This is a genomic window from Amycolatopsis sp. WQ 127309 (genome assembly GCF_023023025.1).
Lineage (GTDB): Bacteria > Actinomycetota > Actinomycetes > Mycobacteriales > Pseudonocardiaceae > Amycolatopsis.
The window spans coordinates 1-57,671 of the sequence record NZ_CP095481.1 but is presented as its reverse complement, the minus strand read 5'-3'; the positions used below and the strand labels follow the sequence as shown (position 1 = coordinate 57,671).

General features: G+C 70.0%; 44 protein-coding genes and 3 rRNA genes (1 of these 47 running past the window's edge). 18 read left to right on the top strand and 29 right to left on the bottom strand.

The genetic code is table 11. From position 1 onward, the window contains the following. The 3 genes in view from MUY22_RS00235 to MUY22_RS00225 are tightly spaced (each overlapping or abutting the next) and all read left to right on the top strand, a layout consistent with a single transcriptional unit that may run on beyond the window. Window positions 1–567: the 3' portion of an acetyl-CoA C-acyltransferase gene (locus MUY22_RS00235; protein ID WP_247055706.1), read on the top strand. It extends 540 nt beyond the left edge of the window; the window shows 567 of its 1,107 coding nt (coding positions 541–1,107); its start codon lies beyond the left edge, outside the window; its stop codon occupies window positions 565–567. Further along, window positions 564–1,550 (top strand): LLM class F420-dependent oxidoreductase, encoded by a 987-nt coding sequence (locus tag MUY22_RS00230; protein ID WP_247055704.1) that lies wholly within the window; start codon window positions 564–566, stop codon window positions 1,548–1,550. The genes MUY22_RS00235 and MUY22_RS00230 overlap by 4 nt, the downstream gene beginning before the upstream one ends. Then, window positions 1,547–2,065 (top strand): pyridoxamine 5'-phosphate oxidase family protein, encoded by a 519-nt coding sequence (locus MUY22_RS00225; RefSeq protein WP_247055702.1) that lies wholly within the window; start codon window positions 1,547–1,549, stop codon window positions 2,063–2,065. The genes MUY22_RS00230 and MUY22_RS00225 overlap by 4 nt, the downstream gene beginning before the upstream one ends. A gap of 264 nt (window positions 2,066–2,329) precedes the next feature. Here MUY22_RS00225 and MUY22_RS00220 read toward each other — a convergent pair whose 3' ends face one another. Next, window positions 2,330–2,773, bottom strand: coding sequence for a hypothetical protein (locus tag MUY22_RS00220; RefSeq protein ID WP_247055700.1), 444 nt, complete (start codon window positions 2,771–2,773; stop codon window positions 2,330–2,332). Between the two features lie 81 nt (window positions 2,774–2,854). Next, a complete protein-coding gene (locus MUY22_RS00215; RefSeq protein WP_247055698.1) occupies window positions 2,855–3,721 on the bottom strand; it encodes an alpha/beta fold hydrolase in 867 nt (288 codons plus the stop codon). 67 nt (window positions 3,722–3,788) lie between these two features. On the opposite strand from MUY22_RS00215, the gene MUY22_RS00210 reads away from it, so the two are divergent. Continuing rightward, window positions 3,789–4,532 (top strand): TetR family transcriptional regulator, encoded by a 744-nt coding sequence (locus MUY22_RS00210; RefSeq protein WP_247055696.1) that lies wholly within the window; start codon window positions 3,789–3,791, stop codon window positions 4,530–4,532. Between the two features lie 109 nt (window positions 4,533–4,641). On the opposite strand, the gene MUY22_RS00205 is transcribed toward MUY22_RS00210, so the two are convergent. The 10 genes from MUY22_RS00205 to MUY22_RS00160 all read right to left on the bottom strand — a co-directional run bounded on the left by MUY22_RS00205 (window position 4,642) and on the right by MUY22_RS00160 (window position 16,069). After that, the gene (locus tag MUY22_RS00205; protein ID WP_247055695.1) at window positions 4,642–5,292 is read right to left on the bottom strand and encodes a TetR/AcrR family transcriptional regulator; all 651 of its coding nucleotides are present in this window, start codon (window positions 5,290–5,292) and stop codon (window positions 4,642–4,644) included. Between the two features lie 83 nt (window positions 5,293–5,375). Next, window positions 5,376–7,067 carry an NAD(P)/FAD-dependent oxidoreductase gene (locus MUY22_RS00200; RefSeq protein ID WP_247055693.1) on the bottom strand — a complete coding sequence of 564 codons (1,692 nt, stop codon included), beginning with the start codon at window positions 7,065–7,067 and terminating at the stop codon, window positions 5,376–5,378. Beyond that, window positions 7,064–7,819 (bottom strand): carbon-nitrogen hydrolase family protein, encoded by a 756-nt coding sequence (locus MUY22_RS00195; protein WP_247055691.1) that lies wholly within the window; start codon window positions 7,817–7,819, stop codon window positions 7,064–7,066. Before MUY22_RS00195 ends, MUY22_RS00200 begins: the two co-directional genes overlap by 4 nt. Next, window positions 7,816–9,207 carry an amino acid permease gene (locus tag MUY22_RS00190; protein WP_247055689.1) on the bottom strand — a complete coding sequence of 464 codons (1,392 nt, stop codon included), beginning with the start codon at window positions 9,205–9,207 and terminating at the stop codon, window positions 7,816–7,818. The genes MUY22_RS00195 and MUY22_RS00190 overlap by 4 nt, the downstream gene beginning before the upstream one ends. A gap of 127 nt (window positions 9,208–9,334) precedes the next feature. Beyond that, the gene (locus MUY22_RS00185; protein ID WP_247055687.1) at window positions 9,335–10,618 is read right to left on the bottom strand and encodes a HAMP domain-containing sensor histidine kinase; all 1,284 of its coding nucleotides are present in this window, start codon (window positions 10,616–10,618) and stop codon (window positions 9,335–9,337) included. Window positions 10,619–10,620: 2 nt separating this feature from the next. Further along, a complete protein-coding gene (locus MUY22_RS00180; protein WP_247055685.1) occupies window positions 10,621–11,331 on the bottom strand; it encodes a response regulator transcription factor in 711 nt (236 codons plus the stop codon). A 34-nt stretch (window positions 11,332–11,365) separates the two neighbouring features. Further along, a complete protein-coding gene (locus MUY22_RS00175; protein ID WP_247055683.1) occupies window positions 11,366–12,046 on the bottom strand; it encodes an IclR family transcriptional regulator in 681 nt (226 codons plus the stop codon). Window positions 12,047–12,099: 53 nt separating this feature from the next. Next, window positions 12,100–12,912, bottom strand: coding sequence for a sugar phosphate isomerase/epimerase (locus MUY22_RS00170; protein ID WP_247055681.1), 813 nt, complete (start codon window positions 12,910–12,912; stop codon window positions 12,100–12,102). Beyond that, a complete protein-coding gene (locus tag MUY22_RS00165) occupies window positions 12,912–14,045 on the bottom strand; it encodes a DUF993 family protein (RefSeq protein ID WP_247055679.1) in 1,134 nt (377 codons plus the stop codon). Before MUY22_RS00165 ends, MUY22_RS00170 begins: the two co-directional genes overlap by 1 nt. Before the next feature lie 983 nt (window positions 14,046–15,028). Beyond that, entirely contained in the window at window positions 15,029–16,069 is a 1,041-nt protein-coding gene (locus tag MUY22_RS00160) for a LacI family DNA-binding transcriptional regulator (protein WP_247055677.1), read from the bottom strand. Between the two features lie 317 nt (window positions 16,070–16,386). Here MUY22_RS00160 and MUY22_RS00155 point away from each other — a divergent pair, with 317 nt between their 5' ends. From MUY22_RS00155 to MUY22_RS00130, 6 genes are all read left to right on the top strand, one after another. Then, the gene (locus tag MUY22_RS00155; RefSeq protein WP_247055676.1) at window positions 16,387–16,791 is read left to right on the top strand and encodes a nitroreductase family deazaflavin-dependent oxidoreductase; all 405 of its coding nucleotides are present in this window, start codon (window positions 16,387–16,389) and stop codon (window positions 16,789–16,791) included. 63 nt (window positions 16,792–16,854) lie between these two features. Next, on the top strand, window positions 16,855–17,619 hold the full coding sequence (locus tag MUY22_RS00150; RefSeq protein WP_247055674.1) for a 1-acyl-sn-glycerol-3-phosphate acyltransferase: 765 nt from the start codon (window positions 16,855–16,857) through the stop codon (window positions 17,617–17,619). Between the two features lie 49 nt (window positions 17,620–17,668). Then, complete coding sequence (gene lpdA / locus MUY22_RS00145; protein ID WP_247055671.1) at window positions 17,669–19,060, top strand: dihydrolipoyl dehydrogenase; 1,392 nt, start codon at window positions 17,669–17,671, stop codon at window positions 19,058–19,060. A 300-nt stretch (window positions 19,061–19,360) separates the two neighbouring features. Then, entirely contained in the window at window positions 19,361–20,263 is a 903-nt protein-coding gene (locus tag MUY22_RS00140; RefSeq protein ID WP_247055669.1) for an NADP-dependent oxidoreductase, read from the top strand. Window positions 20,264–20,399: 136 nt separating this feature from the next. Further along, window positions 20,400–22,301: a S8 family serine peptidase gene (locus MUY22_RS00135; protein ID WP_247055667.1), complete on the top strand. Its 1,902-nt coding sequence runs from the start codon at window positions 20,400–20,402 to the stop codon at window positions 22,299–22,301. A 58-nt stretch (window positions 22,302–22,359) separates the two neighbouring features. Beyond that, window positions 22,360–23,094, top strand: coding sequence for an SDR family oxidoreductase (locus MUY22_RS00130; protein WP_247055665.1), 735 nt, complete (start codon window positions 22,360–22,362; stop codon window positions 23,092–23,094). Here the strand turns inward: MUY22_RS00130 and MUY22_RS00125 are convergent. Continuing rightward, the gene (locus tag MUY22_RS00125; protein ID WP_247055663.1) at window positions 23,091–24,098 is read right to left on the bottom strand and encodes an SDR family oxidoreductase; all 1,008 of its coding nucleotides are present in this window, start codon (window positions 24,096–24,098) and stop codon (window positions 23,091–23,093) included. The two genes, MUY22_RS00130 and MUY22_RS00125, sit on opposite strands and share 4 nt — an antisense overlap. Before the next feature lie 70 nt (window positions 24,099–24,168). Here MUY22_RS00125 and MUY22_RS00120 point away from each other — a divergent pair, with 70 nt between their 5' ends. Continuing rightward, on the top strand, window positions 24,169–25,047 hold the full coding sequence (locus MUY22_RS00120; RefSeq protein WP_247055660.1) for a LysR family transcriptional regulator: 879 nt from the start codon (window positions 24,169–24,171) through the stop codon (window positions 25,045–25,047). Here the strand turns inward: MUY22_RS00120 and MUY22_RS00115 are convergent. Both MUY22_RS00115 and MUY22_RS00110 read right to left on the bottom strand, forming a co-directional pair. Beyond that, a complete protein-coding gene (locus MUY22_RS00115; RefSeq protein ID WP_247055659.1) occupies window positions 25,044–25,619 on the bottom strand; it encodes a nucleotidyltransferase domain-containing protein in 576 nt (191 codons plus the stop codon). The genes MUY22_RS00120 and MUY22_RS00115 overlap by 4 nt on opposite strands. Then, complete coding sequence (locus MUY22_RS00110) at window positions 25,616–27,049, bottom strand: ABC transporter substrate-binding protein (RefSeq protein WP_247055657.1); 1,434 nt, start codon at window positions 27,047–27,049, stop codon at window positions 25,616–25,618. The genes MUY22_RS00115 and MUY22_RS00110 overlap by 4 nt, the downstream gene beginning before the upstream one ends. Before the next feature lie 95 nt (window positions 27,050–27,144). Between MUY22_RS00110 and MUY22_RS00105 the strand changes: the two genes are divergently transcribed. Further along, entirely contained in the window at window positions 27,145–28,479 is a 1,335-nt protein-coding gene (locus tag MUY22_RS00105) for an LVIVD repeat-containing protein (protein WP_247055655.1), read from the top strand. 78 nt (window positions 28,480–28,557) lie between these two features. Here MUY22_RS00105 and MUY22_RS00100 read toward each other — a convergent pair whose 3' ends face one another. From MUY22_RS00100 to MUY22_RS00070, 7 genes are all read right to left on the bottom strand, one after another. Beyond that, window positions 28,558–30,147, bottom strand: coding sequence for an alpha-amylase family glycosyl hydrolase (locus tag MUY22_RS00100; RefSeq protein WP_247055652.1), 1,590 nt, complete (start codon window positions 30,145–30,147; stop codon window positions 28,558–28,560). Between the two features lie 42 nt (window positions 30,148–30,189). Further along, a complete protein-coding gene (locus tag MUY22_RS00095; protein WP_247055650.1) occupies window positions 30,190–31,059 on the bottom strand; it encodes a carbohydrate ABC transporter permease in 870 nt (289 codons plus the stop codon). Beyond that, on the bottom strand, window positions 31,056–32,030 hold the full coding sequence (locus MUY22_RS00090) for a carbohydrate ABC transporter permease (RefSeq protein ID WP_247055648.1): 975 nt from the start codon (window positions 32,028–32,030) through the stop codon (window positions 31,056–31,058). Before MUY22_RS00090 ends, MUY22_RS00095 begins: the two co-directional genes overlap by 4 nt. Beyond that, complete coding sequence (locus MUY22_RS00085; RefSeq protein ID WP_247055646.1) at window positions 32,008–33,384, bottom strand: ABC transporter substrate-binding protein; 1,377 nt, start codon at window positions 33,382–33,384, stop codon at window positions 32,008–32,010. Before MUY22_RS00085 ends, MUY22_RS00090 begins: the two co-directional genes overlap by 23 nt. A 313-nt stretch (window positions 33,385–33,697) precedes the next feature. Next, complete coding sequence (locus MUY22_RS00080) at window positions 33,698–34,705, bottom strand: LacI family DNA-binding transcriptional regulator (RefSeq protein ID WP_247055644.1); 1,008 nt, start codon at window positions 34,703–34,705, stop codon at window positions 33,698–33,700. 88 nt (window positions 34,706–34,793) lie between these two features. After that, window positions 34,794–36,986 (bottom strand): discoidin domain-containing protein, encoded by a 2,193-nt coding sequence (locus MUY22_RS00075; protein ID WP_247055641.1) that lies wholly within the window; start codon window positions 36,984–36,986, stop codon window positions 34,794–34,796. A gap of 22 nt (window positions 36,987–37,008) precedes the next feature. Continuing rightward, a complete protein-coding gene (locus MUY22_RS00070) occupies window positions 37,009–39,333 on the bottom strand; it encodes a discoidin domain-containing protein (protein ID WP_247055639.1) in 2,325 nt (774 codons plus the stop codon). A gap of 208 nt (window positions 39,334–39,541) precedes the next feature. Here MUY22_RS00070 and MUY22_RS00065 point away from each other — a divergent pair, with 208 nt between their 5' ends. Further along, window positions 39,542–40,327 carry a class I SAM-dependent methyltransferase gene (locus MUY22_RS00065; RefSeq protein ID WP_247055637.1) on the top strand — a complete coding sequence of 262 codons (786 nt, stop codon included), beginning with the start codon at window positions 39,542–39,544 and terminating at the stop codon, window positions 40,325–40,327. A gap of 1 nt (window position 40,328) precedes the next feature. Next, a complete protein-coding gene (locus MUY22_RS00060; protein ID WP_247055635.1) occupies window positions 40,329–41,267 on the top strand; it encodes an alpha/beta hydrolase in 939 nt (312 codons plus the stop codon). Here MUY22_RS00060 and MUY22_RS00055 read toward each other — a convergent pair. From MUY22_RS00055 to MUY22_RS00035, 5 genes are all read right to left on the bottom strand, one after another. Beyond that, window positions 41,233–42,987: a choline/carnitine O-acyltransferase gene (locus tag MUY22_RS00055; protein WP_247055633.1), complete on the bottom strand. Its 1,755-nt coding sequence runs from the start codon at window positions 42,985–42,987 to the stop codon at window positions 41,233–41,235. The two genes, MUY22_RS00060 and MUY22_RS00055, sit on opposite strands and share 35 nt — an antisense overlap. Before the next feature lie 13 nt (window positions 42,988–43,000). After that, a complete protein-coding gene (locus MUY22_RS00050; protein WP_247055632.1) occupies window positions 43,001–43,849 on the bottom strand; it encodes a class I SAM-dependent methyltransferase in 849 nt (282 codons plus the stop codon). Window positions 43,850–43,866: 17 nt separating this feature from the next. Then, window positions 43,867–44,724, bottom strand: a complete 858-nt coding sequence (locus MUY22_RS00045) for an arpA protein (RefSeq protein ID WP_247055630.1) — start codon at window positions 44,722–44,724, stop codon at window positions 43,867–43,869. A gap of 111 nt (window positions 44,725–44,835) precedes the next feature. Then, entirely contained in the window at window positions 44,836–45,369 is a 534-nt protein-coding gene (locus tag MUY22_RS00040) for a DUF4232 domain-containing protein (protein WP_247055628.1), read from the bottom strand. Between the two features lie 50 nt (window positions 45,370–45,419). Next, entirely contained in the window at window positions 45,420–48,017 is a 2,598-nt protein-coding gene (locus tag MUY22_RS00035) for a bifunctional FO biosynthesis protein CofGH (RefSeq protein ID WP_256475284.1), read from the bottom strand. Window positions 48,018–48,170: 153 nt separating this feature from the next. Between MUY22_RS00035 and MUY22_RS00030 the strand changes: the two genes are divergently transcribed. Then, the gene (locus MUY22_RS00030) at window positions 48,171–49,715 is read left to right on the top strand and encodes a transposase (protein WP_247055626.1); all 1,545 of its coding nucleotides are present in this window, start codon (window positions 48,171–48,173) and stop codon (window positions 49,713–49,715) included. On the opposite strand, the gene MUY22_RS00025 is transcribed toward MUY22_RS00030, so the two are convergent. Together MUY22_RS00025 and MUY22_RS00020 are read right to left on the bottom strand one after the other, a co-directional pair. Continuing rightward, on the bottom strand, window positions 49,712–50,470 hold the full coding sequence (locus MUY22_RS00025) for an SDR family oxidoreductase (RefSeq protein WP_247055624.1): 759 nt from the start codon (window positions 50,468–50,470) through the stop codon (window positions 49,712–49,714). The two genes, MUY22_RS00030 and MUY22_RS00025, sit on opposite strands and share 4 nt — an antisense overlap. Continuing rightward, on the bottom strand, window positions 50,467–51,270 hold the full coding sequence (locus MUY22_RS00020) for an alpha/beta fold hydrolase (RefSeq protein WP_247055622.1): 804 nt from the start codon (window positions 51,268–51,270) through the stop codon (window positions 50,467–50,469). The genes MUY22_RS00025 and MUY22_RS00020 overlap by 4 nt, the downstream gene beginning before the upstream one ends. A gap of 475 nt (window positions 51,271–51,745) precedes the next feature. On the opposite strand from MUY22_RS00020, the gene MUY22_RS00015 reads away from it, so the two are divergent. From MUY22_RS00015 to rrf, 3 genes are all read left to right on the top strand, one after another. Next, a 16S ribosomal RNA gene (locus tag MUY22_RS00015) occupies window positions 51,746–53,261 on the top strand. A gap of 332 nt (window positions 53,262–53,593) precedes the next feature. After that, a 23S ribosomal RNA gene (locus tag MUY22_RS00010) occupies window positions 53,594–56,716 on the top strand. A gap of 78 nt (window positions 56,717–56,794) precedes the next feature. After that, window positions 56,795–56,911 (top strand): 5S ribosomal RNA (gene rrf, locus MUY22_RS00005). The 16S, 23S and 5S rRNA genes sit together here, the layout of an rRNA operon. The last annotated feature ends 760 nt before the right edge of the window (window positions 56,912–57,671 follow it).

The window sequence follows — 57,671 nt, the reverse complement described above, 5'->3', positions numbered from 1 at the left end:
GAGGAGTCGCTCGTCCCGGTCGCCGGGCTGGCGCACGACGAGCACGTCCGGCCGGCGACGTCCGCCGAAGCCCTGGCCGAGCTGCCGTCGTCGTTCGGCGGGCTGCACACGCGCGGGACGTCGCCCTCGCTGGCCGACGGCGCCGGGCTGGTGCTGCTGGCTTCGCCCGAGGCGGCTGCGCGGCTGGGGCTGGCGCCGCGGGCGAACGTCCTCGGCTCGGTGACCGCGGGCAGTGACCCGATCCGGATGCTGCTGTCGGGACAGCTGGCCGTGTCGCGGCTGCTGGACCGGCACGGCGTGCGTCCGTCCGAAGTGGACGTCGTCGAGTTCGCCGAGGCGTTCGCCGCGCTGTGCCTGAAGATCCGGCGTGATCTCGGTTTCGGCGACGACGTCTTCAACGTCAACGGCGGCACGATCGCGATGGGGCACGCGTTCGGTGCCACCGGCGCGATCCTGCTGGCCGGCTGCGTCGACGAGCTGACCCGCCGCGGCGGGCGTTACGGTGTCACGGCGGTCAGCGGCGCCGCGGGATCGGGGACGGCGGTACTCGTGGAGCGTGCGGCGTGAGGCTTTCGGTGTCGTTGGGGTTGTGGCAGGACCGGCCGCCGGAAGAGGCCCTGGAGACGGCGCGCGCGGCGGAGGCCGCCGGGTACCCGGAACTCTGGATCGGCGAGATGGCGACGTGGGACGCGTTCGCCCTGGGCACGGCGATCGGCGCGTCGACGTCGCTTTCCCTGACCTTCGGGCCGCTCGCGGTGACGGTCCGGGACCCGGCGACGATCGCGATGGGCGTCGCGTCGGTCGCGGCCCTGACCGGCCGCGAGACCGGCGTCGCACTCGGGACGTCCAGCGACGTCGTCGTCCGCGGCTGGCACGGCCGGTCCCGCGACCACGCGGCGACGGCCCTCGAAGAGTCCGCGGTGGCCGTCCGGCAGCTCCTCGCCGGCGCCAAGTCCGCTGTGGACGGCTCGGTCGTCGGCTCGCGGGGCTACCGGCTGCGGCTGCCCGCACCGAAGTCGCCGTTGACGATCGCGGCGTTCGGCCCGCGCGCGCTGGACGTCGCGGCCCGGCACGCCGACCGGATGGTGGTCAACCTGGTCAGCCCGGCGGCCGCGGCCGCCCTGGTGCAGGGCCTGCACGCGGCTGCGTCGCGGGCCGGGACCACGCCGCCGCCGGTGGCCGCGTGGGTCGTCGGGGCATTGGAGCCGTCGCCGGCCGCGATCGAGCAGCTGCGCCGGGGCGTCGTCGGCTACCTGGCGGCGCCGGGCTACGCGGACATGTTCCGCGCGGAGGGCTTCGGCGACCTAGTCGACTTCGCGCGCACCCGCCCGCACCCGCGTGAGCTGCTCGCGGCGGTCCCGGTGGAGGCCATCGCGGCGGTCGGCCTGCTCGGCTCCCGCGACGACATCGCGCGCAAGATCGCCGACTTCGCCGCGGCGGGTGTCGACGAGCTGGCGATCGTGCCCGCGACGAGCGACGAGGACCCCGGCGGGGCCCGGACTCTCGCCGCGTGTCGAATCGGCGTGAGCTCGTTCGACGTAGAGGTATGACAGAGCCGATCAAGACCAAGAACCTCGACCAGTACGGGTCCGCCGCGCTCGCGTGGAGCCGGGCCCGCGACATCCTCGTCGCCGACACCCCCATGGCCGACCTGACGTTCTTCGTGGGGACGGTGCGCCCCGACGGCCGGCCGCACTCCGCCGGCGTCGGCGCGGTGTGGGTCGACGACGCGCTGTACTTCAAGGCCGGCCCGGGCACCCGCCGGGCCCAGAACCTGGCGGCGAACCCGGCGTGCACCGTGTCGGTGCGGCTGCGCGGCATGGACCTCACCCTGGAGGGCGAGGCCGTCCAGGTTACGGACCCGGCCGTCGTGGAGCGGGTGGCGGCGGTCTACCGCGAGGGCGGCTGGCCGGCCACCGCGGAGGGTGCCGCCCTGACCGCGCCGTACAGCGCCCCGAGCGCCGGACCAGCACCCTGGCCCCTGTACCGCCTCTCCCTGCACCGCGCGATCGGCCTGGCCTCGGCCGAACCCCACGGCGCAACCCGCTGGGACTTCGCAACCTGACCAAGGCCCTCACCCCCAGCGCCCCCACCCGCCCCGCCCCCACGCCCGACCGCCTGGGTACGCAACCCGGCCCTCCAGGCACGCGAGTCGACCTCCTAATCACGCGTGTCGACGCTCCCGTCATAGCGCTCCGGCCTTCGCATCACGACCCGCGGGCGCCCGTTCGACGAATTCGAGAGCCCAGAAGGTCAACTCGCGTGATTGGAGAGTCGACACACGTACCTGGAAGGTCGGTTCGCGTACCTGGGGAGTCGGGTTGCGTGCCTAGAGGGTCGGTTCGTGTGTTTGGAGGGTCAGCTCGCGTGATCGGGAGGTCGACACGGCCCGGTGGGGAACGGGGACCAGCGCGGGCCGGCGCTCGGCCACGCCCCCCGGGCGGCGGGGTGCCGGGATCCGCACCGGTGTCAGGGCGAGCAAGGCCGAAAGCCGGCCGGCGGCGAGTGACGAGGCCAGGACGAGCGCGGCCAGCGCCGAGGCGGTGTCGAAGGTCAGCTCGCCGTAGTGGCCCAGTGCGAACCCGGCGTCGAGCGCCCAGGCGACCACCGACACCCCGGAAGCCGCCGCGAGGGTCGTCCGGTGGGCCGTCGCCAGCACCACCAGGCCCAGCGTGACCAGCGCGTACCACGGGCTCGGCCCGGCCAGGTGCGCCGCGATCACCGCCGCCACCGCGGCCACGCACCCGAACGGGAACCCGAAACCACCAGTCATGCCGCAAGTCCACCCGACCACGACAGCCGCAAGCGGGCTCAGGACGCGATCCCTACGCCCGCGCCCCCGGTTCTTGACGCGCTATTGACCCGTCACGCGCCCGATCGCGTCGGCGACCTCCGGCCAGACCGCGCGCGGCAGGTTGTGGCCCATGCCCGGGATGACCAGCAGTTCCGCGCCCGGGATCGCCGCCGCCGTCGCCTTGCCGCCGCTCACGTCGATCAGGGGGTCGGCGTCGCCGTGGACGACCAACGCCGGCAGCTCGACGGAGTGCAGCCCGGACGTGCGGTCGCCCGACGCCATCACCGCCGCGGCGTGGCGCAGCGTGCCCTCCGGGTGGCGGGCGCGGTCGAAGCGCATCGTGGCCTTGGCCAGCAGGAACGCGTCGTCGTCCGGGTAACCGGGGGAGCCGAGCCGCCGGTAGCCCTCGACGCTGTCGGCCAGCGCCTGCTCGCGCGTGGTGGCCGGCGGCCGCGTCAGCACCGCCAGCGCCCACGGCTCGGCCTGCCCGACCGCCGGATCGCCCGTGGTCGACATGATCGACGTGACGCTCAGCAGCCGGTCCGGGTGGTCGATCGCCAGCTGCTGCACGATCATCCCGCCCATCGACGCGCCCACGACGTGCGCTTTCGCGATGCCGAGCGCGTCGAACAGCCCGACGGCGTCGTCGGCCAGGTCGGCCAGCAGGTACGGCGCGCTCGACCGGTCGCCGGCGAAGAGCGCGCCCAGATCCGGCGGCGGCAGCTCGTCGAAGTACGTCGAGAGCCCGACGTCCCGGTTGTCGTAGCGCACCACGAAGAACCCGCGGCTCGCGAGCAGTTCGCAGAAACCGTCGTCCCAGGTGATCATCTGGGCCCCGAGGCCCATCACCAGGACCAGGGGCGGAGCGGCCGGATCGCCGAAGGTGCCGTACTCGAGTTCGAGACCGTTGGCCTGTGCGCGTGCCATGCCCCGATCTTGCCCCAGACTCGCGGCGCTGGCACCGGCCCGGTCCGTGCGGATACCGTATCGCCCCATGCCGACCTCATCCTCGGGCACCGGAGCACGTCCCCGGTCACGAGCCGCAGCGGGACTGCCGGCGATCACGGCCGAACGGGTCGTCAGCGCGGCCACTCAGCTGACCTCCGACGTCGGTCTCGACAACTGGACGCTGCGGCAGCTCGCCCGCGCCGTCGACGCCTACCCGGCGGTGATCTACCACCACGTCGGCGACCGGGACGCGGTGGTGAACGCCGTGGTCGACCGGGTCGTCGGGCTGCTGGAGCTGCCGGACCCGGACCTGCCGTGGCAGGTGTGGTTCACCGAGCTGCTCGCCGGGCTGCGCTCGGTGCTGCGGACCTACCCGGGCTGCGCGCGGCGCCTGGCGCTGTTCGGCCCGTCGGTCGACGCGGCCACCCGCAGCATCGACGCCGGGGTCGGGGTGCTGCTGACCGCCGGTTTCGGCAGCGAGAGCGCGCTCGCCTACAACCTGATGGTGATGACGGCCTGCCAGTTCGTCGCCATGGAGGACGACCGCGAGGGCGCGCTGGCGCTGCGGATCGAGAACACCGAGGCGTACGCGACCTATCGCGAGCGCTCCGACCTGCCCGGGATGGCCGAGCTGGGCTCGGCGATGCACGACCTGATGGGCGACCCAGACCTGGCGGCGAACTACTACGCGCAGCTCTACGACTACGCCGTCCAGCGGTGCCTCGACGGGCTCGCCCACCGCCTCGAAGAGCTGCGTGACCAGGGCTCCACCGGGTTGACAGCGACTTGACAGTGCTCCGGCGTACCGTGAGCGTGCGTCGGTGGTTCGTCCATCGACCCGAAGCTCCCGGCGCCCTCCTCCCCCTCGTGGCGCCGGGGGCTTCGGTCTGTCCCGGCGCCTAGGCGAGGTCGCCCTGACGCGGCGCCGGCGGCGCCTGCTGGATGGCCGGGAAGATCTCGCCGACCAGAGTGACCAGCGACTTCGACAGCAGCAGGTGCACCTGCTCCCGGGTCAGCGAACCGCGCACCAGCCACTCCCGCCCGGCCGACTTCACCATCCCGCCGAACGCGCGCACGAGCGCGTTCAGCTCGCGGCCGTGCTCGCTCTCGCTGGACAGGCCGACGGCTTCGAGCACGCGATCGGCCGACTCCCGGTCGGCCTCTTCGAGGATGCGCTCCACTTCGAGGTCCCGGCCGATGCCTTCGGGCGCGATCGCGGCCAGCCACATCCGCTCCTGGCTGGTGACCATGTCGAGGAACCAGTCGATCGCGACGTCGGCCCGCAGTTCGAGCGGGCCCTCGGGCAGGATCTCGATGGCCAGCCGCGGCACGGTCAGCGCGCGGCGGATGATTTCCAGATACAGCTCGCGTTTGGTGCCGAAGTAGTGGTTGATGAGCCCGCGCGCCACGCCCGCCGCGGCCGCGATGTCCGAAGTGGACACTTCCGAGTAGGGGCGGTCACCGAACAGCCGCGCCGCGCAAGCGAAGATCTGTTCCTTCCGTTCGTCCGGTTCCAGTCTTCGCCATCGCGGCGCCGGCTCGGTGTTCATGCGGCCTATCGTCGCATGGCCCGTTGCGCCAGGCAGTTCAATCTCCCGCGATGGCAGACGGGGTACCACGATCGGGGCACGGCTCAGTCCGGCAACGCGATGGGCGCGATGTCGGCGAATCCGTCACCCGGGCCGGGGTTCGCGGGATCCGTCTCGCCGCCCAGGTGGTGCAACACGCCCCACACCGCGTTGAGCGCCGTCTGCACCGCGCCCTCGGCCCAGCCGGCCGTCCACGAGACGTCGTCGCCCGCGAGGAACAGGCCTCGGTGGCGCGCCGGCAGCGAGTCCTGCACGAAGTGCGTGAAGAGCCGGTGCTGGTAGCGGTAGTGGCCGGGCAGGTTGGCCTTGAACGCGCCCATGAAGTGCGGTTCGGCCTCCCACGACACCGTCACCGGGTCGCCGATGATGTGCCGCCGGACGTCGACGCCCGGGTAGATCTCGCGCAGCGACTGCAGCATCACCTCGACGCGCTCGCCGACGGTCAGCGGCAGCCACTTCAGCGAGTCGTCGGCCCACGTGTAGGACAGGCAGATCACGGCGGGCGCGGCCGGGTCGTCGCCGAGCAGGTAGGTGCCGCGCGGCATCCGGTCGGTGAGCGTCATGCTCATCGTGTCGCGCCCGGTCACCGGGTCCGGGTCCAGCCAGAACGGCCGGTCCACCGGCACGAACACCTTCGACGACTCCATGTAGTGCGTGCGCTCGATCGCCGTCCAGTGGTCGATCGGGAACAGCGCTTCGTCGCATTCGATCTTCGACAGCAGCATCCAGCTCTGCGCGGTGAACACCGCGGCGGGGAACGTCCGGATGCTGCCGCGGGCGTCGGTCACCGTGATGTTGTTCGGCGCGGTGCGGTGCAGCCGCGTGACGCCGGGGTTCGGCCGGCCGCCGTGCAGCGTGCTCAGGCTCGTCCCGGCGGGCCAGAACGCCATTTCGGCGGGCGCGTGCTCCCACAGCCGTTGCGGCAGCTGCTGGCTGCCGCCGACGATGCTGCGGTGCTCGTCGTCGGCGCCGGTGTAGACCACGCGCAGGATTTCCAGGATGGAATTGGGGAAGTCCGTGTCCCAGCCACCGGTACCGAAGCCGACCTGGCCGAAGATCTCGCGGTTGCGGAAGGACGCGAACGCGGGCGAATCGCAGAGGAAGCCGTAGAACGTCTGGTTGTCCAGCTTCGGGACCAGCTCGTTCCACAGCCGTTTGATCGTCTTCGCGTCGCGGTCGCGGATCGCGGTCTGCATCTCGGCGAACGACGCGTGCTCGCCCAGCGTCCGGTCCCACGCGGCGGCGACCTCGGCGAACACCGCGGGCAGGTCGGCCGGCGTCCGCGCGTAGTGGCTCTCGCCCTTGAGGTCGACGACGGTGCTCGGCGTCTCCGGCGCGAGGGGGTTCGGGAACGGCGTCGTGGCCAGGCCGACCTTGTCGATGTAGTGGTAGAGCGCGGTCGACGCGGGCGGGAAGCGCATCGCGCCCATCTCCGCGACGACGTCGTCCGGGCAGCCCGGGAAGCGCACGCTGCGCAGCCGGCCGCCGATCTCGGCGATCTCGTAGACGACCGGGCGCAGGCCGAGCTTCATCAGCTCGTACGCCGTGACGATGCCGGAGAGGCCGCCGCCGATCACGGCGACCTCGGTGCCGTGCCGCTCGGGCGGCACCGAGCCCAGGCCCGCGGGGTGGGCGAGGTAGTCGTCGTAGGCGAACGGGAAGTCGGGGCCGAACATCGTGATCGGGCGGCCCGCCGGCTCGTCGTGGTGGATCGCGGTCGGGACAGCGGAGGTCATGCGGTGGTTCCTCGGTACAGTTCGGGCCGGCGGTCGGCCAGGTGGGTGTTCTCCAGCCGGGACGCCACGAGCGCGTCCCGGGTGACGTCGGCGTGGATGAGCGCGGGCCCGGCGCCGGCGCGGGCCAGCACTTCACCGGTCGGCGCGACCACGCAGGACCGGCCGCAGTAGGTCAGCTCCCGCTCGGTGTCGCACCGGTTGGCGTAGGCGACGAACAGCTGGCTTTCGTAGGCCCGCGCGGGCACCAGCGTGTCGGCGACCAGCTCGTACGGGCTCATCAGCGCGGTCGGCACGACCAGCAGCTCGGTGCCGGCCAGCGCGTGCGCCCGCACCATTTCCGGGAACTCGACGTCGTAGCAGATCAGCAGCCCGACGCGGACGCCGTCGAGGTCGGCCTGCACCACGGCTTCGGTGCCCGGGGCGAACCAGTCCTTGTCGATCTCGCCGAACAGGTGCGTCTTGCGGTAGTTCGCCAGCCGCCGTCCTGCGTTGTCGATCAGCTGGACGCTGTTGAAGACGTGCTCGCCGTCGGCCTCCGGGTAGCCGTACGCCAGCGCGGCGCCGGTTTCCCGGGCCAGCGCGGACATCCGGGCCGCGGTCGGCCCGTCGGCCGGCTCGGCGAGTTCGTGCGTGCGCGCGCCGATGTGGTAGCCGGTGGTGATCATCTCGGCCGCGACGACGAGGTCGGCGCCGGCCGCCGCGACGGCGCCGGGCAGCTCGGCGAACGGCCCCTGGTGGACGGCGACCCTCATGACAGCCGCGACTTCCGGATGCCGTAACCGAAGTAGATCACCAGGCCCAGCAGCATCCAGGCGCCGAAGACGACCCAGGTGGCGCCGTCGAGGCTGAACATCATGTACCCGCAGCACAGCACGCCGAGCAGCGGCGTGACCGGCGAGAACGGCACGCGGAACGTGCGCGGGGTGTCCGGCTGGCGCCGTCGCAGCAGGAGGACGGCGATGTTGACCAGGCCGAACGCGAAGAGCGTGCCGATGCTGGTGGCGTCGGCCAGCTTGCCCAGCGGGATGAACGCGGCGAGCACGGCCACGAAGCCGGAGACGACCAGCGTGTTGGTCCGCGGCGCGCCGGTCTTGGCGTCCACTGTGGACAGCGCCTTCGGGACGAGGCCGTCGCGGGACATCGCGAACAGGATGCGCGTCTGCCCGTAGAGGACGGTCAGCACGACGCTGGAGATCGCCACGATCGCGCCCACGGCCAGCAGCGCGGCCCAGAGCTTGTTGTCCGACACCGCCGAGAGCACGTGCGAGAGCGCGGCTTCCTGGCCGTCGAACTGCTGCCACGGCAGCGCGCCGACGGCGGCCACGGCGACCAGGCAGTACAGCACCGTGACGATGACGAGCGAGAGCAGGATCGCGCGCGGCAGGTCGCGCTGCGGGTTCTTCGCCTCCTCGCCGGCGGTCGACGCGGCGTCGAAACCGATGTAGGAGAAGAACAGCTTCGCGCCACCGGCGCTCATCCCGGCCAGCCCGAGCGGCAGGAACGGCGAGAAGTTCCTGGCCTGCACGGCGGTGAACGCGATCACGCAGAACAGCACCAGCGTCGCGATCTTGACGGCGACCATGATCGTGTTGGCCCGCGCGCTCTCCTTCGCCCCCGACAGCAGCAACACCATCGCGAGCAGCACGACGACGATGGCCGGCACGTTGACGATCCCGCCCGAGCCGGGCGGCTGGCTCAGCGCGTCCGGGATGGCGAACCCGAAGACCAGCCGCAGCAGTTCGTTGAGGTACTGGCCCCAGCCGACGGCGACCGACGCCACCGAGACGCCGTATTCGAGGATCAGGCACCAGCCGCAGACCCAGGCGACGAGCTCGCCGAGCGTGGCGTAGGCGTAGGAGTAGGACGAACCGGACAGCGGGATCATGCCGGCGAGCTCGGCGTAGGACAGGGCGGAGAACAGCGCGGTGATCCCGGCGAGCACGAACGACAGCACGACCGACGGCCCGGCCACCGGGACCGCTTCGCCGAGCACGACGAAGATCCCGCTGCCCAGCGTCGCGCCGATGCTCAGCGTGGTGAGCTGCCCGAGGCCGAGCGACCGCTTCAGCGTGCCATGATCACTTTCGGCGATCAGGTCGGCGACCGGTTTCCGCCGCACGGTCGCGGCTCGCAGAGTCATGCCGACGACCGTATCCGCCGTCGCGGAAGCGCAAAACAGGAGAACATTGCGCGTAAAGATGAATCACAGGTGATTCATTGCACAAGACGCTCGATCCGTGGCGAATCATTCCATCGGGATTCGGTGGTCACGGCGGGCTGGACGCGGGCAGGAGCAGGGTGAACGTCGGCGGGGCCGGCAGGCTCAGGCGCAGCCGGCCGCCCTCGGCTTCGGCGAGGCTGCGCGCCAGCCGCAGGCCGATGCCGTGGCCGCTCGGCGCGCTCGCGAACGGGTCGGTCTCGCCGAGGTCCGGGCCTTCGTCGGCGACGTCGATGGCCAGCGCGTCGCCGGCGTCGCGGGCCAGCACGGTGACCGTGCCGCGCCCGTGCGTCACGGCGTTGTCCAGCAGCACGCCGAGCACCTGCCGGACCGCGGCGGCGGCCGCGCGGGCCGGTGGCGGGTCGTCCCGGACGATCCGCAGCGTCCGCCCGTGCGGCGCGAGCAGCGCGTCCCCGGCTTGGCGGACCTCGTCGAGCAGGACGTCGAGCGCCAGCTCGGCCCGCGGCGCCCGCCGTTCCCGGCCCAGGGCCAGGAGGTCCTCGATGGTGCGTTCCAGCCGGTCGGCGGACGCGATCCCGGCGCGGATCGCCGCGTACGGGTCGCTCGCCGGCGTCTCCAGCGCGGCTTCGAGCTGCAGCCGCAACCCGGTCAACGGCGTCCGCAGCTGGTGGGACGCCTCCGCGGAGAACGCGCGCTCACGCTCCAGCGTCTCGCCGATGCGGGTCGCGGTGGCGTCGAGCGCCTCGCCGACCTGGTCGATCTCCGCGATCCCGGCCCGCGGTGCGCGGGCGGTGAAGTCGCCGTCGCCGAGCCGCTCGGCCGCGGCGGCCAGCTCCTCCAGCGGCCGGACCAGCCGGGACGTGGCCCGCCGGGCCATCAGCCAGCTGGCCCCGATCGCCACCACCGCGAGCGCGGCCATGGCGAGCCAGGTGAGCCCGACCCGCAGGTAGAGGTCGGACACCGGCAACGCGGCGCGGACGACGCCGATCGTGCGCGTCCCGTTGACCACCGGGACGGCCAGCACCACTTCGCCGTCCTGACGGCCGGTGACGACGTCCTCGGTGGCCTTCGCCGCCTGCAGCTCGATCGAGCCGCCGACGGCCGGCCCCTGCCCGGCGAGCAGCCGCCCGTCCGGCGCGTAGACGCCGACCGCGCCCTCGGCCTCGTCGCCCTCCAGCGGCGGCACGACCGGCGGCAGCCCGGCGTTCAGCTCGTGGGCGACGGCCAGCGCGGCGGCGTCGGCGGCGCGTTCCAGGTCCGACGTCGTGTCGTCGCGGTAGTACTGCATCACGGCCACGCCCAGCGGGAGCGCGAACAGGACGGTCGCGACCAGCGCGACCAGCACCGTCAAGGAGATGATCCGGCGGCGCACGGCTACCGCTGCGCCCCGGTCCGCGCGGGGTCCTCCAGGCGGTAGCCGTGCCCGCGCAGGGTGGCGATCAGCGGGACGGCCGCCCCGGCACCGGCGGCCGCGGCGAGCTTGCGGCGCACGGCCGCGATGTGCACGTCCAGCGTCTTCGTCGAGCCGTACCAGTGCGCGTCCCAGACCTCGGCCATCAGCGTCTCGCGGCTGACCGCGACGCCGGGCTGCTCGGCCAGCCGGGCCAGCAGGTCGAACTCCTTCGCGCGCAGCACCACCTCGTGCCCGTCGACGCTGGCGCGGCGCCCGGCGATGTCGACGGTGAGGCCGCCGACGGTCACCGGCGGGCGGGCCGTGGCGGGCGCGCCGCGGCGCAGGTGCGCCCGCACCCGGGCCAGCAGCTCGCCCAGCCGGATCGGCTTGGTGAGGTAGTCGTCGGCCCCGGCGTCCAGGCCGACGACGACGTCCATCTCCTCCTGCCGGGCCGTGAGGATGACCAGCACCGCCGCGGGCAGCGCGGCCCGCAGCCGGCGGCAGACCTCGACGCCGTCCAGGTCGGGCAGGCCGAGATCGAGCAGGACGAGGTCGACCTCGCCGCCGTCGGCGGCCTGCAACGCGGTGCGGCCGTCGCGCCGCCAGGACACCTGGTAACCGTGCAGTCGCAGAGTCGATTCGAGCACGCTGCCGATCGCGGCGTCGTCCTCCACCACCAGCAGGTTCGGCATGCCGGAAGCGTAACCGGACGGCCGCCGGACCACGTCAGGGCTGGTCGGGGCGGGTGCCGAAGCCGATCCGGGTGATCCGCCGCGCGGCCGCCGTCACCGACGCGCCGAACCCGGCGGCCCGCGGTCCGGTGAGCCGCGTGGTCGGCCCGGTGATCGCGAGCGCGGCGAGCACCCGCCCGTCGGCGTCGTGCACCGGCGCGGCGACGCTGGACGCCCCGGCCTCCGGTTCGCCGTGGCTGGTCTCGGCGCCCCCGGCCGCGCCCGCGTCGAGCACCAGGCCCGCCGCACCGCACGTCAGCGGCAGCTCGTCACCCACGCGGCCGACGTGCCGGATGCCCTGCGGGCCCTCCTGCTGGGCGACGCAGACGAGCACCGTCGTGCTGCGGACGTAGAGCCCGGCCGTCTCGCCGCACTCCAGCGCCAGTTCGCGCAAGACCTGGCGGACGGGTTCGGGCAGCTGCCACGCGGTGTTCGCCAGCGTGGCCCAGCGCAGCAGGCCCGGCCCGACGGTGACCCGGCCGTCCGGGCGCGTCCAGAGCAGGCCGCGCTGCTCGCAGGTGGCGACCAGGCGCAGCACGGTCGTCTTGGCCAGGCCGCTCGCCGCGGTGAGGTCCTTGACGGCCCAGGTGCGGTGGCGTTCGGTGAACAGCGCGAGCAGGTCGAAGGTGCGCAGCACACTCCGGACCGCGCCGTCGTCGCTCTGCTGGTCCGTCACCGAGCGACCCCCCGTCCGCCTGATGGGCTCGAGGCTACCGGCGGCCGGACGTCTCAGGCCACGTACCGCTCGAACGACGTGATGGTCTCGGCGAGCACCTCCGCGCCCGGCCGGGCCCACAGGTCGCCGTTGAACACCTCGACCTCGATCGGGCCGGTGTAGCCCGCGGCCTCGACGCGGGCCCGCAGGTGCCGGTGGTCGATCGGGCCGTCGCCCGGCAGCGCGCGGCCCAGCAGCGGGTCGGGCAGCGGCACGAGGACGTCGCAGACGTGGAACCCGGCGATCCGCCCGGCGGCCGCGGCGATCGACTCCTCGATCCGCGGGTCCCACCAGACGTGGAACTCGTCGACGATCACCCCGACCTGCTCGGCCGGGTGCTCGAGCGCGATGGCCAGCGCTTGGTCCACTGTGGACAGCACGGACCGGTCGGCGCACTGCATCGGGTGCAGCGGCTCCAGGCCCAGGCGCACCCCGCGTGCCCCGGCGTAGGGTGCCAGCTCGCCCACGGCGTCCGCGACGCGCTGCCGGGACGCTGTGAGGTCGTTGCCCGCGACACCGCCGACCACCAGCACCAGGACGCCGGCGCCCAGCGCGGCGGCTTCGTCGATCGCCTCCCGCGTCTGCGCCACACCGTCCACAGGGGACCCTTCAGGCGTCACGCCGGTGAAGAACCCGCCACGGCACAAGGAAGAGACGCGGATGCCGTGCTCCTTCAGCAGGCGAGCGGCCTCGTCGACGCCGGTCTCGGCGACCTTGTCACGCCACAGGCCGATCCAGCCGACGCCCGCTTCCGCGCACCCGGCGACGGCCTCGGGCAGCGACCAGGCCTTGGTGGTGATCTGGTTGAGGCTGAGCCGCTCGTCCATCACGCCACTCCGGCGGCCAGCAGCAGCGGCCGCATCCGGGCCACGGCCAGGTCGGGGTCGGCCAGCACGCCGGCGTCGTCGGCGAGGCGCAGCAGGGTGGCGAGGTGCGTGATGGTGCGCGCCGACTCCTGGCCGGCGATCATCCGGAAGTGGTCCTGGTGCCCGTTGAGGTAGGCGAGGAAGACGACGCCGGTCTTGTAGTGCCGGGTCGGCGCGCGGAAGATCTCGCGGGCCAGCGGCACGGTCGGGTCGAGCAGCGCGGCGAACCCGGCGCGGTCGCCGTCGTCGAGCCGGGCGAGCGCGGCCCCGGCGACCGGCGCGAGGGGATCGAAGATCCCGAGCAAGGCCTCGCTGTGCCCGTGTTCGTCGCCCGCGATGAGCTCGGGGTAGTGGAAGTCGTCGCCGGTGTAGCACCGCACACCGGCCGGCAGCGCCCGCCGGAACTCCGTCTCGGCGGCGGCGTCGAGCACGGACACCTTCACCCCCGCGACGGTGCCGGCGTGCTCGGCGCAGAGCGCGCCGAGTTCGCGGGCCGCGGCCCGGACGTCGTCGTGGCCCCAGTAGCCGGCCAGCGCCGGGTCGAACTGCTCGCCCAGCCAGTGCAGCAGCACCGGCCCGCCGGCCTCGGACAGCAGCTTGCCGTAGGCCGCGTGGTAGTCACCGGGCCCGGAAGCCGCCGCGGCGAGCGCCCGGCTGGCCATCACGACCGGCACCGCGCCGGCGCCACCGACCAGGTCGAGCTGCTCCCGCCAGGCGTCCACAATGGACGCGACGGTGGCCGGCCCCTCGGCCAGCTGATCGGTGCCGACGCCGGCGACCCAGGGCCGCCCGTTCGCGGCCGCGCCGGTCCGGGTGACCAGTTCGCGGGTGATCGCCCAGTCCAGGCCCATGCCGCGCTGCGCGGTGTCCATCGCGTCGGCGACGCCGAGCCCGCTGGCCCAGAGGTGCTCGCGAAAGGCCAGCGTCGCGTCCCAGTCCACGGCGTAGGGCTCATCGGCGAGCGCATCGGCCACAACGTGCGCGGCAGCGTAGGCGATTCGCGAGGTAGGAGGTGCCGACGGCGGCGCGGGCGGTCGCGGCCCGCCCGGCGACCACGTCGTGAGCTCGCCGCCGGGGGTGGGGAGCACGAGCACGGGAACCTCCGGAGGTGTCGTCAGAAAGCGCTTTCTCGCCGACTACGGTAGGGCCTGCGCGGAGGCGCGACAAGGCCTGTCCGGTGAGCGCACGGGGTGCGAGGAGGTTCTCGTGGCGCGAGTTCGGCGACTTGGCGGCCGGTTCGGTCGGCGCTTGGGGAGGGAGAGGTGGTTTCCTGCGGCGCGACTTCGGCGGTTTGGCGGGGCCGTTTGGTCTGGGCCTGGTGTGTGGTGCTTCTCGCGGAGTGATTCGCCCGGCTTGTCCGGTCAGAGTCGGGCGGCGGGCATTCACCGAGCGCGACTTCGCCGGCTTGTCCGGCTTGTTCGGTCTGGACCTGGGGGATGGGCGGTGCTTGTCGCGGCGCGATTCGGTGGCTCGGCCGGCCTGTTCGGCCTGGACTTGAGGATGGCGGTGCTCGTCGCGGCGCGATTCGGTGGCTCGGCTTGGCCGTCGGGGCAGTGCTTGGGGCGAGCGGTGCATTCGTGCGGCACGATTCGGCGGCCCTGCCGGTCGGCGCTCGGGCGTGCGTTCTCGCGCGGGGGTGATTCGCCGGCTCGCGCGGGTCGGCCGGTCACCGTTCGGGCGGGGTGTTGCTTTCTCCGAGCGCGTCTTCGCCGGCTTGTCCGGCCTGTTCGGCCGGCGCTTGGGGGCGCGGTGCTTTCTCGCGAAGTGAATGCGCGGGCTCGGCCGCCCCGTTCGGCCTGCGCTCGGCGGCGGTGCTTCTCGCGGCGTGAACTCGCCGGTCCGTTCGGTCGGCGCGGCGCAGCTCTCGCGCAGGCACAACCGGTCGGCGATTCGGCCGGCGTTCGGCGTGCGGTGCGTTCGCCTGGCACGACCCTGGCGGCCCGGCCGGAGCGTCGGGTCGGCACGGGGGAGCGTGCGGTCCTCTCGCGCAGCCGGCTCGTTGGTCGTTCGGCCGGCGCTGGGGGCGTGCGGTGCGTTCGCCCGGCGTGACTTCGGCGGCTTGGCCGGGGCGGTCGGGTCAGCGTTGGGGGCGGGCGGTGCTCTCGCGCAGTACTACTTCGCCCGCCAGGCGGATCGTCCTCGGGCGGCTGGCGCTGCCGCCCTTGATGGCCAGGTCCATTGCTCGCTCGCCCAGTTCCTCCAGTGGGAGCCGGACGGTGGTCAGGGCTGGGGCCAGGTCGCGGACTACCGGGATGTCGTCGAAGCCCGCCAGGGAGATGTCACCGGGGATGGACAGGCCCGCCTCGCGCAATGCTGTCATCGCGCCGATCGCCATCACGTCCGTGACGGCGAAGATGCAGGTGGGCAGCTTGCGCTTGCGGCCGGCCAGCAGCTGCTTGGTCGCCTCGTAACCGCCGTCGCGGGTGAATGCGCCCTCGACCACGTCGTCCTCGCGCAGGTCGATGCCGTGTGCGGCCAGGCCGTCGGTGAAGCCGGCCAGCCGGTCGATGACCGTGCTCAGGCGGCGCGGGCCGGCCAGTACGGCGAAGCGTTTGTGGCCGAGGCCGACCAGCGCGTTCGCCAGTTCGGCGGCGCCGCCCTTGTTGTCCGGCTGGACGGTGTCGATCTTGAGGCCGCGGTGGCGGCTGACCGCCGCCACCTGGCCGCCGCCCCGGCGGTAGGGCTCCAGCTCCGCGGCCATCGCGCGCTCCCACGCCCGGTCCTCGAACGCCGAGCCGATCAGCAGGATGGCCGCGGCCCGTTGTGCGCGCAGCGTCGAGACGTAGGCGACCTCGCGGTCCGGGTCGCGGAACGTGCCGGCCAGCATCACCAGCAGCCCGTTGTCCGTGGCCACCCGCATCACCCCGCCCGCGATGGCGGCGAAGTACGGGTCGCTGACGTCGTGGCAGATCACCCCGACCGTCCGGTGCGTGCCCCCGGCGAGGGCCTGCGCGTGGGCGTTCGGGGCGTAGGCCAGCTCGGCCGCCGCGGCCGAGACCCGCTCCCGCAGGTCGGCGCGGACGGACGCGGTGCCGTTGAGCACCCGCGACGCCGTCGCGAGCGAGACGTTCGCGCTGCGTGCGACGTCTTCGAGCGTCACGTGCGGCCGGGCCTTCATGGATCCTCCAAGATCGGTCTCGGGCGTGCGGCCCGCATACCCTGCTCGTCGGCCGGGCGGTGCCGGCGGCGTGCTGCCGGACCGGGGGCGACGGGAACGCAATCTACTGGGGAGGAGTGCGGGAACCGAGAGGGTAAGCCCGCTCCGGTTCGCCCAGGTGGTCCGGGTGGTGGTCACAGCCTCGACGCCGGCCGGAATTTACCCCGATCGAGTGACGCGGCTCCGGGGAAGATCGACGGTGGGCCGGGTGTTGCACACCAGGAGAACCACGACGTGGTGAGTTCGCCACGCCCCGAAGATCACGAGAGGACCACCGCATGCTGTTCGGTGACGAGCACGTCCGCCGCTACGAGGAGACCGACGGAGAGGTCGGGCACGAGTGGCGGGACGGCGTCCCGGCCCTGGTGCTGACCACCACCGGCCGCAAGACCGGCCAGGAGCGGAAGTTCGCCCTCATCTACCAGGAGGTGGAGGGCGACGCGGTGATCGTCGCCTCCAAGGGCGGCGCCCCGAACCACCCCGGCTGGTACTTCAACCTCCTCGAGCACCCCGAGGTCGGCGTGCAGGTGAAGGCCGACAAGTACCGGGCCCGCGCCCGCACGGCCTCCGGCGAGGAGCGCGCGAAGCTGTGGGACGCGCTCGCCGCCGTCTGGCCGGACTACAACGAGTACGCGAAGAAGACCGACCGCGAGATCCCCGTCGTGGTGCTCGAGCGGCTGTGATCTGCGCCGCGTTCCGGGCGTGACCGGGGCGATCCGGCCGGTCGTCGGCTACGAATTACGTCCATGACCGACCGCTGGACCGCCCTCGACCTCGAGGGTGAGCTGCTCACCCGACGCCAGATGATCGCCTACGGCCGGCGCTTCGCCCGCGCCGGCCGGGGCGCCTGGTACAGCTTCGCGATCGAGGTGGTCTGGCAGTTCCTCGTCCAGACCACCCGGTTCCGGGTGCGGGGCTCGGGGAACATCCCGAAGACCGGCGGGGTGCTGGTGGCCTCCAACCACCTGTCGTTCGCCGACCCGACCACGCTGACCGCGTTCTGCCTCGCCGCCGGCCGCGTGCCGCGGTACCTGGCCAAAGCCTCCCTGTGGAACCTCCCGGTGGTCCGTTCGGTGATGCGTTCCGGGCGCCACATCCCGGTCTACCGCGGCGCCGCGACGGCGTCCGAGGCCTTCCGCGACGCGGTCGCGTCCGTGAAGGCCGGCGAGTGCGTCGCGATCTTCCCGGAGGCGACGTTCTCGAAGGACCCCGCCGGCTGGCCGATGCGCGGCAAGACCGGCGTCGCCCGGATCGCCCTGGAGACCGGCGCGCCGGTGATCCCGGTGGCCAACTGGGGGACGCACCGCCTGCTACCGGCCACCGCGTGGTTCCCCCGCGGCCTGCCGCGCAAGACCGTCGAGCTGGTCGCCGGGCCGCCGGTCGACCTGTCCGACCTCGCCGGCCGCGAGCTGACCCGCGCGGTGCTCGAGGAGGCGACGGCCCGCATCATGGCGGCGGTGACGGACCTGCTCGCGACGCTGCGCGGCGAGCGCCCGCCGGTCGCCGCCTGAGGCCCGGGTCACCCCGCCGGGCGGGGCGCCGAAGGGTAGTTTCGGAAGCATGAGTGCACAACACTTCGATGTCGTCGTGCTGGGAGCCGGGGTAGGTGGCTACGTCGCGGCGATCCGGGCGTCCCAGCTGGGGCTGAGCGCCGCCGTGGTCGAGGAGAAGTACTGGGGTGGGGTCTGCCTGAACGTCGGGTGCATCCCGTCGAAGGCGTTGCTGCGCAACGCCGAACTGGCGCACGTGGTGACGCAGGAGGCGAAGGCGTTCGGCATCTCGTCCGACAGCCCGATCCGCGTCGACTACACGGCCGCCTACGAGCGGAGCCGCAAGGTCGCGGACGGGCGCGTCAAGGGCGTGCACTTCCTGATGAAGAAGAACAAGATCACCGAGTTCGACGGGCACGGCACGTTCGTCGACGACCACACCCTCGAGGTGAACGGCTCGCAGGTGAGTTTCGACCACTGCGTCATCGCGACGGGTGCGACGACGAAGCTGCTGCCGGGCACCTCGCGCAGCTCGCGGGTCGTGACGTACGAAGAGCAGATCCTCTCCAGCGAGCTGCCGTCGAGCATCATCATCGCCGGGGCCGGCGCGATCGGCGTCGAGTTCGCCTACGTGCTGCACAACTACGGGGTCGACGTCACGATCGTCGAGTTCCTCGACCGGATGGTCCCGCTGGAGGACGCCGAGGTGTCGGCGGAGCTGGCCAAGCGGTACCGCAAGCTCGGCATCAAGGTGCTGACCTCGACCCGGGTCGAGTCGATCGACGAGTCGGACGCGTCGGTGCACGTGACGGTGTCGTCGGAGAAGGACGGCAAGCAGGTCCTCGAAGCGGACAAGGTGCTGCAGGCGATCGGCTTCCAGCCGCGGGTCGAGGGTTACGGCCTGGACAAGACGGGCGTCGCCCTGACCGACCGCGGCGCCATCGCCATCGACGGCCGAGGGCGCACGAACGTCGACCACATCTTCGCGATCGGCGACGTGACGGCGAAGCTGATGCTGGCGCACGCGTCCGAGTCGATGGGCGTGGTGGCGGCGGAGACGATCGCGGGCGCCGAGACGATGGAGCTCGACTTCCCGATGATCCCGCGCGCGACGTACTGCCAGCCGCAGATCGCGAGCTTCGGGTGGACCGAAGAGCAGGCGCGCGAAAAGGGCTACGACGTCAAGGTGGCGAAGTTTCCCTTCACCGCGAACGGCAAGGCGCAGGGCCTCGGTGACGCGGGTGGGTTCGTCAAGCTGATCAGCGACGCGAAGTACGGCGAGCTGATCGGCGGTCACCTCATCGGGCCGGACGTCACGGAGCTGCTGCCGGAGCTGACGCTGGCGCAGCAGTGGGACCTGACGGTGCACGAGGTTTCGCGCAACGTGCACGCGCACCCGACGCTGGGTGAAGCGGTGAAGGAAGCCTTGCACGGCCTCGCGGGGCACATGATCAACATGTAGGTCGCCGCCCGCCCTGGCCCGCGGTCGCGGGTCGGGGCGGGCGGGGGTCTCGGTGGTCCGGGTCTGAGCCATGTCTGCACGCTACGAACGGGCACCGACAGTTTCGGCGGGGGCGTGGGGTGGTGGACCTCGATCGGTCCCGGAAACTGTTGCGGCGCAACGAGATACTCGATCGGGTGAAAGGTCTCGGACGGCCGGGCCGGCATCTCGCCGGCGGGTGTTCGACGCAGACCGCGTGAACGTCTTGACCTCCAGGTAGCTCGAAGTATCAAGCTGAGGGCCGACAACCTGGAGGGAATCATGAAAGCCGCAGCCTTCACCGAGTTCGGTGGGCCCGAGGTGCTGAGGGTCCTCGATCTGCCCGAGCCGCACGCGGGGCCCGGGCAGGTCAGGGTGCGTGTGAAAGCCGCCGGTGTGCAGCCCTACGACGCCGCCGTGCGGGCCGGGTGGGAGCCGCCGGGTCTCGAGCTCACCTGGCCGCGGGTGCCCGGGAACGAGTTCGCCGGGGTGGTCGACGAAAGCCGGTCCGACATGGCGGTGGGCACCGAGGTGCTCGGGTTCACCGCGGTCCGGGCCGCCGCCGAGTTCATCGTCGTGCCCGCCTCCGACGTCACGCCGAAACCGCCGGAGATGCCGTGGGAGGTGGCCGGCGGGTTCACCGCGGGGACGCAGACCGCGTCGATCGCCTTGGAAGTGTTGCAGGTCAAGGAAGGCGAGACGCTGCTCGTGCACGGCGCCGCCGGGGCCGTCGGGACCGCGGCCGTGCAGCTCGCGCGGCTCAAGGGTGCCACGGTGGTCGGGACGGCGAGTGCGGCCAACCAGAACTACGTCCGCGAGCTGGGTGCGACCGCCGTCGTCTACGGCGACGGGCTCAAGGCACGGGTCGAGGCCGCCGCGCCGCAGGGGGTCGACGTCGTGCTCGACGGGGCCGGTGGGCCCGCGCTCGAGGTGTCCCTCGAACTGGTGAAGCGGCGCGACCGGATCCTGACGCTCGTCGAGCACGGGAAGGCTGCCGGGCTCGGCGTGCTCGTCTCGAAGTCCGGACGGTCTGCCGCGCGTCTCGCCGAGCTGGCCGCGCTGTACGCGAAGGGTGACTTGCGCTTCCTCGTGCGCCGCGCTTACCCGTTCTCCGAGGCCGCCGCGGCCCACCGGGAAATCGAGACCGGGCACGGCCGGGGAAAAATCGTTCTCACGTTTCCTTGATCGTTCCACGATGTGGACGGCTGGACGTTCCCGACTTTGGTCGCTGGACCGGTGATCGGTCACTCCTTAGATTCTCCCCATTACACCCGGTCGGGTGTCATTCGGTCGAGTGGCCGAGTACCACAGGGAGAAATCGATGGTGAGATTCAGCCGGGTCGCCGCGCACGCGGTTCCGCTGACGGTCGGCGCCTTGCTGTTGTCGACGGGGGTCGCCGTGGCCCAGCCGTCCACGGTGGACGCCGCGACCGCGCGCACCGAGGCGGGCATCAGCGCGCTGCAGAGCATCAAGAAGAGCCTGACCCCGGCCGAGCGCAAGCAATCGAGCCAACTGGTCGTCGAGAAGCGGTTGCGCGCCGACCACTCCCTGGCCGCGAAGCTGCCGGAATACCGCTCCGGCGTCGGCGTGAGCGGTGCCGGCACCGTCTCGGTCGACATCGCCACCCGCGACCAGGCCGTCGCGAACGCCGTCAAGGCGGCGGGCGGCACCGTCCGCTACGCCGCGCCGGACGCCGTCCGCGCCGAGTTGCCGCTGTCCGTTTTGGACGCGATCGCCGGCCGCGCCGACGTCACCGAGGTCAAGCCCGCCGCCCAGGCCACGACCTGGAGCGAACCGGGCAACCGCGACCTGCGCCAGGCGCTCGCCGCGCAGGCCGCCGCCGCGACGCAGGTGTCCGAAGGGGACAAAGCGCACGGCACCGACACCGCGCGCACCACCTACGGCGTCAGCGGCTCCGGTGTGAAGGTCTGCGTGCTCTCCGACGGCGTCGACTCGCTGGCGAAGTCGCAGACGGCCGGCGAGCTGCCGACCGTCGACGTCCTGTCCGGCCAGAAGGGCAGCGGCGACGAGGGCACCGCGATGCTCGAGATCGTCCACGACCTCGCGCCCAACGCCACGCTCGGCTTCGCGACGGCGTTCACCAGCGAAGCGAGCTTCGCCGCGAACATCCGCGCGCTGCGCACCACGAGCCACTGCCAGATCATCGTCGACGACGTCTCCTACTTCGACGAGTCGCCGTTCCAGGACACCCAGGTCGCGCAGGCCGTCAACGACGTCACCGCGGCCGGCGTCCTCTACTTCTCCTCGGCCGGCAACTCGGGCAACGCGACCGACGGCACCAGCGGCTACTACGAGGGCGACTTCCGCGCGTCCTCGACGAAGATCAGCGGCGTCACCGGCACCCCGCACGACTTCGACCCCAGCGCCACCACGCAGAACTTCGACGCCCTTTCGGCGGGCTCGCTCGGCAAGCCGGTGACGCTGTTCTGGTCCGACCCGTGGGGTCGCTCCGCCAACGACTACGACCTGTTCATCCTGAACTCCGCGGGCAGCGTCGTGGCCTCCAGCGAGAACGGCCAGTCCGGCTCGCAGAACCCGTACGAGATCGCGAACGTCCCGGCCACCGGCTCCGGCTACAAGGTCGCCGTGGTCAAGTACAGCGGCGCCGACCGCTTCATCGCGCTCAACGTGATCCGCGGCCGGTTCGTCGCTTCGGGCTCGCTCAAGGCGTTCAGCACCAACGGCGTCACGAACGGCCACTCTGCCGCGGCGAGCGCGTTCAGCGTGGCGGCGGCCCCGGCGGCGGGCGCGTTCACCCGGCCGCTGGAGACCGGTGACCCGGCCAACCCGGCCGGCCCCTACCCCGGCGTGTTCACCGCGTCGAGCAAGTGGGAACGGTTCTCCTCCGACGGCAAGCGGCACCTGTTCTACAACGCCGACGGCACCGCGATCACCGCGGGCAACGTGTCCTCGACCGGCGGCACGACGCGCAACAAGCCGGACATCACGGCGGCCGACGGCGTCTCGACCTCGGTGACGGGCTTCCAGCCGTTCTTCGGGACGTCGGCGGCGGCCCCGCACGCGGCGGCCATCGCGGCGCTGCTGCTGTCGGGCAAGCCGACGGCGACCCCGGCGCAGATCCGCAGCGCGCTGGTGTCGAGCGCGATCGACCTGGGCACCCCCGGGTTCGACACGGTGACCGGCAACGGCCTGATCATGACGGGCCCGGCGCTCGCCGCGCTCGGGGTCCAGCCGAAGTAGTTCCTCCTTCGCGAAAGGGCCCGGCACTCGCCGGGCCCTTTCGTTTAGGGTCGGCGGCATGGTGAAGACGGCGGTGGTGACCGGGGCCGGATCGGGCATCGGGCGGGCGGTGGCGCGAGCGCTGCTCGACGAGGGCTTCGAGGTCGCGCTCGCCGGGCGGCGGGCCGACGCGCTGGCCGAGACCGCGGAAGGGCGCGAAACCGCGCTCGTCGTGCCCACCGACGTCGCCGACGAGGACTCCGTCAAAGCCCTCTTCGACGCCGTTCGCGACCGCTGGGGACGGCTCGACCTGCTGGTCAACAACGCCGGGATCGGCGCCGCGGGTACCGTCGCCGACCTGTCCGTCGCGGACTGGAAGCGCACCGTCGACGTCAACCTCACCGGGATGTTCCTCTGCGCTCAGCAGGCCGTGCTGCTGATGAAGGAGCAGGACCCGCGCGGCGGCCGGATCGTCAACAACGGCTCGATCTCCGCGCACGTGCCGCGGCCCGCGAGCGTCGCCTACACCGCGACGAAGCACGCCGTCACCGGCCTGACCCGGTCCATCTCGCTCGACGGCCGGGCCTGGAACGTCGCCTGCGGGCAGATCGACATCGGCAACGCGGCCACCGAGATGACCGAGCGGATGGCCGCCGGCATCCCGCAGCCCGACGGCCGGATCGTCGCGGAGCCGACGTTCGACGTCCGGCACGTCGCCGACGCGGTCGTCTACATGGCGGGGCTGCCGCTCGACACGAACGTCCAGTTCCTGACGATCACCGCGACGACCATGCCGTTCATCGGCCGCGGTTAGGGGATCACCCGGGCTTTGCGGAACTCGTCGAAGAGCCGGTAGAACATCTGCTCCGTCTCGACGTAGGTGGGGAAGCCCGCGCGGCGCGCCTTCGACGTGTCGGCGAACACGTCGTAGTCCCAGCCGAACACGAAGTCGCCGAACGCCCAGGAGGCCGAGACGTCCGCGTAGGACGCCGTGAGGCCGTGCTTCGCCGCCATCGACGTCCACAACGGACCCTTGTCGGCCATCACGTCGGACAGCGACATCCGCAGCGGGGGCGCGACGTCGAGGTCGAAGTACGCGGCCAGTTTCGGCCAGAGCTCGCGCCAGCGGAACAGGTCGCCGTTCGCGATGTTGAACGCGCCGCGCTGCCCGGTCGCCCAGACCGTCGCGCCGGCCAGGAGGTCCGCGTCCGTCATCTCCAGGAGGCTGTCGTACGCGCCGGGCTTGCCCGGGAACCGCAGCGGCAGGCCGAGTTCCTTCGAGATCGACGCGTAGACCGCGATCACCAGCGCGAGGTTCATCGGGTTGCCCAGCGCGGTGCCGCCGACCACCGACGGCCGGATCGCCGACCACGCGCCTCCTCGACGTTCCAGGAAACTCTGCTGGTCGACGTTGAACTCCGGCGGCATGTGCCCGGCGTCCGTCTCGCGCGCCGGTGTCTTGAACGGGCCGAGGTGCGCGCCGTAGACCTTGTAGCCCTGCATCAGGCTCACGTGCTCGAGGGCGGCCGTCGCCAGGGCGTCGACGAGGTTGGTCAGCATCGCCACGTTCGGCGCGACCAGCTCGGCCCACGTCGGCTTGTCCTGGTAGGCGGCGTAGAACAGATGGGTCGTGCTGGTCAGCTCGCCGACCTTCGCCCGGGTGTCGGCCGGGTCGAGCAGGTCGACGGCGACGTTCCCGGGGCCGCCGCGTCGCGACAGGCCGACGACGTCCCAGCCGCCGGCCGCCCGCAGGTGCTCGACGAGGTTCTTGCCGATGATGCCGTTCGCTCCGGCCACGAGGGCTGTCTTGCGTTCCATGAGACCAGCCTGCGCACGCTCGCGGGATAAGTCCAAGGCTTAGTTTTCAGCTCAGCGATAAGCTGTGGTCATGGCAAGTCTCCGGCAGCTCGAATACCTGGTCACGGTGGTCGACACCGGGTCGTTCACGCGCGCGGCGGAGCAGCTGCACGTGACGCAGCCCGCGTTGTCGCACCAGATGCGGGCCCTGGAGCAAGGCCTCGGCGGGCCACTGCTCGAACGGCTGCCGCGTGCCGTCCGGCTGACGCCGATGGGCCGGGCGATGCTGCCGCACGCGCGGGCGGCGCTGGCCGACGCCGAACGAGCCCGCTGCGCCGCGCGGCTCGCGTCCGGCACGACGGCGGGAGAACTGCAGGTCGCGACGGTGTACTCGGTGAGCCTCGGCGTGCTGCCGCCCGCGTTGCGCGTGTGGCGGCGCGACCGGCCCGACGTCGACGTCCGGCTGATCGAGTTCCGGCACGCCGACGAGCTGCGGGACGCGATGGCCGCGGGCGAGGCCGACGTCGCGCTGGGGCCGGTCCCGTCGGCGTGGCCGGGGCCGGTGCGGCCGCTGGGGGTCGAGGAGTTCGTCGTCGTGCTGCCCACCGACGGTGCTGCGGAGGACGACCCGGCCGGGGTGGTCGACCTGGCCACGCTCGCCGGCTGCGCGTGGGTGCACTACGCGCCGGGCAACGGCCTGGCCGAGCTGGTCGACGCCGCCTGCGCGGCGGCGGGGTTCCGCCCGCGCGCGGCGGTCCGCACCGAGCAGACGGCGGCCGCCCCGATCCTCGCGGCGGCGGGCCTCGGCCCCGCGCTGGTCCCGGCGAACGTCCTCCCGGCGCGGTTCGACGGCCGGGTGCTGCGGCCGTCGGTGCCGGTGCGGCGGACGCTTGCCGCGTACACCCGGGCGGCGCCGGATCCGCTGACGGCGGCGTTCATCGAGACTCTGGTCGCGCACGCGACGGTTTAGCCGAGCCGGTCGTGCCACGGGTGTGCGGTCCCGAGCGCGTCCGCGAGCCAGCGGCGCCGGGTGCCGTTCATGACGGGCAGGACGGCGGTGAAGTCTTGTTCGTCCTTGGGGCGGGGCCGTTCGGACTTGTAGAACAGCTGCACTTCCGGCGCTAGGTAAGGGATCCCTGCCGCCGAGTGCCTACCCAGGTCGGCGAGCGCGCGGCGCACGGTGGGGTTCCGGCGGGAGACCCAGTCGTCGCCGTCGGACTCGTCGAGCATGACCTGGATCCGCCACGGCTGCGCCGGTCCGGGGCGGCACCAGATGTCGTGGACCGTGGGCGGCAGGGTCTCGCCGGGCAGCCACGGACGCAGGGTGCCGGGTGGGTCCGCTGCCCAGCACTCCCACGCCGGCAGTGCCTCCTGGACTGCCGCCTGGTCGCGCCGGAACAGGAGGACGTCGATGTCGTCGTGCGTGCGGAAGGCGTGGCCCACCGCGAGTTCGATCGCGTAGCCGCCCGCTATCCACCACGGGGCTCGGATCCGCGAGAACAGGGTGACCACTTCGGACAGTGGTGCCGGGTCCCAGGTCATGACGTCGTGATCGCGGCCAGTGCCGGGCCGGTGAACGGGGCCGTCGTGATGTTGTGGATGCGGTCGCCCCAGACGGCGTGGCCGTGGCCCGACCACAGTGGGGCCACCGGCAGGTCGCGCAGCAGCTGGTTCTCCGCGAGCCGGTACAGCTGGCCCGCCTCGTCGGCCGTGGCCGCGGCGTCGGCGAGGGTGAGGTTCTGGTGGAACACCTCGTCCGTGTAGCCCGACGCCTCGGCCAGGGCCGACAGCAGCTCGTACGGGCTCGGTGTCGCCAGCTTGACGTCCAGTGTGGACGGTCCGTCGAGCGGGCCCGCGGGGCGAGCCTGCGCCGTCACCGAGACGTCCAGCGCCTTGTGCAGGCCGACCACCAGGGTGCGCGTCCACCCTTCGGCGCCTGGTCCGAAGTAGACGGTCGCGCCGCCCGGGAAGGCCGTCTGCTTCAGCAGTGCCTTGCCGGCCGCCGCGTCGAAGCTGCACGGGCGGCACGTGCCCGTGCGCTCGCCCGGCGCGTCCGCCGGGGGCAGCAGGGCCTTGGCCGGGTCGACCTGGTGGGCCAGCGGACCGGACTCCAGGGCCGCGCGGTCGACGCCCAGTGCGAAGCCGTGGCGGACCGTCGCGTCGGTGAACTTCGGGTCGGTCACCGGGAACGCGAGGTAGCCGGCCTGCGGCAGCGCCCACGTCGCGTGCCGGTCGCCGAACTCGTGCATGGCGTCGTGCTTCTCGCCGGGGACCTCGGTCGCCAGGTCGAGGGTGCCCGCCTTGACCGCGTCGTACTGGGCGGCCGGCTCGCCGACGCGCAGCTCGATCGTCGCGGCGCCGCCTTCGCCGACGCGCTTCAGCGTCCCGCCGGAGCCGGGCTTCCACGGCCCGTCTAGCCGGTACGGGCCGTTGCCGACCGGCGCCTTCGCGAAGCCGTTCCAGTCATGGGAGGCGAGCACCGACGCGGGCAGCGGCACCAGGCCCGGCGCCGACAGCAGCACCGGGACCTGACCGGACGGGCGGTCGAGCGTCAGGGTGAGGACGAGTCCCGACGCCTTGATCTCCTGAGCGCGCAACAGCTTCGTGAGCACCGGCGAGGCCACCCAGTGTTCGGCGGCGATCGCCCGCCAGGTGTCCACGTAGGACTGCGCGGTGACCGGGGTGCCGTCGTGGAACGTCGCGGGCCGCAGCCGCACCGTCCAGTGCACCCGGTCGGTGCTCTCGATCGACTCGGCCGCGCGCGGCGTCACCTTCCCGGTCGCCGCGTCGTAGTCGGCGAGCGGGGTCCACAGCGCGGCGGTCACCAGCCGGCCCGCCTGGTCGGAGAGGTCGGCCGGCAGCAGCGTCGCGGGTTCCCGGAGGCCGACGGACAGGACGCCGGGGGCCGGGGCGGGGTCGGAGCACCCCGTGACGGCGAGGGCCAGGACGGCCAGCAAGGCGAGCAAGCGCATGGGCCAGTCCTACCAGTCGGAAGGCAACCAAAGGCGGTTGTGTCCGGTTGATCTCCGTCGTACGGTTCGGGTGATCACGCCCTTTGGGAGGTTTTGTGCGCACCTGGCTACGGTCGTGCTTCGCCGCCGTTACCGTCAGTGCCACGCTGGTCGCGACCGGGTTGCCGGCCGCCGCCTGCGGCGAGGACGACAAACCCGCGGTCCCGGCCACGCGGACGGCGGGTGATCCGGGGGCGATCAAGAACGTCAAGTCCGTCGGCAACGTGCCCGACGCCGCCGGCGCCATCTCGATCAACTTCCTCGACTACGGCCGCCGCGACGTCATGGTCGTCTCCGGCGAGTTCGGCCTGAAGGTCTACGACCTGACGAAGAACCCGGCCGCGCCGAAGCTGGTCGGGCAGGTCAGCCTGCCGGGGCTGTGGGAAACCGAGGACACCGAGGTCGACCCGGTCCGCAAGCTGGTGTTCCTGTCCCGCGACCCGCGTGCGTTCGGCGGCACCACGCAGACCGGCGAGTCCGGCATCTACGTCGTCGACGTCGCCAAGCCCGAAGCGCCGAAGATCATCAGCTACGTGCGGGCGCCCGCCGGGCACACCACCAGCTGCGTCGACGGCTGCCGCTACCTGTGGACGGGCGGCCCGTCGAAGGCCGCCGACCAGCCGGCGGAGTGGGGCGGGCGGCCGATCTGGGTCACCGACATCCGCGACCCGAAGCACCCGAAGGTGGACCCGCAGCCGATCGAGCTGGCCCGCAACGACGGCAAGACCGACTACGTGCACGACGTCCAGGTGGACGACAACGGCGTGGCCTGGGTGTCCGGGCGCGGCGGTGTGCGCGGCTACTGGACCAGCGGCGTGCACCGCGACCCGCTGACGAACAAGCTCCGCCGCGCGACGGCGCACGAGCCGATTCCGTACGCCGGCGGCGGCATCGCCGAGACGGCGGCGCCGTCGCGGTTCATGCACAACAGCTTCCACCCGGCCGGGCACCGGGTCGGCGACGGCGCCTGGCGCGGCCAGGACCTGATCTACGCGACGGAGGAGAACTTCGTCGACGGCTGCGCGGGCGACGGCGTGCTCACGATCTCGTCGCTGGCCGGTTCCTACCACGGCGAAGGCTGGCGTTCGACGCCCGAGCAGCCCTTCCGGCTGCAGAGCGTCGGCACCTGGGGCGTCAACGGCCAGGAGGGCAGCGACCCGGCGTCCGACGACTGCTCCGCGCACTACTTCGACGTCCGCGGCAAGGTCCTCGTGCAGTCGTTCTACTCGCAGGGCACGCGGTTCCTGGACGTGAGCGACCCGACGAACCCGCGGCAGATCGCGTACTACCGCCCGGCGGACGCGAGCGCGTGGGCGCCGTACTGGCACGGGAAGTACGTCTACGTCGCGGACAACGTGCGCGGCGTGGACGTGCTGCAGCTGACGAAGTAGCCCACCGAAGCAGGTCACCGAAGTCCGTGAAGGCCTCCTTACCGGCTCTTATGGCCGGTAAGGAGGCCTTCACGGCTTTCAGGAGGTGCGGAGCCAGACCGCGGTGTCGGTCGGCAGGGAGCCGTCCACCGGGCCGCTCGCCAGCAGGACCTCGCCCGCCGGCAAGGGGACCGGTGAGGCCGAGAAGTTCAGCACGAACGTGAAGCCCGGCTCGCGCGTGAACGCCAGGACGCCGTCACCCAGCGGCAGCCACTCCAGCGTGCCCGCGCCGAGGGCCGCCTGCTCGTCCCGGATGCGCAGGCCGTCGCGGTAGAGGCTCAGCATCGACGTCGGGTCCGCGGCTTCCGCGGCGGCCGTGTACGCACTCCACTCCGCGGGCTGCGGGAGCCACGCGTCCCCGGTGCCGAAGCCGAACGGGGCCTCGGAACCCGACCACGGGATCGGGACGCGGCAGCCGTCGCGACCTGGGTCGGTGCCGTTCGTGCGGGCCCACACCGGGTCCTGGCGCAGGTCGTCGGGGATGTCGCGGATCTCCCAGAGGCCCAGCTCCTCGCCCTGGTAGACGTACAGCCCGCCCGGCAACGCGAGTGTCAGCAGCGCCGCCGCCCGGGCCCGGCGGGTGCCCAGCTCCCGGTCCACCGGCAGTTCGTGCAGCCGGTTCGCGAAGCTGAACCCGGTGTCGCCCTGCCGGCCGTAGCGCGTGACGTGCCTCGTGACGTCGTGGTTCGACAGCACCCACGCGGCCGGCGCGCCGACCTCGTCGTGCGCCCGGATCGTGCGGGTGATGACGTCGTGGAAGCGCGCGGCGTCCCACGGGCAGACCAGGAAGTCGAAGTTGAACGCCGAGTGCAGCTCGTCGCGGCGCAGGTAGCGCGCCGCGCGGGACATGTCCGGCAGCCACATCTCGCCGACCAGCACGCGCTCGCCCGCGTAGCTGTCGGCGATCTTGCGCCAGGACCGGTAGATCTCGTGCAGGCCCTCCATGTCGGAGAACGGCGTCTCGTCGCCGTCTTCGACGTCCGGCAGCCGCGGGTCCTTGACCAGCCCGTCGGCGACGTCGATGCGGAAGCCGTCGACCCCGCGGTCGAACCAGAACCGCAGGACGTCCTCGAACTCCTGGCGGATGTCCGGGTTCTCCCAGTTGAAGTCCGGCTGGCGCGAGCTGTAGAGGTGCAGGAACCACTCGCCGTCCGGCACCCGCGTCCACGCGGGTCCGCCGAAGCGCGACTTCCAGTTGTTGGGCGGCTCGGCGCCGTCCGGGCCGCGGCCGGGCCGGAACCAGAACCGCTGCCGCTCCGGCGAACCCGGGCCCGCCGCGAGCGCGGCCTGGAACCACCGGTGCTCGTCGGAGCAGTGGTTGGGCACGATGTCGATGATCACCCGGATGTTCCGGGCGTGGGCCTCGGCGAGCAGCTCCTCCGCTTCGGCGAGCGTGCCGAACAGCGGCTCGATGTCGCGGAAGTCGGCGACGTCGTAACCGCCGTCGTCCATCGGCGAGGGGTACCAGGGGGTGAACCAGATCGCGTCGATCCCCAGCTCGGCCAGGTGGTCCAGGCGCGAACGGACGCCGGCGAGGTCGCCGATGCCGTCGCCGTTGCCGTCCGCGAAGCTGCGGATGTAGACCTGGTAGATCGCCGCGCTACGCCACCAGCCGGTCTTGTCGGTCACGGAAGTGCCCTCCTAGTAGTCGTGGAAACCCCGGGCGCGGCTTCAGCCCTTGACGGCGCCGGCGGTCAGCCCGGCGAGGATCTGCCGCTGGAACGCCAGGAACAGCGCCACCATCGGCAGGCTGGCCAGCACCATCCCGGCGACGAGCACGTTGAGCGGCATGTCGATCGCCACCCGTTGCAGCATCACCGAGAGGGTCTGCTTTTCGGTGTCCGGGAACACCAGCAGCGGCCAGATGAAGTCCTTCCACGCGGTGACCACCGCGAGGATCGACACCACGGCCAGGATCGGCCGCGAGATCGGCAGGATGATCCGCCAGAGCGTGCGCACCGGCCCGGCGCCGTCGATGCGCGCCGCTTCGATCAGCTCGTCCGGGATCTGGTCGAAGAACCGCTTCAGCAGGTAGATGTTGAACGCGTTCGCCGCCGCGGGCAGCCAGACCGCGGTCGGCGAGTTGATCAGGTTGAGGTGCAGCAGCGGCAGGTCGGTCACCGTCACGTACGTCGGCACCAGCAGGGCCGTGGCCGGCAGCATCAGCGTCGCCAGCATCAGGCCCAGCACGACGTTGCCGAACTTCGGGCGCAGCTTCGACAGCGCGAACGCGGCCGGCACGTCGATGGCCAGCTGCGCCAGCCACGCGCCACCGGCGACGATCAGCGTGTTGAGGAAGTACTTGCCCAGGCTCAGCTGGTCCCACGCCTCGCCGAACGTCTCCGGGTGCCAGTCGCGCGGGATGAGCGTCGCCGGCGTCTGCGCCAGCTCCTGCGGTGACTTCATCGCCCCGGTGATCACCCAGTACAGCGGGAACATGAAAGCCAGGATGAACACCGCGAGCGTGCAGGCGAAGATCACGGCGTAGACGGCCTTGCCGCGCCGGCTGCGCAACGCGCCGGGGGAGACGAGGGTCCTCATGACTGGTCCGCCTTCCGCGTCAGCCGGACGTACCACGCCGAGAACACGCCCAGCGCGATGAACAGCAGCAGGCTCATCGCACTCGCCGAGCCGAAGTCGTTGTAGACGAAGGCGTACCGGTAGAGCAGCAGGAGCACGGTGACCGTCGAGTCGTCCGGCCCGCCGCCGGTCATCACGTACGGCTCGGTGAACACCTGCATCGTCGCGACGATCTGCAGCAGCAGGAGCACCAGCAGCACGAACCGGGTCTGCGGGAACGTGACGTGCCGCAGCCGCTGCCACATCCCGGCGCCGTCGAGCTCCGCGGCTTCGTACAGCTCGCCGGGGATCGTCCCGAGCGCGGCCAGGTAGATCAGCGTGGTGCTGCCCATGTTGGCCCAGGTGGAGACGAAGACCAGCGACAGCATCGCGGTGGTGGAGGAGTCGAGCCACTGGCCGCCGGGCAGGCCCACCGCGCCGAGCGCGGAGTTGAACAGGCCGGGACCCGGGTCGTAGAACCACTTCCACATCAGCGCGGTGACGACCGGCGGCAGCATCACCGGCAGGTACACCGCGAGCCGGAAGAACGCCTTGGCGTGCCGGATCTCGTTGAGCAGCACCGCGGTGAGGAACGGGACGGCGAACCCGAAGACCAGCGCGAGCCCGGTGAACAGGAGCGTGTTGCGCCAGGCGACGCCGAACAGCGGGTCGTCGAACAGGCGGCTGAAGTTGTCGAACCCGACCCACGTGGGCGCGTTGACGAAGTCGACCTGCTGGAAGCTCAGCAGCACGCCCCGCACGATCGGGTACCAGGAGAACATCGCGAACACCAGGAGTGCGGCGCAGAGCAGGCCGTACGCGGTGAGGTTCTCCTTCAGCTTGCGGCGCAACCGGACGCGGCGGCGCTCGGCCGGGGAGGCGGCCGGGCGCCTGGCCCGCGACGAAGACGTCGCGGGCCAGGCGAGGAGGCTACTTGACCTGGGCGAGGACACTGTTGACCTTCGACGAAGCGGACGACAGCTGCTGGTCGATGTTCGCGTTCTGGTCCGTGAGCACCGCCTGCATGACGCTGTCGAGGGCGGCGTACACCTGTTGCGCGTTGGGCGGCTCGATGCTGCCCTTGATCTTGCTGGTCGTGTCCACGTAGGACTGGTAGTTCGTGGCCGGGACGTTGGCGAACTTGGCCTTCAGGGCCAGCTGCTGGTCACGCACCGCGCCCTGCCAGACGTCCGGGGTCGGCTCGGCGGGCAGGCCGACCGGCTGCTTGCCGTCGACGTACTGCTGGATGTGCTTCTCGAAGCGGTCCGGGTTGAGGTACTTCCACTGGATCCACTCGAGGCCGGCCTTGATCTTCTCCGGCGACGCCTTCGGGTTCAGCATGTAGCCTTCGCCGCCGAGCAGGGTGCCCTGGCCGCCGGGCATGCCCGCGACGCCGTAGTCCTCGTACTTGCCGTTGAACTGCTTGACCAGCACCGGGATGTTGTCCGGCGCGGCCATGTACATGCCGAGCTGGCCGGCGCCCATCATCCGCTGCACGTCCGTGGCTTCCAGCAGCTGCTTGGCGCCCATGGAGTTGTCGGTCCAGCGCATGTCGTGCAGGTACTGCAGGGCCTGCTTGCCCTTCTCGTTGTCGAAGTCGGCGACCCACTTGTCGCCGTCCTTGCGGGCGATGTCGCCGCCCATCGAGTAGAGCCAGCTGGTCATGTGCCAGCCACCCTGGTTGTTCTTGCTGTAGTCGGCGTACCCGACGGTGCCGTTGCCCAGCGCGGCGATCTTCTTCGCGTCTTCGCGGACCTCGTCCCAGGTCGTCGGCGGCTTGTTCGGGTCGAGCCCGGCCTTCTGGAACAGCGGGCGGCTGTAGACCAGGCCCATCGTGTAGTTCATCGTCGGCAGGCCGTAGAGCTTGCCGCTCGCGTCACGGAAGTTGTCCAGCAGTTCCGGCTTGATGTCGCCGATGTGCGGGACGCTCTTCGACGCTTCCGTGATGTCCGCGGCTTGATGCCGCGTGATGATCTGCGCCGGGTCGGTGAAGTAGACGTAGTAGACGTCTTCGAGCTGGCCGCCGGCGAGCTTCGCGGAGAACGTCTTCGGGTCCATGAACCCCTCGTGGGGCTCGATCTGGATGTTCGGGTGGGATGCCTCGAACTCCTTGACGTCGGCGTCGAAGACACCGCGCTCGAACGGCTGGCTGGTGGGTGGCTGGCCGGTGACCGTGATCTTCACCTTGCCCCCGGGCGCGGCGGCGTTGCCGTCGTCGCCGCAGGCGGCCACCCCCAGTGCGAGGCCACCTGCGGCCAGCAGGCAGAACATCCGGCGGGGCAAGGATCGGGACCAGGGACTGCTCATCTCAAGCCTCTTCTCGGGTCGCGACGGCTGTCACGTGATTGCGGTCACTCTAAAGTGTGAGACCGGATCGACGCAATAAGCCGACGAGACTTTGCAAGTTACGAACAGGCCGCGAACGCGCTGGCGAGCAGATCGGATTGAGTGGGTACCCCCGAACGCCCCAATGTGGCGTTGGGTGCGCTGGACGCACCGAACGCCACATTGGGTGCGTTGGACGCACCCAACGCCACATTGGGGCGCTTGAGGGGCGCGAGAACGCAAAACGGGCCGTGGTCTCGGGAAGAGACCACGGCCCGTGGGCGTGAGTGCCGGGTTACGCGATGCGGCGGGCCGTCGAGCCGCGCACCACGAGCTCCGGCGCGAACAGCAGCTCCTCGGCCGCCACCTCGCCGCCGTTGATGCGCTTGACCAGCAGTTCGACCACCGCGCGGCCCATCGCCTCGATCGGCTGGCGGGTGGTCGTCAGGGGCGGGTCGGTGCAGTTCATCAGGGCCGAGTCGTCGTAGCCGACCACCGAGACGTCGTCGGGCACCGACAGGCCCTGCCGGCGGGCCGCGCGGACCGCGCCCAGGGCCAGCAGGTCGCTGGCGCAGAGCACCGCGGTCGCGCCGCGGGGGTAGAGCCGGGCCGCCGCCGCGTGGCCGCCTTCGATGGAGAACATCCCGTGCTCGACCAGCTCGTCGAGCACCGGCAGGCCGAGTTTCGCCGCGTACGCCTGGAACGCCTCCAGCTTGCGCTTCGACGGCACGTGGTCGGTCGGCCCGAGCACCAGCCCGATCTTCTCGTGCCCGAGCGAGCTGAGGTGCCCGACGACCTGCTCGACGGCGACGGCGTCGTCGCACGACACCTGGGGCAGCCCGAGGTGGTCGACGGCCGCGTTGATCAGCACCGTCGGGAGCCGCCGCTCGACCAGGTGGTGGTAGTGCGAGTGCACCGCGTCGGACTGCGCGTAGAGCCCGCCGGCGAACACCACGCCCGACACCTGCTGCTGCAGGAGCAGCTCGACGTACTCCGCCTCCGACACCCCGCCCGCCGTCCGGGTACAAAGGACGGGGGTGAAGCCCTGCTGCGCGAGCGCGTTGCCCATGATCTCGGCCAGGGCCGGGAAAATCGGGTTCTGCAGTTCGGGCAGTACGAGCCCGACCAGGCGGGCGCGCTCCCCGCGCAGCTGGGTGGGCCGCTCGTAACCCATCACGTCGAGCGCGGTGAGCACGGCGGCGCGGGTGCTGGCGGACACCCCCGACCGCCCGTTGAGCACCCGGCTGACCGTGGCTTCACTGACCCCGACCTGGCGGGCGACTTCGGCAAGACGACGCGTCATGAGTGAAACTTTACAGCAACTGCGCGCAAAAGTAAGACAAGCCCGTCCCGGTGTCAGGAGCCGGGACGGGCTTGTCGTCAGTCCGGAGTTACGAAGCCGCCACCTCGAACTCGGACACCTGACCGGCGGGCCAGCCGGTGTTGCCGGTGAACGTCAGCCGCACGAACCGCTGCGACGTCGCCGAGAACGACGCCGACGCCGTGTTGCCCGACGCCGGGTCGAACGCGTAACCGCGCGAGCCGACCAGCGTCGTGTACGAGCCGCCGTCCGTGCTGCCCGAGACCGTCACCGTCTGGGTGCGCGCACCCCACGCCGACGACGGCGGCAGCTTGAGCGTCACCTTGTTGATCGACGCCGCCGCGCCCAGGTCCACGGTCAGCGTCTGCGGGAACGCGTTGTTCGCGCTCTCCCAGTAGCTGTCCGCGTTGCCGTCGTTGGCGTTGCCCGGCGGGAACCCGCCCTGCGACGACGACGAGCTGATCGCCTTGCCCCGCGCGATGTTGCTCCCGGACTGCGGCGGCTGCTGCGGGCCGGAGTTCGGCGCGGGCCAGGTCGAGCAGTCGCTCCACGTGCCGGTCCAGCCGCTGTTGCCCGACCCGCCGAACGTCATCTTCGGGATCGACGACGGGTACGGGCAGTTGTACGTGCCGGTGACACCGACGCCGGACGCGCTCAGGTTGCTGATCGACACCGACCCCTGCGTCTGAGACTGCGCCACGAACGTGCCGGCGCCCTGCACCGAGACGCCGTCGATCGTGACGCCCTGGATCTGCTTGCCGGCGCCGTTGCCGTCGATGAACTGGATCGCCTCGTACGGGCTCTGGATCGCGGTGAACCCGGTGACCCGGATCGTCACGCCGGTGATGGCCTGGTCACGCGCGTCGAACCACAGCGCGCCGACGCCGAACTGCCAGTTCGGGTCGAGCGCCCCGGCCCGCAGCGCGGTGTTGTTCGACAGCGTCACCGTGCCGCCGAGCGGTACCGAGCTGAACCGGTTCGCCACCAGGTAGCCGCCGCCGAGCGCGTTGGTGTCCTGCACCAGGTTGCCGCTGACGGTGTTGTTCGACCCGCCGTAGAGCGCGATGCCGTTGGCCAGGTTGGGTTGCACGACCGTGTTGTTCGCGATCGTGTTGCCCGAGTCGGCCTGGCCGTTGGACCAGAGCGCGAGGCCGTCGTCGCCGTTGTTGCGCAGGTAGTTGTTGCGCAACGCCGAGTTCGTGACGGCGCCGTCGAAGTTGACGCCGTCGGCCTGCGTGTCCTGGATGCGGTTGTTCTCGATGGTGAGGTTCGACGACGCGCCGCTCATCAGCCACAGCCCGCACTTGGTGTTCTGGATCCACAGGCCGCTCACGACCGAGCCGTTGCCCAGGACGCCGTGGAACGCGTTGTCCGGGCTGCCGTCGTTGCGCTCGGTCACGTCGCCGAACACCGCGAAGTCGTACAGCTTGATGTTCCCGGACGCGCCGCCGTTGTTGAAGATGTTGTTGCCGTGCAACACGGTGTACCACGGCCCGGCGCCCCGGACGGTGGTCTGGTCGATCTGCAGCGCCGACCCGATCTCGAACCGGCCGGACGGCACGAACAGCTCCTTGCCCTGCGAGCGTGCCGCCGACAGGCCGTTGCGGAACGCCTGGGTGTCGTCGGAGGAGTCGTTCGCCGTGGCGCCGTAGTCCGTCACCGACAGGGCGTTGGCCGGTTTCGCGCCCGCGCCGCCGACCTGCTCGAAGTCGGCCAGGTCGATGGTCGCCTGGCCGACGTCGCCGGAGTCGACCTGGACGCGGACCTTCGTGCCCTGGGCCGCGTTCTGGCCGAAGAGCAGCCGGGCGTCGTCGAAGAAGTGGTGCGTCTTCGAGCCCGTGATGAAGCCGGTGTCCACATAGGAGTACCGCGACGTCACGGACAGCCCGCTGCCGAGCTTGGTGCCGCCGACGTACACCGAAAGCCGCCCGGACGAGCCGTCGGGGATGTTGTAGTGGACGTTGATCGAGTTGGCCGCCGCCGGCAGCGTGAACTCGACGTACTGGCCGGACCCGATCCGGACGGCTTGGCGTCCGGACGCCTCCGAAGCGATGCTGGCCTGCGTGTAGTCGGGGCCGACGGCCGAGCCGGTGGTCGCCGAGCACTCGGCCTCGACCGTCCGGAACGGCACGCTCGCGCCGCCGGACGCCGTCGTCGGGCAGGTCGCCGCCGCGGCGGGAGGGCCGCTGAGCAGGACAGTCAGGCCGGCCGCGGCGAGGGCCGCGGCCAGCAGCGCCGCGCGGCGCCGTGGTGCTGGGGACATCGTCGTCACCTCTCCGCTGGTTCTAGGACGCGTAGGCTTCGAGTTCGGACAGCTGTCCCGCCGGCCAGCCGGTGTTGCCGGTGAAGGTCAGCCGCAGGGTGCGCACGGACGTCGCCGGGAAGGTGATCGTCGCGGTGTTGCCGGTCGCCGGGTTGAAGGTGTAACCCGCCGCGGCCTTGACGCCGTCGACCGCGATCGTCTGCGTGCGCGTGCCCCACGCGGACGGCGGCGGCAGCTTCAGTACCAGCCGCGACACCGAAACCGTGGCGCCGAAGTCGACGGTCAGCGTCTGCGGGAACGCGTTGTTCGCGCTCTCCCAGTACGAGTTCGCGTCGCCGTCGACCGCGTTGCCCGGCGGGAAACCGCCCTGCGACGCCGACGCGCTGATCGCCTTGTGCAGCGCCAGGTTCCCGGTCGGCGGGGTGGTCGTCGTGGTGGTGGTCGGCGGGGTGGTGGGTGTGGTCGGGGTCGTCGGGGTCGTGGTCGTGCCGCCGTTGTCCGAGCCGTAGACCGGCGTCGGCCACGAGCCGCAGAACGTCGTGCTCCAGCCCGAGTTGCCGCCTTGGTCGACGAGGCCGGTCAGCGCGTCCGGACCCATGCAGTTGTAGACGCCCGCGCGGCCGATCCCGGTCGCGACGACGTTCTTCACCGTGCCGGTCGGCTTGGCCTGCAGCTGCCAGGCGAACGTGCCCGCTCCGGTGATCTTGACGTTCGTGAAGTGCACGTCGGTGGTCTGGCTGTCGATGAACTGGATGGCCTCGTAGTTGTTGTCCAGCAGGTCGAGGTCGGTGACGTCGACGCGGCCGGTGATGGCGCCGTCGCGACCGTCGAACCACAGGGCGCCGACGCCGAACTGCCAGTTCGAGTCGAGCACACCGGTGCGGATCGCGGTGTTGCGCGCGACGGTCGTCGTCCCGGCGAGGGGCACCGCGCTGAACCGGTTGGCGATGTGGATGCCGCCGCCCTGGTCCTGGGTGTCGGCCACGACGTTGTCGGACACCGTGTTGTCGCGCCCGCCGTAGATCGCGATGTTGTTGGCGAGGATCGGCAGCAGCACGGTGTTGAAGGAGAACGTGTTGTTGTGGTCGGCGTCGTGCTCGGACCACATGGCCAGGCCGTCGTCGCCGGTGTTGCGCAGGAAGTTGTTCGTCACGGTAACGTTGCTGATGCCCTGGTGCAGGTTCAGCCCGTCGGCGGTCTGGTCGAGGATCCGGTTGCCGGACACGGTGAGCCCGTCGAACGGCCCGTCGAGCCACAGCCCGACCTTCGTGTGCTGCAGCCACAGGCTCTGCACGACCGAGCCGCCGCCCAGCGCGCCGCCGATGGCGTTGGACTGGTCGCAGTCGACGCGGGCGTCGACCTGGCCGATGATCGCGAAGTCGTACAGCTTGACCGCGCTGCTCGTGCCCGGGACCGCGCCGTTGCCGGGGTACGTCGACGTCCCGCAGCTGGCCGGTTCGCCCTTGCCGAAGATGCCGGCGCGCGGGCCGGTCAGCACGGAGTACCACGGGCCGGCGCCGCGGATCGTCACCTGGTCGACGGTGATGTGGTGGCCGAGGGTGAAGGTCCCGGACGGGATCCAGACCTCCTTGCCCTGGCTCTTCGCCGCGGCGACGGCGGCGTCGAACGCGCCCGCGTCGTCGCTGGTGTCACCCGCGGTGGCGCCGTAGTCGGTGACGGACAGCGAGTTCGCCGGCTTGGCCGCGGCCGCCCCGACCTGCTCGAAGTCGGCGAGGTCGATCGTCGAGGTCGTGACGTCGCCCGCGTCGACCTGCAGCTTGATCTTGGTGCCTGCCGGGTAGTTCGTGCCCAGCAACGCGCGGGTCTCGTCGTAGAAGTGGTGCGCGTGGCCGTCACCCGGGGTGTTGGTGAACGGGTACGAGCCGTAGTACCAGGCGTACTTCGACGTCAGCGCGACGTCGCGGTTGTGGGAACCGTTGACGTACAACGAGAGCGAGCCGCTCGTGCCGGTGCCGTTCCCGGAGTCCGGGAGGCTGAAGCGGAAGTCGATCGAGTTGGCCGGCGCGGTGAGCGTGAATTCGACGTACTTGCCTTGACCGCCCAGCGTCACGGCTTTGCGGCCGGACGCCTCACCGGCGAGGGTGCCGGAGTTGCGGTCGGGGCCGATGACCGTGCCGTTGGTCGCGGCGGTCTCGGCCTCCTGTTCGAGGAACGGCACGGTCGCGCCGCGCCCGGCGGCGAGCGCCGAACTCGCGGGGGCCGCGGCCAGGGTGATGACGGTCAGGCCGGTCGCGGCGGCGACGGCGGCGGCCAAGGCGCCGAACCTGGCCCGCCGACGGGGCTTGATCAAGTTTCGGGGCGCGCTGAAGACAGGATGGGGAGACATGGAGCAGCAACTCCTCGTCGAGTGCGGGTGGGGACCCTTGTGACCTGGATCATACGAATCCGGGACAAGATAACGCAATAGATGAACGAACTTACGCAAATTTGCGACAGAAACTGACGGCTGCGCCGGATGCCGGACGTCGGTTTCCGTCGCGCGGAGCAGCGCCACCGGCGTCGTGGATCCCCAGGCCGCTGCTAGTTTTGAGCCCATGATTGAGCGACGTGCCGACGGAAGCGCCGGTGACGCCGACTACGGCGCGATCGGCGGGGTGTACACGGACTACCGCGTGCCGGACCCGCGGATCGGGCAGTACGTCCTCGACGCGCTCGGCGAGGCGCGGACCGTCCTCAACGTCGGCGCGGGCGCCGGCGCCTACGAGCCGCACGACCGCGAGGTGACGGCGGTCGAGCCGTCGGCGTCGATGCGCGCGCAGCGGCCCGGGGGCCTGCCACCGGCGATCGACGCGGTCGCCGAGAAGCTGCCGTTCCCGGACCGGGCGTTCGAGGGCGCGATGAGCACGTTCAGCGTCCACCAGTGGAACGACCTGTGGACCGGGCTGAAGGAGGTCCGCCGGGTCACCCGCGGCCCGGTCGCCATCCTGACCTGCGATCCCGCGCTGCTGCGGCGGTTCTGGCTGCTCGACTACGCGCCCGAGGTTATCGAGACCGAGGCGCGGCGCTACCCGCCGGTCGACGACATCGCCGACGGGCTCGGCGGGCACACGTCGATCATCGGCGTCCCGGTGCCGATCGACTGCACCGACGGCTTCAACGAGGCCTACTACGCCCGCCCCGAGCGCCTGCTCGACCCGGGCGCGCGGCTGTCGTGCTCGGCGTGGAGCTTCGTCGACGACCGGGTGCACCACCGCTTCGCCGCCGAACTGCGCCACGACCTCGACGACGGCACGTGGGAACGCCGTTACGGCCGGTTCCGCGAGCAGCCGACGTTCGACGGCTCGCTCGTGCTGGTCGTCTCGGTCCCCGAGGGGGCCTGACGTGCCGCCACCGCCGTTCGACCCGGAGCTGGCGCCGATCGTCGAGCAGCTGCGAGCGGCCCGTCCGCCGCTGAGCACGCCGGACGACGTCACCGCGCGCCGTGAGTTCGTCGCCGGTGCCGAGCAGACCGTCGACGAGCTGGCCGCGGCGCACCCGGGGTTCGCGTTCGCGGAGGAGCACGCGGGGGAGGTGCCGTTGCTGGTCGCGCGCCCGCCCGAGAGCCGCGGTGTCCTCTACTACATCCACGGCGGCGGCCTGATCGTCGGCAGCCACCTCGGCCCGGACGTGCCGAACGTGCTGCGCTGGGCCGGGGAACTCGGCGTCACCATCGTCTCGCCCGGTTACCGGCTCGCGCCCGAGCACCCGTACCCGGCGCCGGTCGAAGACTGCTACGCCGGTCTGTCGTGGACGGCCGGGCGGCTCGCCGGTCCGATCGTGATCGGCGGCGTCAGCGCGGGTGGCGGGCTGGCGGCGGCCACGGCCCTGCTCGCCCGCGACCGCGGCGGCCCGGAACTCGCCGGGCAGCTGCTGATCTGCCCGATGCTCGACGACCGCGACAACACGCCGTCGGCGCTCGACCTCGACGGCCGCGGCCTGTGGGACCGCACGGCCAACAACGTCGGCTGGGCGGCGTACCTGGGAGACCTTCGCGACGTGCCGCCGTACGCCGCACCGGCCCGCGCGACCGACCTTTCCGGGCTGCCGCCCGCGTTCCTGGACGTCGGCACGGCGGAGACGTTCCGCGACGAGGTCGTCGCCTACGCGAGCCGCCTCTGGCGGGCGGGTGGCGAGGCGGAACTGCACGTGTGGCCCGGTGGGTTCCACGGCTTCGAGTCGCTGGCACCCGAAACAGCGCTCAGCCGGGCGGCGCGGGCCGCCCGGCTGAGCTGGTTGCGCCGCTTGCTCAGCCGCCGGCCAGCAGCTCCTGCAGCTCGCTGACGGCCTTCGCGAGTTCGTCGGCGAAGCGGTACATCTCCGACGACACGTGCTTCGGCGTGCTGAGGTAGAGGTTCCAGCGGTCCGGCAGCAGCACGTACGCGATGCCGATGCACTGCGGGCTCGTCGAGCCGAAGCCGAAGTACTGGATGTTCACCGACGGCGCCGAGCTGGTGCTCAGGTAGTCGTCCCGCATCTTCAGCCAGCCCGGCGAGCTGTACAACGCCGGCGTCTCCGTGTCACCGCGGCGCTTGGCGATCAGCTGCAGCTCCCACAGGTGCTGCTCCGGCGCGTCACCGGCCTGGCACTCCTTCGCCCGCGAGACGTGCTTCGCGGCCGCCGTGCGGAACGCTTCCCGCTTTTCCTCGGGCGAGCCGTCTTCCATCGCCGCGACGAACCGGAAGACCTCCGGCGTCACGACGCGCATGGCCTCGGTCCGGCCGTTGCGGAACTGCCGGGTGGCGATCGACTCGTACGTCGCGCCCGTCAGGCCCTTCGCGCGCTTGTGCGCGAGCTGGTAGGCCATCTGCGCGAAGGCGTCGGGGGACATCCCCAGCTCCTTCACGCGGTTGGCGCCGAAGTCGAACGACACGGTCTGCGTGGCCGTCGCGTCCGCGTACGCCGCGAAGGACTCCCCGGCGGCGCGGGCGTCGTCGCGGAGGCCGCCGGTCAGCGTGAACCCGACCGGCTCGAACCCCGGGACGCCGTCGGCGGCGTCCCGCGGCAGCCGGTCCCCGCTCAGCAGCGCGTCGGTGAAGCCGAGGATCGTGGTGCCGTCGAGCTCGCAGTGCTCGACGTTGATCCCGGCGGTGCCGTCCTCGAACACGATCAGCGAGACGGCCTTGTCGTACCAGCGGTTGGCGCCGTACAGCAGCTGGTCCGCGGCTTCGAGCGTGGTCGACGGCGTCACGTCGTCCAGGCACACGCAGAACAACGCCGTCTCGAGGGTTTCGAGAGCTTCGGCGTTGCCCGCGTCCAGCAGGGCCTGCCGGCTGGCCGCCCACTCCGCGCGGGCCTTCGTGGTGAAGTGCCCGGCGGGCACGTCCGTGGCGTGGTCGTCCTTGAGGATCGCCCGCAGGCCGTCGGCGAGCTGCTCGGCGGAGTACGGGCGGCCGTCTTCGGCGACGACGTCCATCCGGAACGGCGTGTTCCGGTGGAACACCACGACGTGCCGCGCCCGCGACGGCCCTTCCCAGCCGTCGCGGTACGGCGTCCGCGCACTGTCCAGCACCTCGCCCGGGATGCGCGTGGCCGAGAACAGGAACTTGTGCTGCACCATCGACTGCGGCGTGCCGCGCACGAGCACCGGCGGCACCAGTTCGTCGTCGAGCCGCAGCTTGTAGTCCACGGCGGACGCGGTCAGCTCGGCCGCGCGTTCCACCTGGCCCAGCGGCGATTCGGCGAACAGGAAGAAGAAGTTGGCGTTGAGCGCGATCCGGTCGCGGCGGCCGAGGTAGCGGTACGGCCAGAAGGTGTCCAGCCAGCTGTGCACGCCGGGTGAGGAGTCGTACTCCTCCAGCGCGGCCTGCAGTTCGTGGGCCGGGCTGCCGGGCGCGAGGAAACCCGCGACCGCCGCTTCGGTCTCCGCCAGCTCGTCCGGCGTCAGCAGCGGACCGCACCATTCCAGGAAGCGGCGGCCGCTGTCGGCCAGAGCGGGCACGGGGACCCGGGGAAGCCGGTCCTCGTTGCCGAACGTGCGGGGGGACCATTCCGGACTGCTCACTCTGTCATCCTCGTCAGTCAGTGGAAACCGTGCTGAGCGCGGAAGCCAGTCCGGCGGCCGCACCCTTCTTCGGTCGGGAAACATACAGCTGCGCGTACAGCCAGCCGTCGGACTCGAACCCTTCGGGGTCGACGCCGGCCGCGCCCAGCGACTCGATGATGTGCGCCTGCTCTTCGGCGCTCGCGAACCGCCGCTGGCGGTAGACGCCGTCGATGGCCGCGGTCTCGTAGCCCAGCTCGGCGAGGCTTTCCGCGACCGGGTCGTAGGAGAACATCCGGAGCACGAAGTGCGCCATCCACGGCCGGGAGCCGCGCGCGATCCGGGCGATCGTCTTCTCGGTGACGTAGCCGACACAGCCGGTCGACACGACGAGATCCACCTGATCGAGGAGCGCCTGCTGCTTCTCGTCCGGGTCGTAGCGCTCGAAGTCGGCGTAGATCGTCTCGTCCAGGAAGCCCGCTTCACGCGCGTAGTCCAGCGCCGCCCCCGCGGCGTCGAGGCCGAAGAACCGGGCACCGTCGGAGGTCGCGCGGCTGCGCACGAGCCGCTGGTCACGCTCGATCAGCGCGGCGCGGCCGAGGCTCTCGACGCCGGGCGCGGTGTACTGCTCGTAGAGGTCGTCCAGGGTCGTTTCGCACCGCAGCAACGCGCTGTTGACGCCGTAGGAACAGCCGACGTCGAGCACGGTCGGCCGCGCGATTCCGCGTTCCGCCTGGTATTCCTCGATCAGTTTCGTGAAGTACGGCTTCGCCAGTTGCGGAATCTGGTAATCCACGCGCTGCAACGTTCCGAAGAACGGACGGGGGTCGGGCGCGGTGTAAATGTGGTCGAACGAGATCTTGCCGGTCGAGTCGAAAGGCACGGGCCAGGCTCCTAGATCTAGTCGAGCAGGGCGTCGCCCCGCACAGCGTGACCAGCCAGGTGCTCAGGCAGGACCCGGCCGAAGAGCTGCCTGGTCCGCTCCGGGCTGCCGATGACGCCGGGGCGCTCGCTGTAAGCGAAGATCGCCGAGTGGCGCGCGATCTTCCCTTCCACCCTAGTGACCCGATGCAAGGCGAAGCGGCCTTTGAACAACTGCAGATCGCCCGGACGGAGGCCGAGGCGCTGGACCGGATGGGTGCTTTCGCCGGAAAGAACGCCCCGCACGGCGGAGAAGTTCTCCGCCTCGGCGGAACGGATGTTCGGGCAGTATTCGAACGTCCCGCCGTCGCTCGCGGCCTGCGTCAGCATGCTGACGGTGTAGGAGTTCGTGTCGAAGTGCCACGGGTGCGCGCGGCCGGGCGCGATCACGTTGAGCGTCAGCCCGGACAGCGGGTCCGCGAGCTCGTGCAGCTCCGGCAACCCGAAGCAGTCGGCGATGAACCGCTGGAACACCGGGCTGCCGTAGAGCCGGCCGATGATCGCACCGGCCGGGATGTGGTCGCGCGCGACGAAGGCGTTGCCCCGCTCCATGATCCGCCGGCCGGGGTGGTCTTCGGGCAGGTCCGCGTCGATCGCGGTGTTGTAGGCGTTGACCTTTTCGATCTTCGTGTACGCGTGCGGTTCGAGCGCGGCGCACTCGGCCCGCAGGACCTCGTGCAGCTCCGGCCGGATGAAGTCGGCGAGGACGCTGCAGCCGACGTCGGCGAGCTCCGCGCGGGTGCGGGCGACGACCGCCCGCCACGCTTCGCTGCCGGTATCAGTGAGCGGATAGCGGTCCGAGTCGATCATGTCCAGCGCGGCCACGGAGGTGCTCATCGAAGTCCTTCCGGCAGTTGAAGCTACGGTGCTTGCCCTGGTCGTGAGGAAAACAAGTAGCACAACGCCCCGGCGGTGAACCGTGGGTTTGTGAGCGGTGACACAAGGTGGTCAGTAGCCGATTTCGGTGGCCCACGCGCTGAGCTCGACGGTGTCGGTGGTGCCGAGGTCGGTGTCCAGCGGCTGCGTCTGCGCGGGTTCCCCGGGGATCGGGATCACCGAGATCGCCGCGCCCGTGTGCTTGTCGCCGCTCGTGACGGTGGCCGACCAGGCGAGCACGGACAGGACCGTCCCACCAGGTTGGACAGTCAAGTCTTGCGGGCCGGGATCGGGCGCGAAGTAGGACGTCTCGTGAAGGACTTTGACGTCGAGCGGCGAGCCGTCGCCCGCCAGGATCTTCAGGTCCGGGTAGCCGGTGACCTTGCGCGGCTCGCTGTCCCGGTTGGTCAGCGTCAGCACGCTCGCGCGGTGCCCGAGCCCGGCTTCGACCTGGCCGACCGAAAGGGACAGGCCATTCGACGGCGGCGGCGCGTACGTCGGGCTCGGCGTCGTGGTCGGCAGCGGAACGGGCGGCGGAGGCGGCGGAGTGCCGCAACCCGCGAGAAGCGCGACGAAGAGAACTGGTGCGAAGCGGAAAACCCCCATGCGGCCGAAGAGTAGCGGGCGCCCCGGAGCCGGGCGCCCGCTACCGGTTTCTACGGCGTGAGCAGAGGCAGCAGTGGCTTGCGAACCGCAGTGGCGACGCCGTCGGACGCCTCCGCCGCGGCGATCCGCTCGGCCGAGGGCCGGCCGTACCCCGTCGTCCGCTGCACGAGCGGGCGGCCCAGCGGCTCGACCATCTCGCGCATGTCGCTGATCGTCTTGTACGAGCCGTTCGACGCGCCGGCCATCCGGCTGATCGTCTCCTCCATCAGCGTGCCGCCGATGTCGTTGACGCCGCCCTGCAGCACCGCGCGGCTGCCCTCGGTGCCGAGCTTCACCCAGGAGCTCTGGATGTTGTCGATCATCCCGTGCAGCAGCAGCCGGGACAGCGCGTGCACCGCCCGGTTCTCGTTCTGCGTCGCCCCCGGCCGGGCGAGCCCGGCGAGGTAGATCGGCGAGCTCTGGTGGATGAACGGCAGCAGCACGAACTCGGAGAAGCCGCGCTTGCCGTGCTTCTCGAGGCCGTCACGCTGCAGCTTCGCGAGCAGCTTCAGGTGCGCGACCCAGTGCGCCGGCGTGTCGACGTGGCCGTACATCATCGTGGACGTCGTCGGCAGCCCGACCTCGTGCGCGGTGGTGACGACCTTGATCCACTCCGACGTCGGCAGCTTGCCCTTGGTGAGCACCCAGCGGACGTCGTCGTCGAGGATCTCCGCGGCCGTGCCCGGCAGCGAGTCGACGCCGGACTCCTTCGCCTGGATCAGCCAGTCGCGCAGCGAGAGGTTGGTCCGCGAAGCGCCGTTGACGACCTCCATCGGGCTGTAGGAGTGCAGGTGGATGCCCGGCTGACGGCGTTTCACCTCGGCCGCGAGGTCGAAGTACGCGGTGCCCGGCAGGTCCGGGTGGATGCCGCCCTGCATGCAGATCTCGGTCGCGCCCGCGGCCCACGCCTCGTCGACGCGGTCGCCGACCTGCTCCAGCGAGAGCGTGTACGCGTCGGCGTCGGTGCGACGCTGCGCGAAGGCGCAGAAGCGGCAACCCGTGTAGCAGACGTTGGTGAAGTTGATGTTCCGCGTGACGACGAAGGTGACGTCGTCGCCGACCGTCTCGCGGCGCAGGTCGTCGGCGAGCTTCGTGAAGGCGTCGAGCTCCTTGCCGTCGGCGGACAGCAGCGCCAGCGCGGCGTCGTCGGACAGCCCGGCGGGGTCCTTTTCCGCACTGCGCAAGGCTTCCATGACGGTGGAGTCGAACTTCTGCGGCCCGGTCTTGATCCGGTCGCCGATCTCCTTCCAGTCCCCGTACACCGAGTCGAAGTCGCTCCGGCGGTCTTCCGTGCGGCCGGTGGTGTCGATCTCGGTGTGCAGGTCGGTGCGGCCGGACTGCTGCCAGCCGCCGTCCGGCTCCTGCCACGGGATGCCGACCGGCATCGCGTCCTCGCGCGCCATCCCGGTGGCCGGGTCGACGAGCGCGGCGACGTGCCGCGTGATCCGCGGATCCAGCCACGGCTCGCCGGCCTTGACGTACTCGGGGTAGATCGTGAGCCGTTCCTTCAGCTCGAAGCCGGCCTTCTCGGTGCGGCGGGCCAGCTCGTCGATCTGCGGCCACGCGCGTTCCGGGTTGACGTGGTCCGGGGTCAGCGGCGAGACGCCGCCCCAGTCGTCGATCCCGGCGCGGATCATCAGGTCGTACTGGTTGCCGATCAGGTTCGGCGGCGCCTGGATGCGCATCTTCGGGCCGAGCACGAGCCGTGCCACGGCGATGTTCGCGGCCAGCTCTTCGAGGTCGGCGTCCGGCGTCGCGCGCATCTTCGTGTCCGGCTTGGCCCGGAAGTTCTGCACGATGACTTCCTGGACGCCGCCGTAGGTCTTGGCGACCTTGCGGATCTCGAACAGCGCGTCCGCGCGCTCCTCGTGCGTCTCGCCGATGCCGATCAGCACGCCGGTGGTGAACGGGACGCTGCTGCGGCCGGCGTCTTCGAGCACGCGCAGCCGGACGGCGGGGTCCTTGTCCGGCGACCCGTAGTGCGGGCCGCCCTTCTCGCTCCACAGCCGGGTCGCGGTGGTCTCCAGCATCATGCCCATCGACGGCGCGACCGGCTTGAGCCGCTGGAAGTCCTGCCAGGTCAGGACCCCGGGGTTGAGGTGCGGCAGCAGGCCGGTCTCCTCCAGCACCCGGATCGCCATCGCGCGGACGTAGGAGAGTGTGTCGTCGTAGCCGTGCGCGTCGAGCCAGTCGCGGGCGGCCGTCCAGCGGTCCTCGGGGCGGTCGCCGAGGGTGAACAGGGCTTCTTTGCAGCCCATCTCGGCACCCTTGCGGGCGATGTCGAGGACCTCGTCGGGCGAGAGGAACGGCGATTCGAGCCGGCCGGGCACGGTGACGAACGTGCAGTAGCCGCAGCGGTCGCGGCAGAGCCGGGTGAGCGGGATGAAGACCTTGCGGCTGTAGGTGATGACACCCGCGCGGCCGGCCTCGGCGAGACCGGCGTCACGGATGCGGGAGGCGTACTCGGACAGCTTCCCCAGATCTTCACCGCGGGCGTGCAGCAGGACGCTCGCCTCGGCTACGTCGAGTGTCTTCCCGTCACGCGCCCGGGCGAGCGCACGGCGCATCGCGGAGGCGGTCGGGGTGGTGGCGTCAGGATCGGGTCCCATTCCGCCCACGCTAGGACCGTCCTCGTGCGACCAGCCAGTGTGTCTTCCACACCCGGCTCACCCGATCGTGGATCGTGATCGTCGCCGCAGGTCAGCGCGGCGGGATGGTTGTCGATCAGCCACTCGGCGTGTATTACCTAAAGGGTGGCCTCGGTGATCGGGAAGAAGATCGGCGGACGGACGTACTACTACCTCGCGGAGTCCGCGCGGGTGGACGGCAAGCCGCGTGTGGTGACTCAACGTTACCTCGGTACCGCCGACGAGATCGCCCGTGCCGTCCCGGGCGGTGAACCGGCGTCGGCACGCTACCGCGCGTACGGCGACGTCGCCGCGGTGTGGGCCACGCTGCGGCGGCTCGACTTCGTCCGCCGCGTCGACGAGGTCGCCGGGCCCCAGCGCGCGAAGACCACGCTCGGGCTGACGCTGGCGATCGCGGTGCTGCACCGGGCCACCGCGCCGGACACACCGATCGCGGACTGGTGGGCGACCGGGGCCGCCCCGGACCTGGTGCGGCCCCGGGTGTCCACAGTGGACGGGTTCTGGCGGGCGCTGGAAAGGCTGACCCCCGAACGGATCACGCGCATCGAGGAGACCGTCGCCGCCGCGGTCTTGGAGATCCTCGACGACCACGCGGCCCTCGCCGTCGACGTCCCGCAGTTCGCCGCGTTCGCCGCCGCGGACTGCACGCTGCCTTCGGCCTGCCAGAGCGTGCTCGCCGGCGTGGGCCTGCGGGTGACCCGCGACGGCGCGATCCCGCTCGGCTCGCGGCTGTACCGGCGCGACGACGGCACGGCCCCGACGTTCGCCGCGCTGACCGGCGAGCTGGGCCCGGCGACGCTCATCTTCCACACGGGCCAGGCCGCCCAGCTCGACCTGGGCTCACGCAGCGGGTTCGTCGGCTCGCTGCCGCTGACCGATCACCCCGAGCTGCTGACCCAGCCCGCGTCCGCCCGCAAGCGCGTCGACCCCGAGCGGTTCGCCGGTCTCACCGCGCTGGACACGCACGCGGTCGTCGACGGCGTCCGGCGGCGGGTCGTCCTCACGCACTCGGCGACGCTGCACGCGGCGCAGTCGCGCGCGTTCGCCGACGAACTGGCCACCGCGACCCGCGAGCTGGACGGCCTGGCCGGCGCCTTGGCGGCGGGCACCCACCGCGGCGACCGCGCCCAGGTGCACGCCGAGATCGGCCGCGTCACCCGCGGCCGGCGCGTCGAGCGCGTGCTCACCGCGGTGCTGAGCGGGAGCCGGGCCGGGGAGATCCGCCTCGAGCGGCGGATCGACACCGCCGCTGTTGCCCGCCTCGACGACGAGTTCTTCGGCAAGCAGGTGCTGGTCACCGACCGGGACTGGCCGGTCGCCGAGCTCGTCACCGCCTACCGGGCGCGCACCCACCTCGAGTCGACGTTCCGCTGGCTGACCGGGCCCGCCGTCACCGGCCCCACCCCGCGCTGGGAGTGGACGCGGCAGCGGATCGCCGCGCACGGGCTCGTCTCGGTGCTCGCCGCGACGGTGACGCACCTGATGCGGCGCGAGGCCGACCGGGCCGGGATGAACCTGTCCGTGAGCGAGCTGCTCGAACGGCTCGCGGGCATCGGCGAGCTGGTGCTGCACTACCCGTCGACCGGCGGTCGGCCGCGGACCGGGCGCCTGCCGACCGAGCGGGACCCGGCGCAGCAGGCGCTCTTCGCCCTCTTCTAGGACTCGCGGTGGATCTGCAGCGCGGAGAAGCTCTGCACCACCGGCATCAGCTCGATGACGTTGATGTTCACGTGCTCCGGCTGGCTCGCGGCCCAGTAGACGGACTCGGCGACGTCGTCCGCCGTCAGCGGGGTGGTGCCTGCGTAGACCTTGTCGGCCTTGCCCTGGTCGCCGTCGAAGCGGACCTTCGAGAAGTCCGTGCCGCCGACCATGCCGGGCTCGATGTTCGTCACCCGGACGCCGGTGCCGTGCAGGTCGCTGCGGAGGTTGAGGCTGAACTGGTGGACGAACGCCTTGGTCGCGCCGTAGACGTTGCCGCCGGGGTAGGGGTAGGTGCCGGCGATCGAGCCGATGTTGAGCACGTGGCCGCGGCCGCGCTCGACCATCCCGGGCAGCAGCGCGCGCGTGACGTGGGTGAGGCCGCGGACGTTGGTCGCGATCATCTCGTCCCAGTCGGCGAGGTCGGCCTGGTGCGCGGGCTGGAGGCCCTTCGCCAGTCCGGCGTTGTTGACCAGGACGTCGACCTCTTTCCAGCCCTGCGGGAGAGAGCCGATCTTCGTCTTGACCGCTTCGGGGTCGCTGACGTCGAGGGTCACGGGGAGGACGGCGTCGCCGAGTTCCCCGGCGAGCTTCTCGAGCTTGTCCTCACTGCGCGCGACGGCGATCACCCGGGCGCCCTCGGCGACGAACCGGCGGGTGATGGCGTCACCGAAGCCGGCGCTGGCGCCGGTCACGAACACGGTCTGCTGGGTCATGGCTTGGCTCCGCTTGTGGTCAGGAAGGTGCTGAGCGCTTCGTTGAACTCGGTCTCGCGCTCCAGGTTAGGCAAGTGGCCCGCGCCGTCGATCACCACCAGGGTCGAACCCCGCACTTCCCGGTGGATCCGTTCGGCGTCCGCCACCGGGGTGAACTCGTCGTCACTTCCTACTACTACGAGGGTGGGGACGGCGATGGTCTTGAGACCAGGGGTGTAGTCCGGGCGCTCGGCGCGTCCTCTCAGTGCGGCCGCGGCCCCCTTGGCGGGAGCGTCGCGCATCATCCTCCTGACGTGCTCCTCGACGTCCGGCCTGGTCGCGCGGGTCGTCGGCGAGATCATCTTGGGGAGCAGCTCCTCGGCGTAGCGCTCCATGCCTTCGTGCGTGATCCTCGCCGCGGTGTCGACGCGGCCCTGTCTCACCTCGGGGGTGTCCAGGCCGGCGAAGGTGTCGGCCAGCAGGAGGGCGCTGACGCGGTCCGGGTGGCGGGCGACGGTCTGCATGACGATCTGGCCGCCCATGGAGAGGCCGCCGAGCACGAAGCTCTCGATACCGAGGTGATCGGCCAGCTCGACGAGGTCGTTCGCGAAGACGTCGAGGCCGGTCTTGGTCGCTCCGGTCTTGTGGGTGCCGGTCTTGTAGGTGCCGTAGCCGCGGAGGTCGGGGACGACGACGCGGTAGCCCAGCTCGGTCAGGTGCTCGACCTGGGGCCGCCACATCGAGCGGTCGAAGGGGTGGCCGTGGACGAGCAGGACAGCGGTCGCGTCCTTCGGTCCCGCGTCGTCGTGAGTGGAGGTCATGTCTTCGACGCTAGGCGGAGCTTTGTCGCGGAGCAATACGGCGCAATGTACTCGGAGCAATGTTCTTTCCGTGCTCTCCTCGGCTGCTTCCGGGGATTTCCCCTGGCGCTCTCGGGGCTCCGGGGGCACACTGAGGCTCGGACGGGCTCCGTCAGGGGTTCTGACCTGCGCTGATCTTGTTAACGGACCCCCCTGTTTCGGGCGGTTTCGGGGCATGTAAAGTTCTCCAAGTCGCCAGGGAAACCGAGCGGCGGGGACACGAACCAAGCTCTCGCAGAAGCGATTGAGTGGGTGTCCCACCAAATAGCTTGAAACAATCGCCGAGGTTGAGCCCGCGGATAACGTGGGTGATGTCAGAGTGTGTTGCTTGAGAACTCAACAGTGTGCTAGTGAACTAAGCCAGTAGAGCTTATATAACCTCGTATTGAGGTTCCTTTGAGATTGATTGAGTACATAGTCTCGATCAGACTGTTCATTGTTGGAGAGTTTGATCCTGGCTCAGGACGAACGCTGGCGGCGTGCTTAACACATGCAAGTCGAACGATGAAGCCTTCGGGTGGATTAGTGGCGAACGGGTGAGTAACACGTGGGTAATCTGCCCTGCACTCTGGGATAAGCCTTGGAAACGAGGTCTAATACCGGATATCACAACGCTTCGCATGGAGTGTTGTTGAAAGTTCTGGCGGTGCAGGATGAACCCGCGGCCTATCAGCTTGTTGGTGGGGTAGTGGCCTACCAAGGCGACGACGGGTAGCCGGCCTGAGAGGGTGACCGGCCACACTGGGACTGAGACACGGCCCAGACTCCTACGGGAGGCAGCAGTGGGGAATATTGCACAATGGGCGAAAGCCTGATGCAGCGACGCCGCGTGAGGGATGACGGCCTTCGGGTTGTAAACCTCTTTCGCCAGGGACGAAGCGCAAGTGACGGTACCTGGATAAGAAGCACCGGCTAACTACGTGCCAGCAGCCGCGGTAATACGTAGGGTGCAAGCGTTGTCCGGATTTATTGGGCGTAAAGAGCTCGTAGGCGGTTTGTCGCGTCGGCTGTGAAATCTGGAGGCTTAACCTTCAGCGTGCAGTCGATACGGGCAGACTTGAGTTCGGTAGGGGAGACTGGAATTCCTGGTGTAGCGGTGAAATGCGCAGATATCAGGAGGAACACCGGTGGCGAAGGCGGGTCTCTGGGCCGATACTGACGCTGAGGAGCGAAAGCGTGGGGAGCGAACAGGATTAGATACCCTGGTAGTCCACGCTGTAAACGGTGGGTGCTAGGTGTGGGCGACATTCCACGTTGTCCGTGCCGTAGCTAACGCATTAAGCACCCCGCCTGGGGAGTACGGCCGCAAGGCTAAAACTCAAAGGAATTGACGGGGGCCCGCACAAGCGGCGGAGCATGTGGATTAATTCGATGCAACGCGAAGAACCTTACCTGGGCTTGACATGCGCCAGACATCCCCAGAGATGGGGCTTCCCTTGTGGTTGGTGTACAGGTGGTGCATGGCTGTCGTCAGCTCGTGTCGTGAGATGTTGGGTTAAGTCCCGCAACGAGCGCAACCCTTATCCTACGTTGCCAGCGCGTTATGGCGGGGACTCGTGGGAGACTGCCGGGGTCAACTCGGAGGAAGGTGGGGATGACGTCAAGTCATCATGCCCCTTATGTCCAGGGCTTCACACATGCTACAATGGCTGGTACAGAGGGCTGCGATACCGCGAGGTGGAGCGAATCCCTTAAAGCCGGTCTCAGTTCGGATCGCAGTCTGCAACTCGACTGCGTGAAGTCGGAGTCGCTAGTAATCGCAGATCAGCAACGCTGCGGTGAATACGTTCCCGGGCCTTGTACACACCGCCCGTCACGTCATGAAAGTCGGTAACACCCGAAGCCCATGGCCCAACCCTTCGGGGAGGGAGTGGTCGAAGGTGGGACTGGCGATTGGGACGAAGTCGTAACAAGGTAGCCGTACCGGAAGGTGCGGCTGGATCACCTCCTTTCTAAGGAGCACAACACATCCACGTTCCCGGGATACCCGGAACCAGAGCGTGGGGTGGGCACGGTTTAACACTCGAATGCAGTGTTGCCGGGCTTGCTCAAGGAATTGTGGAACTACTGGTTATGGTCACTCTTGGTTGGCAATGCCTCCTCTAGTACTGAGCATCTTCGGATGGTCGTGGAACAGGGAGCCGGCGCCTCGGAGGGTGATTGTTTGCTATGCACACTGTTGGGTCCTGAGGCAACACGCCTCGGGGCTGAGCATAGCCCTGGGAATGTGGTTTGTTTCTGGTGTGGTGTTTGAGAACTGTAGAGTGGATGCGAGCATCTTTGTGGTCAAGTTGTTAAGGGCACATGGTGGATGTCTTGGCTTCAGGAGCCGATGAAGGACGTAGGAGGCTGCGATAAGCCTCGGGGAGCTGTCAACCGAGCTGTGATCCGAGGATTTCCGAATGGGGAAACCCAGCACCAGTGATGTGGTGTTACCCGCACCTGAATATATAGGGTGTGTGGAGGGAACGCGGGGAAGTGAAACATCTCAGTACCCGTAGGAAGAGAAAACAACCGTGATTCCGTGAGTAGTGGCGAGCGAAAGCGGAAGAGGCTAAACCGATTGCATGTGATACCTGTCAGGGGTTGTGTAGTCGGTGTTGTGGGACCCGCCTTGAAGGAACTGACATTTCTTCGGAATTGACGCATGGGTTAGTGGAACGCCTTGGGATGGGCGGCCGGAGTGGGTGAGAGCCCCGTACGCGAAAACTTGTGTTGTTGTTCTTGGTGGTGTTCCCGAGTAGCAGCGAGCTCGTGGAATTTGCTGTGAATCTGCCGGGACCACCCGGTAAGCCTAAATACTTCCTGAAGACCGATAGCGGACTAGTACCGTGAGGGAAAGATGAAAAGTACCCCGGGAGGGGAGTGAAAGAGTACCTGAAACCGTGTGCCTACAAGCCGTCAGAGCTGTAATGGTGATGGCGTGCCTTTTGAAGAATGAGCCTGCGAGTTAGTGCTGCGTGGCGAGGTTAACCCGTGTGGGGTAGCCGTAGCGAAAGCGAGTCTGAATAGGGCGAATATAGTCGCGTGGTCTAGACCCGAAGCGGAGTGATCTACCCATGGCCAGGGTGAAGCGACGGTAAGACGTCGTGGAGGCCCGAACCCACTTAGGTTGAAAACTGAGGGGATGAGCTGTGGGTAGGGGTGAAAGGCCAATCAAACTCCGTGATAGCTGGTTCTCCCCGAAATGCATTTAGGTGCAGCGTCGTATGTTTCACCACGGGGGTAGAGCTACTGGATGGTCTAGGGGCCTTACCGGGTTACCGAAATCAACCAAACTCCGAATACCGTGGTGTGAGAGTGCGGCAGTGAGACGGCGGGGGATAAGCTTCGTCGTCGAGAGGGAAACAGCCCAGAACACCAGCTAAGGCCCCTAAGTGTGTGCTCAGTGGGAAAGGATGTGGGATTGCCCAGACAACCAGGAGGTTGGCTTAGAAGCAGCCACCCTTGAAAGAGTGCGTAATAGCTCACTGGTCAAGTGGTCCTGCGCCGACAATGTAGCGGGGCTTAAGCACACCGCCGAAGCTGTGTCATTGACACAATAGATCCACTTCGCTCCTTGAGGGTGTTGTGTAGTCGTGTTGATGGGTAGGGGAGCGTCCTGCACCCAGGGAAGCCGTGGCGGAAGCTAGCGGTGGAGGGTGTGGGAGTGAGAATGCAGGCATGAGTAGCGAATGCAGAGTGAGAAACTCTGCCGCCGGATGACCAAGGGTTCCTGGGCCAGGCTAATCCGCCCAGGGTAAGTCGGGACCTAAGGCGAGGCCGACAGGCGTAGTCGATGGACAACGGGTTGATATTCCCGTACCCGAGCATGTGCGCCCATGACGAGGCGTTTGATACTAACCACCCAAAGCCATATCCTGAAGTCTTCGGATGGAGGGGTGTGTGTGGAGCGTGGGACCTGATTTCGTAGTAGTCAAGCGATGGGGTGACGCAGGAAGGTAGCTCCGCCAGGCGATGGTTGTCCTGGTGTAAGCGTGTAGGAGAAAGCATAGGCAAATCCGTGCTTTATATACTCTGAGACGTGATGCGTAGCCGTTTGAGGCGAAGTAGAGTGATCCTATGCTGCCGAGAAAAGCCTCTAGTGAGTGCATGCACGGCCCGTACCCCAAACCAACACAGGTGGTCAGGTAGAGAATACTAAGGCGATCGGGTGAACTGTGGTTAAGGAACTCGGCAAAATGCCCCCGTAACTTCGGGAGAAGGGGGGCCAAACATCCTGAAGCTCTTCGCGAGCTAGGGGTGGGTGGCCGCAGAGACCAGCGGAAAGCGACTGTTTACTAAAAACACAGGTCCATGCGAAGTCGCAAGACGATGTATATGGACTGACGCCTGCCCGGTGCTGGAACGTTAAGAGGACCGGTTAATCCCTTCGGGGGTGAAGCTGAGAATTTAAGCGCCAGTAAACGGCGGTGGTAACTATAACCATCCTAAGGTAGCGAAATTCCTTGTCGGGTAAGTTCCGACCTGCACGAATGGCGTAACGACTTTCCGGCTGTCTCAACCACAGGCCCGGCGAAATTGCACTACGAGTAAAGATGCTCGTTACGCGCGGCAGGACGGAAAGACCCCGGGACCTTTACTATAGTTTGGTATTGGTTTTCGGTTCGGCTTGTGTAGGATAGGTGGGAGACTGTGAAGCGGTGACGCTAGTTACTGTGGAGTCATTGTTGAAATACCACTCTGGTCGAATTGGGAATCTGAACCTCGGGCCATGATCTGGTTCAGGGACAGTGCCTGATGGGTAGTTTAACTGGGGCGGTTGCCTCCTAAAGAGTAACGGAGGCGCCCAAAGGTTCCCTCAGCCTGGTTGGCAATCAGGTGTTGAGTGCAAGTGCACAAGGGAGCTTGACTGTGAGACAGACATGTCGAGCAGGGACGAAAGTCGGGACTAGTGATCCGGCACCACCTGGTGGAAGGGGTGTCGCTCAACGGATAAAAGGTACCCCGGGGATAACAGGCTGATCTTGCCCAAGAGTCCATATCGACGGCATGGTTTGGCACCTCGATGTCGGCTCGTCGCATCCTGGGGCCGGAGTAGGTCCCAAGGGTTGGGCTGTTCGCCCATTAAAGCGGCACGCGAGCTGGGTTTAGAACGTCGTGAGACAGTTCGGTCCCTATCCGCCGCGCGCGTAGGATACTTGAGGAAGGCTGTCCCTAGTACGAGAGGACCGGGACGGACGAACCTCTGGTGTGCCAGTTGTCCCGCCAGGGGCATGGCTGGTTGGCCACGTTCGGAAGGGATAACCGCTGAAGGCATCTAAGCGGGAAGCCTGTTCCAAGATGAGGTATCCCACCCTTTGTGGGTTAAGGCCCCCAATAGACCATTGGGTTGATAGGCCAGATATGGAAGCACAGTAATGTGTTGTCGAGTTGACTGGTACTAATAGGCCGAGGACTTGTCTACGAAGGTGTTACGCATCCACTCTACGGTTCTGAAACACCACACGACCCTCTTTTTGGGGGTGTGGGTGTTTGATAGTGTTTCGGTGGTTTTAGCGTCAGGGAAACGCCCGGTCCCATTCCGAACCCGGAAGCTAAGCTTGACAGCGCCGATGGTACTGCAACCGAAGGGTTGTGGGAGAGTAGGACACCGCCGAACATTTCGTTGAAGAGGGGCCTGGCCCGGTCGAGAACCACGGTTCTCCCGGGCCAGGCCCTCTTTTTATGCCCAAAACCAGTGCCGCCGGTACCACGGCCCGCCTCGTGCCGACCCCGATAACGCGCGCCAGCTCCTGAATCACGTGTCGACTCTCCAAATCACACGTGCCGGCTCTTGAAGCACGTGTCGACTGTCTGATCACGGGAGTCGGCTTTCCAGTCACGCGAGTTGACCCGTCACACACGCGAGCCGGCCGTCTGGCCACGTGGTGACCCTATGAATCACCGGTGTCGCCCGCCTGATCACGGGCGCCGGCGCCTCAATCACGCGAGCAGACCGTCCGGGTACGCGAACCGACTGTCTAGGTACGCAAGCCGACCGTCGAAGTACGCGAGCCGACGGTTCGGGACGTGAGCCGACTGTCCGAGTACGTGGTCGACTGGCTGGGTACGTGAGCTGACCGGCTGGGGACACAAGCCGACTCTTCGCGCGCGAGCTGCCCTCGCGCGGTGCGCGAGTTCCGGCCTCAATCACGCGAGATTCGGCTTCACACACGCGAGATCCGTCCGGAGTCACGTGAATCCCGGCCGGGACCACGCGAGATCCGGCCACAGTCACGCGGGATCCGTGCGGGATCACGCGAGTTGCGGCTCCGATCACCCCGGCGCCCGGCGCCCGGTCTCACGCCCTCACGATTCGAGTGATGCCCGCTGGATCATCGGTGATGCCCACCCAGTCACGAGAGATGCCCCGCGGATCA

What these genes read in the sequence shown, in the direction of transcription:
- MUY22_RS00155 (WP_247055676.1), top strand. Translation starts at nt 16,387, where the DNA reads ATGCTGTTCGGTGACGAGCACGTCCGCCGCTACGAGGAGACCGACGGA.
- MUY22_RS00140 (WP_247055669.1), top strand. Translation starts at nt 19,361, where the DNA reads ATGAAAGCCGCAGCCTTCACCGAGTTCGGTGGGCCCGAGGTGCTGAGG.
- MUY22_RS00040 (WP_247055628.1), bottom strand. Translation starts at nt 45,369, where the DNA reads ATGGGGGTTTTCCGCTTCGCACCAGTTCTCTTCGTCGCGCTTCTCGCG.
- MUY22_RS00170 (WP_247055681.1), bottom strand. Translation starts at nt 12,912, where the DNA reads ATGGACGAGCGGCTCAGCCTCAACCAGATCACCACCAAGGCCTGGTCG.
- MUY22_RS00180 (WP_247055685.1), bottom strand. Translation starts at nt 11,331, where the DNA reads ATGCCGAACCTGCTGGTGGTGGAGGACGACGCCGCGATCGGCAGCGTG.
- MUY22_RS00220 (WP_247055700.1), bottom strand. Translation starts at nt 2,773, where the DNA reads ATGACTGGTGGTTTCGGGTTCCCGTTCGGGTGCGTGGCCGCGGTGGCG.
- MUY22_RS00215 (WP_247055698.1), bottom strand. Translation starts at nt 3,721, where the DNA reads ATGGCACGCGCACAGGCCAACGGTCTCGAACTCGAGTACGGCACCTTC.
- MUY22_RS00020 (WP_247055622.1), bottom strand. Translation starts at nt 51,270, where the DNA reads ATGACCTCCACTCACGACGACGCGGGACCGAAGGACGCGACCGCTGTC.
- MUY22_RS00085 (WP_247055646.1), bottom strand. Translation starts at nt 33,384, where the DNA reads ATGAGCAGTCCCTGGTCCCGATCCTTGCCCCGCCGGATGTTCTGCCTG.
- MUY22_RS00125 (WP_247055663.1), bottom strand. Translation starts at nt 24,098, where the DNA reads ATGGAACGCAAGACAGCCCTCGTGGCCGGAGCGAACGGCATCATCGGC.
- MUY22_RS00025 (WP_247055624.1), bottom strand. Translation starts at nt 50,470, where the DNA reads ATGACCCAGCAGACCGTGTTCGTGACCGGCGCCAGCGCCGGCTTCGGT.
- MUY22_RS00190 (WP_247055689.1), bottom strand. Translation starts at nt 9,207, where the DNA reads ATGACTCTGCGAGCCGCGACCGTGCGGCGGAAACCGGTCGCCGACCTG.
- MUY22_RS00045 (WP_247055630.1), bottom strand. Translation starts at nt 44,724, where the DNA reads ATGAGCACCTCCGTGGCCGCGCTGGACATGATCGACTCGGACCGCTAT.
- MUY22_RS00130 (WP_247055665.1), top strand. Translation starts at nt 22,360, where the DNA reads ATGGTGAAGACGGCGGTGGTGACCGGGGCCGGATCGGGCATCGGGCGG.
- MUY22_RS00120 (WP_247055660.1), top strand. Translation starts at nt 24,169, where the DNA reads ATGGCAAGTCTCCGGCAGCTCGAATACCTGGTCACGGTGGTCGACACC.
- MUY22_RS00065 (WP_247055637.1), top strand. Translation starts at nt 39,542, where the DNA reads ATGATTGAGCGACGTGCCGACGGAAGCGCCGGTGACGCCGACTACGGC.
- MUY22_RS00205 (WP_247055695.1), bottom strand. Translation starts at nt 5,292, where the DNA reads ATGAACACCGAGCCGGCGCCGCGATGGCGAAGACTGGAACCGGACGAA.
- MUY22_RS00160 (WP_247055677.1), bottom strand. Translation starts at nt 16,069, where the DNA reads ATGAAGGCCCGGCCGCACGTGACGCTCGAAGACGTCGCACGCAGCGCG.
- MUY22_RS00095 (WP_247055650.1), bottom strand. Translation starts at nt 31,059, where the DNA reads ATGAGGACCCTCGTCTCCCCCGGCGCGTTGCGCAGCCGGCGCGGCAAG.
- MUY22_RS00115 (WP_247055659.1), bottom strand. Translation starts at nt 25,619, where the DNA reads ATGACCTGGGACCCGGCACCACTGTCCGAAGTGGTCACCCTGTTCTCG.
- lpdA (WP_247055671.1), top strand. Translation starts at nt 17,669, where the DNA reads ATGAGTGCACAACACTTCGATGTCGTCGTGCTGGGAGCCGGGGTAGGT.
- MUY22_RS00135 (WP_247055667.1), top strand. Translation starts at nt 20,400, where the DNA reads ATGGTGAGATTCAGCCGGGTCGCCGCGCACGCGGTTCCGCTGACGGTC.
- MUY22_RS00210 (WP_247055696.1), top strand. Translation starts at nt 3,789, where the DNA reads ATGCCGACCTCATCCTCGGGCACCGGAGCACGTCCCCGGTCACGAGCC.
- MUY22_RS00150 (WP_247055674.1), top strand. Translation starts at nt 16,855, where the DNA reads ATGACCGACCGCTGGACCGCCCTCGACCTCGAGGGTGAGCTGCTCACC.
- MUY22_RS00080 (WP_247055644.1), bottom strand. Translation starts at nt 34,705, where the DNA reads ATGACGCGTCGTCTTGCCGAAGTCGCCCGCCAGGTCGGGGTCAGTGAA.
- MUY22_RS00035 (WP_256475284.1), bottom strand. Translation starts at nt 48,017, where the DNA reads ATGGGACCCGATCCTGACGCCACCACCCCGACCGCCTCCGCGATGCGC.
- MUY22_RS00075 (WP_247055641.1), bottom strand. Translation starts at nt 36,986, where the DNA reads ATGTCCCCAGCACCACGGCGCCGCGCGGCGCTGCTGGCCGCGGCCCTC.
- MUY22_RS00200 (WP_247055693.1), bottom strand. Translation starts at nt 7,067, where the DNA reads ATGACCTCCGCTGTCCCGACCGCGATCCACCACGACGAGCCGGCGGGC.
- MUY22_RS00070 (WP_247055639.1), bottom strand. Translation starts at nt 39,333, where the DNA reads ATGTCTCCCCATCCTGTCTTCAGCGCGCCCCGAAACTTGATCAAGCCC.
- MUY22_RS00195 (WP_247055691.1), bottom strand. Translation starts at nt 7,819, where the DNA reads ATGAGGGTCGCCGTCCACCAGGGGCCGTTCGCCGAGCTGCCCGGCGCC.
- MUY22_RS00225 (WP_247055702.1), top strand. Translation starts at nt 1,547, where the DNA reads ATGACAGAGCCGATCAAGACCAAGAACCTCGACCAGTACGGGTCCGCC.
- MUY22_RS00110 (WP_247055657.1), bottom strand. Translation starts at nt 27,049, where the DNA reads ATGCGCTTGCTCGCCTTGCTGGCCGTCCTGGCCCTCGCCGTCACGGGG.